Source organism: Neorhizobium phenanthreniclasticum, assembly GCF_040066075.1.
GTDB lineage: Bacteria > Pseudomonadota > Alphaproteobacteria > Rhizobiales > Rhizobiaceae > Neorhizobium > Neorhizobium petrolearium.
In genome coordinates, this window is the sequence record NZ_JBEAAL010000011.1 from 56,104 (window position 1) to 113,774 (window position 57,671).

47 protein-coding genes (2 of these 47 only partly in view) are annotated in these 57,671 nt (G+C 60.7%); 24 read left to right on the forward strand and 23 right to left on the reverse strand.

Annotated elements, in window-relative coordinates; all coding sequences use genetic code 11:
* The 4 genes from yjfF to ytfQ form a co-directional block, all read right to left on the reverse strand.
* A protein-coding gene (gene yjfF / locus ABK249_RS15820; protein ID WP_348863281.1) for a galactofuranose ABC transporter, permease protein YjfF crosses the window boundary here: on the reverse strand, nucleotides 1-466 show its 5' end (the start). 521 nt of this gene lie to the left of the window's left edge; only the first 466 of its 987 coding nucleotides appear in the window; it begins with the start codon at nucleotides 464-466; its stop codon lies off the left edge, out of view.
* Nucleotides 463-1,497 (reverse strand): ABC transporter permease, encoded by a 1,035-nt coding sequence (locus ABK249_RS15825; RefSeq protein ID WP_348863283.1) that lies wholly within the window; start codon nucleotides 1,495-1,497, stop codon nucleotides 463-465. The genes yjfF and ABK249_RS15825 overlap by 4 nt, the downstream gene beginning before the upstream one ends.
* Nucleotides 1,497-3,023, reverse strand: coding sequence for a sugar ABC transporter ATP-binding protein (locus ABK249_RS15830; protein ID WP_348863284.1), 1,527 nt, complete (start codon nucleotides 3,021-3,023; stop codon nucleotides 1,497-1,499). Before ABK249_RS15830 ends, ABK249_RS15825 begins: the two co-directional genes overlap by 1 nt.
* A gap of 104 nt (nucleotides 3,024-3,127) precedes the next feature.
* A complete protein-coding gene (gene ytfQ, locus ABK249_RS15835) occupies nucleotides 3,128-4,087 on the reverse strand; it encodes a galactofuranose ABC transporter, galactofuranose-binding protein YtfQ (RefSeq protein WP_348863285.1) in 960 nt (319 codons plus the stop codon).
* 331 nt (nucleotides 4,088-4,418) lie between these two features.
* Here ytfQ and araD1 point away from each other — a divergent pair, with 331 nt between their 5' ends.
* From araD1 to mmsB, 6 genes are all read left to right on the forward strand, one after another.
* Entirely contained in the window at nucleotides 4,419-5,411 is a 993-nt protein-coding gene (gene araD1, locus ABK249_RS15840; RefSeq protein ID WP_037147708.1) for an AraD1 family protein, read from the forward strand.
* A 9-nt stretch (nucleotides 5,412-5,420) separates the two neighbouring features.
* The gene (locus ABK249_RS15845; RefSeq protein WP_227703124.1) at nucleotides 5,421-6,347 is read left to right on the forward strand and encodes a Gfo/Idh/MocA family protein; all 927 of its coding nucleotides are present in this window, start codon (nucleotides 5,421-5,423) and stop codon (nucleotides 6,345-6,347) included.
* A 2-nt stretch (nucleotides 6,348-6,349) separates the two neighbouring features.
* Nucleotides 6,350-8,194: an IlvD/Edd family dehydratase gene (locus ABK249_RS15850; protein ID WP_348863385.1), complete on the forward strand. Its 1,845-nt coding sequence runs from the start codon at nucleotides 6,350-6,352 to the stop codon at nucleotides 8,192-8,194.
* Nucleotides 8,195-8,283: 89 nt separating this feature from the next.
* Nucleotides 8,284-9,348 (forward strand): multiple monosaccharide ABC transporter substrate-binding protein, encoded by a 1,065-nt coding sequence (chvE, locus tag ABK249_RS15855; protein ID WP_407721209.1) that lies wholly within the window; start codon nucleotides 8,284-8,286, stop codon nucleotides 9,346-9,348.
* A gap of 146 nt (nucleotides 9,349-9,494) precedes the next feature.
* Nucleotides 9,495-11,054 carry a multiple monosaccharide ABC transporter ATP-binding protein gene (mmsA, locus tag ABK249_RS15860; RefSeq protein ID WP_227703122.1) on the forward strand — a complete coding sequence of 520 codons (1,560 nt, stop codon included), beginning with the start codon at nucleotides 9,495-9,497 and terminating at the stop codon, nucleotides 11,052-11,054.
* A complete protein-coding gene (gene mmsB / locus ABK249_RS15865; RefSeq protein ID WP_037147698.1) occupies nucleotides 11,054-12,244 on the forward strand; it encodes a multiple monosaccharide ABC transporter permease in 1,191 nt (396 codons plus the stop codon). The genes mmsA and mmsB overlap by 1 nt, the downstream gene beginning before the upstream one ends.
* A gap of 254 nt (nucleotides 12,245-12,498) precedes the next feature.
* Here the strand turns inward: mmsB and ABK249_RS15870 are convergent, their stop codons facing one another.
* Nucleotides 12,499-14,397: an ABC transporter ATP-binding protein gene (locus ABK249_RS15870; protein WP_227703121.1), complete on the reverse strand. Its 1,899-nt coding sequence runs from the start codon at nucleotides 14,395-14,397 to the stop codon at nucleotides 12,499-12,501.
* An 11-nt stretch (nucleotides 14,398-14,408) separates the two neighbouring features.
* Complete coding sequence (locus tag ABK249_RS15875; protein ID WP_227703120.1) at nucleotides 14,409-16,262, reverse strand: ABC transporter ATP-binding protein; 1,854 nt, start codon at nucleotides 16,260-16,262, stop codon at nucleotides 14,409-14,411.
* 329 nt (nucleotides 16,263-16,591) lie between these two features.
* Between ABK249_RS15875 and ABK249_RS15880 the strand changes: the two genes are divergently transcribed.
* The 4 genes from ABK249_RS15880 to ABK249_RS15895 are packed head-to-tail and all read left to right on the forward strand — an operon-like array spanning nucleotide 16,592 to nucleotide 21,172.
* Nucleotides 16,592-18,418, forward strand: coding sequence for a TRAP transporter large permease (locus ABK249_RS15880; RefSeq protein WP_407721207.1), 1,827 nt, complete (start codon nucleotides 16,592-16,594; stop codon nucleotides 18,416-18,418).
* Nucleotides 18,419-18,434: 16 nt separating this feature from the next.
* A complete protein-coding gene (locus tag ABK249_RS15885) occupies nucleotides 18,435-19,433 on the forward strand; it encodes a TRAP transporter substrate-binding protein (RefSeq protein ID WP_348863287.1) in 999 nt (332 codons plus the stop codon).
* A complete protein-coding gene (locus tag ABK249_RS15890) occupies nucleotides 19,434-19,562 on the forward strand; it encodes a hypothetical protein (RefSeq protein WP_265105687.1) in 129 nt (42 codons plus the stop codon).
* Nucleotides 19,559-21,172 (forward strand): VOC family protein, encoded by a 1,614-nt coding sequence (locus ABK249_RS15895; RefSeq protein ID WP_348863288.1) that lies wholly within the window; start codon nucleotides 19,559-19,561, stop codon nucleotides 21,170-21,172. Before ABK249_RS15890 ends, ABK249_RS15895 begins: the two co-directional genes overlap by 4 nt.
* Here the strand turns inward: ABK249_RS15895 and ABK249_RS15900 are convergent.
* The 13 genes from ABK249_RS15900 to ABK249_RS15960 all read right to left on the reverse strand — a co-directional run bounded on the left by ABK249_RS15900 (nucleotide 21,117) and on the right by ABK249_RS15960 (nucleotide 34,471).
* Nucleotides 21,117-22,211, reverse strand: a complete 1,095-nt coding sequence (locus ABK249_RS15900) for a pyridoxal-phosphate-dependent aminotransferase family protein (RefSeq protein ID WP_348863289.1) — start codon at nucleotides 22,209-22,211, stop codon at nucleotides 21,117-21,119. The two genes, ABK249_RS15895 and ABK249_RS15900, sit on opposite strands and share 56 nt — an antisense overlap.
* Nucleotides 22,201-22,998 (reverse strand): ABC transporter ATP-binding protein, encoded by a 798-nt coding sequence (locus tag ABK249_RS15905; protein WP_348863291.1) that lies wholly within the window; start codon nucleotides 22,996-22,998, stop codon nucleotides 22,201-22,203. Before ABK249_RS15905 ends, ABK249_RS15900 begins: the two co-directional genes overlap by 11 nt.
* Nucleotides 22,995-23,777, reverse strand: coding sequence for an ABC transporter ATP-binding protein (locus tag ABK249_RS15910; RefSeq protein WP_348863292.1), 783 nt, complete (start codon nucleotides 23,775-23,777; stop codon nucleotides 22,995-22,997). The genes ABK249_RS15905 and ABK249_RS15910 overlap by 4 nt, the downstream gene beginning before the upstream one ends.
* Nucleotides 23,774-24,604 (reverse strand): ABC transporter permease, encoded by an 831-nt coding sequence (locus tag ABK249_RS15915; RefSeq protein ID WP_348863293.1) that lies wholly within the window; start codon nucleotides 24,602-24,604, stop codon nucleotides 23,774-23,776. Before ABK249_RS15915 ends, ABK249_RS15910 begins: the two co-directional genes overlap by 4 nt.
* Nucleotides 24,601-25,590, reverse strand: coding sequence for an ABC transporter permease (locus ABK249_RS15920; RefSeq protein WP_348863294.1), 990 nt, complete (start codon nucleotides 25,588-25,590; stop codon nucleotides 24,601-24,603). The genes ABK249_RS15915 and ABK249_RS15920 overlap by 4 nt, the downstream gene beginning before the upstream one ends.
* 43 nt (nucleotides 25,591-25,633) lie before the next feature.
* Nucleotides 25,634-27,244: an ABC transporter substrate-binding protein gene (locus tag ABK249_RS15925; RefSeq protein WP_348863295.1), complete on the reverse strand. Its 1,611-nt coding sequence runs from the start codon at nucleotides 27,242-27,244 to the stop codon at nucleotides 25,634-25,636.
* A 177-nt stretch (nucleotides 27,245-27,421) separates the two neighbouring features.
* Complete coding sequence (locus ABK249_RS15930) at nucleotides 27,422-28,441, reverse strand: ABC transporter substrate-binding protein (protein ID WP_348863296.1); 1,020 nt, start codon at nucleotides 28,439-28,441, stop codon at nucleotides 27,422-27,424.
* A 39-nt stretch (nucleotides 28,442-28,480) separates the two neighbouring features.
* The gene (locus ABK249_RS15935; RefSeq protein ID WP_037147673.1) at nucleotides 28,481-28,894 is read right to left on the reverse strand and encodes a Rieske (2Fe-2S) protein; all 414 of its coding nucleotides are present in this window, start codon (nucleotides 28,892-28,894) and stop codon (nucleotides 28,481-28,483) included.
* A 2-nt stretch (nucleotides 28,895-28,896) separates the two neighbouring features.
* Nucleotides 28,897-30,003 (reverse strand): amidohydrolase family protein, encoded by a 1,107-nt coding sequence (locus ABK249_RS15940; protein ID WP_348863297.1) that lies wholly within the window; start codon nucleotides 30,001-30,003, stop codon nucleotides 28,897-28,899.
* Nucleotides 30,000-31,124 (reverse strand): amidohydrolase family protein, encoded by a 1,125-nt coding sequence (locus ABK249_RS15945; RefSeq protein ID WP_348863298.1) that lies wholly within the window; start codon nucleotides 31,122-31,124, stop codon nucleotides 30,000-30,002. Before ABK249_RS15945 ends, ABK249_RS15940 begins: the two co-directional genes overlap by 4 nt.
* Before the next feature lie 14 nt (nucleotides 31,125-31,138).
* Entirely contained in the window at nucleotides 31,139-32,242 is a 1,104-nt protein-coding gene (locus ABK249_RS15950; protein WP_037147667.1) for an amidohydrolase family protein, read from the reverse strand.
* A gap of 3 nt (nucleotides 32,243-32,245) precedes the next feature.
* Entirely contained in the window at nucleotides 32,246-33,325 is a 1,080-nt protein-coding gene (locus ABK249_RS15955) for an amidohydrolase family protein (protein ID WP_348863299.1), read from the reverse strand.
* Nucleotides 33,326-33,565: 240 nt separating this feature from the next.
* The gene (locus tag ABK249_RS15960) at nucleotides 33,566-34,471 is read right to left on the reverse strand and encodes a LysR family transcriptional regulator (protein WP_037148561.1); all 906 of its coding nucleotides are present in this window, start codon (nucleotides 34,469-34,471) and stop codon (nucleotides 33,566-33,568) included.
* A gap of 534 nt (nucleotides 34,472-35,005) precedes the next feature.
* Between ABK249_RS15960 and ABK249_RS15965 the strand changes: the two genes are divergently transcribed.
* The 5 genes from ABK249_RS15965 to ABK249_RS15985 all read left to right on the forward strand — a co-directional run bounded on the left by ABK249_RS15965 (nucleotide 35,006) and on the right by ABK249_RS15985 (nucleotide 41,279).
* Nucleotides 35,006-36,067: an ABC transporter substrate-binding protein gene (locus tag ABK249_RS15965; protein WP_052182710.1), complete on the forward strand. Its 1,062-nt coding sequence runs from the start codon at nucleotides 35,006-35,008 to the stop codon at nucleotides 36,065-36,067.
* An 85-nt stretch (nucleotides 36,068-36,152) separates the two neighbouring features.
* Nucleotides 36,153-37,919, forward strand: coding sequence for an ABC transporter permease (locus tag ABK249_RS15970; RefSeq protein WP_348863300.1), 1,767 nt, complete (start codon nucleotides 36,153-36,155; stop codon nucleotides 37,917-37,919).
* Nucleotides 37,920-38,001: 82 nt separating this feature from the next.
* On the forward strand, nucleotides 38,002-39,096 hold the full coding sequence (locus tag ABK249_RS15975; protein ID WP_348863302.1) for an ABC transporter ATP-binding protein: 1,095 nt from the start codon (nucleotides 38,002-38,004) through the stop codon (nucleotides 39,094-39,096).
* 195 nt (nucleotides 39,097-39,291) lie between these two features.
* The gene (gene ligM / locus ABK249_RS15980) at nucleotides 39,292-40,698 is read left to right on the forward strand and encodes a vanillate/3-O-methylgallate O-demethylase (protein ID WP_348863303.1); all 1,407 of its coding nucleotides are present in this window, start codon (nucleotides 39,292-39,294) and stop codon (nucleotides 40,696-40,698) included.
* A 335-nt stretch (nucleotides 40,699-41,033) separates the two neighbouring features.
* Nucleotides 41,034-41,279 carry a hypothetical protein gene (locus tag ABK249_RS15985; protein ID WP_348863304.1) on the forward strand — a complete coding sequence of 82 codons (246 nt, stop codon included), beginning with the start codon at nucleotides 41,034-41,036 and terminating at the stop codon, nucleotides 41,277-41,279.
* A 71-nt stretch (nucleotides 41,280-41,350) separates the two neighbouring features.
* On the opposite strand, the gene ABK249_RS15990 is transcribed toward ABK249_RS15985, so the two are convergent.
* Nucleotides 41,351-42,748, reverse strand: a complete 1,398-nt coding sequence (locus ABK249_RS15990; RefSeq protein WP_348863305.1) for an FAD-binding oxidoreductase — start codon at nucleotides 42,746-42,748, stop codon at nucleotides 41,351-41,353.
* 657 nt (nucleotides 42,749-43,405) lie between these two features.
* Here ABK249_RS15990 and ABK249_RS15995 point away from each other — a divergent pair.
* The 4 genes from ABK249_RS15995 to ABK249_RS16010 all read left to right on the forward strand — a co-directional run bounded on the left by ABK249_RS15995 (nucleotide 43,406) and on the right by ABK249_RS16010 (nucleotide 46,757).
* Nucleotides 43,406-44,425, forward strand: coding sequence for a TRAP transporter substrate-binding protein (locus tag ABK249_RS15995; protein ID WP_037147657.1), 1,020 nt, complete (start codon nucleotides 43,406-43,408; stop codon nucleotides 44,423-44,425).
* Between the two features lie 72 nt (nucleotides 44,426-44,497).
* A complete protein-coding gene (locus ABK249_RS16000) occupies nucleotides 44,498-44,998 on the forward strand; it encodes a TRAP transporter small permease (RefSeq protein WP_348863306.1) in 501 nt (166 codons plus the stop codon).
* A complete protein-coding gene (locus tag ABK249_RS16005) occupies nucleotides 44,995-46,290 on the forward strand; it encodes a TRAP transporter large permease (RefSeq protein ID WP_348863308.1) in 1,296 nt (431 codons plus the stop codon). Before ABK249_RS16000 ends, ABK249_RS16005 begins: the two co-directional genes overlap by 4 nt.
* Before the next feature lie 8 nt (nucleotides 46,291-46,298).
* Complete coding sequence (locus tag ABK249_RS16010) at nucleotides 46,299-46,757, forward strand: DUF3237 domain-containing protein (protein WP_348863309.1); 459 nt, start codon at nucleotides 46,299-46,301, stop codon at nucleotides 46,755-46,757.
* Between the two features lie 86 nt (nucleotides 46,758-46,843).
* Here the strand turns inward: ABK249_RS16010 and mdlC are convergent, their stop codons facing one another.
* Nucleotides 46,844-49,927, reverse strand: a complete 3,084-nt coding sequence (gene mdlC, locus ABK249_RS16015) for a benzoylformate decarboxylase (protein ID WP_348863310.1) — start codon at nucleotides 49,925-49,927, stop codon at nucleotides 46,844-46,846.
* Nucleotides 49,928-50,047: 120 nt separating this feature from the next.
* On the opposite strand from mdlC, the gene ABK249_RS16020 reads away from it, so the two are divergent.
* Nucleotides 50,048-50,968 carry a LysR family transcriptional regulator gene (locus ABK249_RS16020; RefSeq protein ID WP_037147648.1) on the forward strand — a complete coding sequence of 307 codons (921 nt, stop codon included), beginning with the start codon at nucleotides 50,048-50,050 and terminating at the stop codon, nucleotides 50,966-50,968.
* Nucleotides 50,969-50,997: 29 nt separating this feature from the next.
* Here ABK249_RS16020 and ABK249_RS16025 read toward each other — a convergent pair whose 3' ends face one another.
* Nucleotides 50,998-52,440: a M81 family metallopeptidase gene (locus tag ABK249_RS16025; RefSeq protein WP_348863386.1), complete on the reverse strand. Its 1,443-nt coding sequence runs from the start codon at nucleotides 52,438-52,440 to the stop codon at nucleotides 50,998-51,000.
* 23 nt (nucleotides 52,441-52,463) lie between these two features.
* Nucleotides 52,464-53,597: an ROK family transcriptional regulator gene (locus ABK249_RS16030; protein ID WP_348863388.1), complete on the reverse strand. Its 1,134-nt coding sequence runs from the start codon at nucleotides 53,595-53,597 to the stop codon at nucleotides 52,464-52,466.
* A 144-nt stretch (nucleotides 53,598-53,741) separates the two neighbouring features.
* Here ABK249_RS16030 and ABK249_RS16035 point away from each other — a divergent pair, with 144 nt between their 5' ends.
* From ABK249_RS16035 to ABK249_RS16050, 4 genes are all read left to right on the forward strand, one after another.
* Nucleotides 53,742-55,277: an ABC transporter substrate-binding protein gene (locus tag ABK249_RS16035; RefSeq protein ID WP_348863311.1), complete on the forward strand. Its 1,536-nt coding sequence runs from the start codon at nucleotides 53,742-53,744 to the stop codon at nucleotides 55,275-55,277.
* Between the two features lie 186 nt (nucleotides 55,278-55,463).
* Nucleotides 55,464-56,384 carry an ABC transporter permease gene (locus ABK249_RS16040; RefSeq protein WP_037147642.1) on the forward strand — a complete coding sequence of 307 codons (921 nt, stop codon included), beginning with the start codon at nucleotides 55,464-55,466 and terminating at the stop codon, nucleotides 56,382-56,384.
* Nucleotides 56,384-57,262 carry an ABC transporter permease gene (locus ABK249_RS16045; RefSeq protein ID WP_348863312.1) on the forward strand — a complete coding sequence of 293 codons (879 nt, stop codon included), beginning with the start codon at nucleotides 56,384-56,386 and terminating at the stop codon, nucleotides 57,260-57,262. Before ABK249_RS16040 ends, ABK249_RS16045 begins: the two co-directional genes overlap by 1 nt.
* Nucleotides 57,259-57,671 carry the 5' end (the start) of an ROK family protein gene (locus ABK249_RS16050; protein WP_348863313.1) on the forward strand. It continues 562 nt past the right edge of the window, so only the first 413 of its 975 coding nucleotides appear in the window; its start codon is at nucleotides 57,259-57,261; its stop codon lies off the right edge, out of view. The genes ABK249_RS16045 and ABK249_RS16050 overlap by 4 nt, the downstream gene beginning before the upstream one ends.

Sequence of the window (57,671 nt, forward strand, 5' to 3'; positions counted from 1 at the left end):
GGTAATAGAAGCTCTGGATGGTGTCGATAAAGGGGTGCGAGATCGGCACGGATTCGGTCGAAATCAGGTAGGCGGCACCGCGCGCGAGAAACATGCCTGCGAGCGTCACGACAAAGGGCGGTATGCTGAGATAGCGGATCATGGCGCCCATCAGACTGCCGAAGAGCGTCGAGATGACCAGGACGGCCACGAAAGCGGTAAGCGGATGAACTCCGAGCGTGCCGACCATGACTGCCACGAATACGCTGGTGAAGGCGATGACCGAACCGATCGACAAGTCGATCCCTCCGGACAGGATTACGAAGGTCATGCCGACAGCGGCGATCCCGAGAAAGGCGTTATCGGTAAGCAGATTGCCGATCACGCGCGTCGACAGCATGTTTGGGAATTGCAGGACGCAGAGCGCGTAGGCGATGACGAAAATGCCGAGCGTGGCGACAAAAGGGAGGTTGCGGGTGTGGATCATCGCGCCGTTCCTTCGGCCTCCTTGGTTACGGCCTCCGGTTGCCGTCTGGCAGGCTTCATGAAGTGAAGCAAACTCAGTATCGTCGGCGACTGCAACGTCAGCACGATGATGATGATGCCGGCCTTGATGATCAGGTTGAACTCCGGCGGGAAGCCAGAGACGAGGATGCCGGTATTGATCGACTGGATGATCAGCGCGCCGATCAGCGAAGCGGTGATCGAGAATCGCCCGCCATTGAGCGAGGTGCCGCCGATGACGACGGCGAGAATGGCGTCGAGTTCCAGCCAGAGGCCGGCATTGTTGGCGTCGGCACCCCGGATATCGGCGGTGACGATGAGGCCTGCAACGGCAGCGCAGATGCCCGAAACCGCGTAAACGAAGAAGAGCAGGAAGCGGGCGCGCACCCCGGCGAGAGTGGCTGCGCGGCGGTTGATGCCGGTCGCCTCTATCAGGAAGCCGAGTGCCGAGCGGCGCACCAGCAGGCCGATGAGCAGGCCGGCACCTACCCAGAGATAAATGGGGATCGGAATGCCTGCGAAGGAGCCGGATCCGAGAGCAGCAAAGGTATCGTTGTTGAAGGTGAGGATAACGCCTTCTGTAATGAGTTGAGCAACGCCGCGACCGGCGACCATCAGGATCAGGGTCGCAATGATCGGCTGGATGTCGAGTATCGCCACCAGGACGCCATTCCAAAGCCCGCAAAGGAGGCCGACACCCAGCGAGATCAGGATGACGGCCGGCAGCGGATAGTCCTTGCTGATAAGTGTCGCCGCGACCGCACCGCAGATGGCGATGACCGCGCCGATCGAAAGGTCGATACCGCGCGTGGCGATAACGAGTGTCATGCCGATTGTCAGCAATGCGACTGGCGCGGCGCGCACGAGGATGTCGATCAGGCTGCCGTAAAGGCGGCCGTTCTGCACGGATATCGTCAGGAAGCCCGGTGCGATTGCGGTGATCAATGCGAGGATGATGGCGAGCGCGATGAGCTGAGGAGCGAGACGGCGCAGGCGGCGGGTTACGCGATACATCAGGCGGCCTCCGTGCGGGCGGATGCGGCGATCGCCTGCATGATGTTGTCGGCGGTCACCTGATCGCCGGCGAGCTCCGCGATGTGGCGCCGATCGGAGAGTACGATGATGCGATGGGCGACGGCCGTCAGTTCCTCCAGCTCGGAGGAGATCACGACGAGCGACATGCCTTGGGCGCAGAGCCGCTCGATCATCTTCAGGATTTCCGCATGTGCTCCGATGTCGATGCCGCGCGTCGGCTCATCGAGAATCAGGAGACGCGGTTCGGTTGCGAGCCAACGGGCGAGGATCGCCTTCTGCTGATTGCCGCCAGAGAGAAACTTGATCGGCCGTTCTGCGTCAGCGGGGCGAATGTCCAGCGACTTGATGAAGTTTTCGGCGATCGTCCGTTTTTCGCGGGATGAGATTGGCTTGGCCCAGCCTTGACGAGCCTGCATTGCGAGCGCGATGTTATCGGCGACAGAGAAATCGCCGATAATGCCGTCCGTTTTGCGCTCCTCAGGACAAAAGCCGAAGCCGGCGGCAATCGCCGCCTCGGGGGAAGAGAGGGCGATCTTTTCCCGGTCGATGATCGCCGTGCCGCTGTCGGCGCGGTCGATGCCGAAGAGCAGGAAGGCGGTTTCAGTGCGGCCGGATCCGAGCAGGCCGGCGATACCGACCACCTCCCCGGGACGGATATCGAGGTCGAATGGCGCGACGCTGCCGCGCTTGCCGTAACCCTCAAAGCGGATCGTAGCCTCGGCTGCGTCCTTCACCGTTTCGTCCTGTGCCTGATGATCACGGGTGATGTGCTGCAGTTCACGACCGAGCATCATGGAGATCAGCTCAAGTTGCGGCAGTTCCGCCAACTTGCGCGTACCGACGAGCCGGCCATTGCGAAGCACGGTGACCCGATCGGCGACGGCATAAACCTGGTTGAGGAAGTGGGTAATGATGATGATGCCGAGGCCGTCTTCGCGAAGCTTGCGCAACACGGAAAACAGCATCTCGACCTCATGGGCATCGAGGCTGGCGGTCGGTTCGTCGAGCACCAGGACCTTGCCGGAAAGATCGACGGCGCGGGCGATCGCGACAATCTGGCGGACCGCAACGGAATAGGAGGAAAGCAGGGCATCGACGTCGATGTCGAGCCCGTAGCGGGCAAGCAAGGCCTTCGACTGGCGGCGCATCTTAGGACGGTCGATCAGTCCGAGCCGGCGGGGTTGGCGGCCAAGAAAGAGGTTTTCCGCCACGGTGAGATTTTCGAGAAGGTTGACTTCCTGGTAGACGGTGCCGATGCCGAGTGTCTGGGCTTCCGCTACATTGGCAGGTGAGACCTCAACGCCATCGAGATGGATAGTCCCGCGGTCACGGCTATAGACCCCGGTCAAAATCTTGATCAGTGTCGACTTGCCGGCGCCGTTTTCGCCGAGCAACGCATGGATCTCACCCTGCTCCAACGTAAAATCTACACCATCGAGCGCCACATTGCCGAGGAAGGCCTTGCCGATACTTCTGGCTTCCAGAAGTGTATTCGAATCCGACATGTTCACGTCCCGGGTCTATCGAAGAACCGGAGCGGCAAGGGGGCTCCGCTCCGGTTGCTGTTGGCGCCCGCCCCTGAAGAAGGAGCGGGGCGGGCGGCGGGAGATCAGTAGCCGAGACCCTTCTTTGCTTCGTAGACCTTCATCGGATCGTCAGCCGCGGTGTAGAGCTTCGATTCCGTCTGGATCCACTTCGGCGGCTCCTTCTTGTCCTTGAGATAGGCTTCGAGCGCGTCGAAAGCGGGGCCGGCCATGTTCGGGGTCAGCTCCACTGTGGCATTGGCTTCACCCTTTGCCATGGCCTGAAAGATATCCGGCACGGCATCGATCGAAAGGACCTTGATGTCGGTGCCGGGTTTCAGGCCAGCTTCCTTGATTGCCTGGATGGCGCCGACGGCCATGTCGTCGTTGTGGGCATAGACTGCGCAGATGTCCTTGCCGCCGCCTTCGGCCTTGATGAAGCTTTCCATGACTTCCTTGCCCTTGGTGCGGGTGAAGTCTCCAGTCTGAGAGCGGGCGATTTTGATGTTCGGATGCGATGCGATCGCCTGCTCAAAACCTTTCTTGCGGTTGATGGCGGGCGAGGAACCGGTGGTACCCTGGAGCTCCATCACCTTGCAGTCCTTGCTGCCGATTTCCTTCACCAGCCAGTCGCCGGCGACTTTGCCTTCGAAAACGGTGTCAGATGTAACGGCGGTCAGGTAAAGGTCCTTCGGTGCATCGATCTCGCGATCGAGCAGGATCACCGGGATATCTTCCTCCTTGGCTTCCTTGAGAACCGCATCCCAGCCGGTGGCAACGACGGGAGCGACGAAGATGGCGTCAACACCTTGCGCGATGAAGCCACGGATCGCCTTGATCTGATTTTCCTGCTTCTGCTGAGCATCAGCGAATTTCAGGTTGACGCCACGCTTTTCCGCTTCCTGTTTGGTGACGGTGGTTTCGGCGGCGCGCCAGCCGGATTCGGAACCGATCTGCGAGAAGCCGACCGTAAGCGATTGAGCGGAAACGCCCGAAGCCAGGGACATGCTGAGGGCGACGGTGACCGCCGCAAGTGCTCTTTTCATCTTAAATCCTCCCAGAGATGAGAAAGCAAACTGACGGCGGCAAGGATTGGCATATAATATTACTTTTTCAAGCGATAATTTTGATAATTTTCAAAACTGCCCGATGTGAGTGGGCCTGTCTTGTGATTTTTCATTGGAAATCAATGTTTTATTTTCAATCACGGAAGGCGGCTGCGCGCATCAGGTGCCTGCTTTCGCATTCTTGACAAGCAGGAGCGCAATCCAATAGTCGTATTAATGACCGTATCGGAACTCAGGTATTCCGACGGGAGGAACCGCATGGCTTTGGAAGCGACGTGCGGGTTATGGAAGCATTTGGGTGACGAAATCGATGTTGCGTGTTCTTCAGGTTCGTAATGGCGCCGGCCAGTTGCAGGTTGTTGCATGGGAAGGCGAAGGTCCGGCCCGTGTCGTCACGGGCGTTTCGTCCACCTATGAGCTCGCGATGCAGGCGATCGCGGCCGGCCAGACGCTTTCACAGCGAATCGATGCAGTCGGGCTTGGCGAAACCATCGATCTGAAAAGGGCCGCGGACGAGGGGCGTCTCGCTTTGCCGATCACGCATCCGGATCCGGCGCATTTCGTCGTTGCAGGCACAGGTCTCACCCATCTCGGCTCTGCCGATGGTCGCGACAAGATGCACAAGGCGGCGCAATCGGCAGAGAAGCCAACCGATTCCATGCGCATGTTCCTGATGGGCGTCGAAGGCGGCAAGCCCGGGCCGGGCCAGGTCGGCGTCCAGCCGGAATGGTTCTATAAAGGCAACGGATCACAGCTTCGGGCAACTGGCGAGGAACTTGTTTCGCCGTCCTTCGCCCTCGACGGCGGCGAGGAGCCCGAGCTTGCGGCGATCTATCTGATCGGTCCGGACGGCACGCCCTTCCGGCTGGGTTTCTGTCTTGCCAATGAATTTTCCGACCATGTGACCGAGAAGGGCAACTATCTCTGGCTTGCCCATTCCAAGCTGCGCCAGGCCGCACTGGGGCCGGAACTTCTGGTTGGCGATCTGCCGGATCACGTGGAGGGGACCTCGCGGGTGCGCCGTGGTGATCGGGTGATCTTCGAAAAGCCGTTCCTCTCCGGCGAGGCGAACATGTCCCATACCATCGCCAATCTGGAGTATCATAACTTCAAATATGAGTTGTTCCGCCAGCCGGGCGACCTGCATGTGCATTTCTTCGGCACGGCGACGCTTTCCTTCTCCGAAGGCGTCAAGACGGAAGCCGGCGACATATTCGAGATTTCGGCGGCCCCTTTCAAGCTGCCCCTCGTCAATCGGCTGACCGTCGCCGCGGATAAGCCCGTCACAGTTAAGAAGCTCTGAGAGGCGGCCATGGCTCCCATCCGTCTTGCTATTGTCGGGCTTGGAAAGATCGCCAGGGACCAGCATCTGGGCGCGATCGAGGCCACCGACGGCATCGAACTTGTGGCTGTCGCCAGCCGCCACGCCAGGCTCGATGGCGTTGCATGTTTTCACGAAATCGGCGATCTGCTTGATTCCGATGTGGAAATCGACGCCGTTTCGCTCTGTACGCCGCCTCAGGGGCGTTTCAGCCAGGCAAAGGCCGCGCTTGATGCCGGCAAACATGTAATGCTTGAAAAGCCGCCGGGTGCGACACTCTCGGAGGTTTACGCGCTCGAAGCTCTCGCCAGGAGGAAAGGTCTAACACTCTTCTCCACCTGGCATTCTCGGGCTGCCGCCGCAGTCGAGCCAGCGCGAGCGCTGCTGGCGAAGCGGAAAATCCGCAGCGTGGCGGTCGAATGGAAGGAAGATGTCCGCCACTGGCATCCGGGGCAGGCGTGGATATGGGAGCCCGGCGGTCTCGGCGTTTTCGATCCCGGCATCAACGCGCTGTCAATCGTCACCCGCATCCTGCCGGAAGAATTCCATCTGACCCGCTCGGAGCTGACTTTCCCTGCCAATCGCGCTGCACCGATCGCCGCAAGCCTCGTTTTTGAGACGGATGGCGGCGTGCCCGTCTCGGCGGAATTCGACTGGCGTCAGACCGGTCCGCAGACCTGGGACATCCGCGTCGAGACCGACGAGGGGTCGGTGGTGCTGACCCATGGCGGCAGCCGGCTTTTCGTCAATGGCGAAAGCGTGATTGTTGAAGAGGACAAGGAATACCGCAATCTCTATCGCGATTTCGTGGCGCTTGTCATGAAAGGCGCAATCGATACCGATTTCTCGCCGCTGGTGCATGTCGCCGATGCCTTTATGCTGGGCCGGCGGATCCAAACAGCCGCCTTTGAGGACTAATGATGAGCAACACCGAAAATACACCCTCCACCGAGATCGCCGAAACCGACCAACGCCGCCAGGAGGTGAAGAAACTCCGTTCGCGTGCCTGGTTCGACAATCCGGCTAACGTGGACATGACGGCGCTTTATCTTGAGCGCTACATGAATTTCGGCCTGAGCCAGGCCGAATTGCAGTCGGATCGGCCGATCATCGGCATCGCTCAGACCGGTTCCGATCTCTCTCCCTGCAACCGCCATCATCTGGAGCTTGCCCACCGTCTTCGCGAAGGCATCCGCGAGGCGGGCGGCATCGCCATCGAGTTCCCGGTCCATCCGATCCAGGAGACGGGCAAGCGACCGACTGCCGGCCTCGACCGCAATCTTGCCTATCTTGGCCTCGTCGAAGTGCTCTATGGCTATCCGCTCGACGGTGTCGTGCTGACGATCGGCTGCGACAAGACGACGCCGGCCTGTCTCATGGCGGCGGCCACCGTCAACATTCCGGCGATCGCGCTGTCGGTCGGGCCGATGCTGAATGGCTGGTTCCGTGGGGAACGCACCGGCTCCGGCACCATCGTCTGGAAGGCGCGCGAGCTGCTCGCCAAGGGTGAGATCGACTATGCGGGGTTCGTGAAGCTCGTCGCATCCTCGGCGCCGTCCACCGGCTATTGCAACACGATGGGCACGGCGACGACAATGAATTCGCTTGCCGAAGCGCTCGGCATGCAGCTTCCCGGTTCGGCTGCCATTCCGGCACCTTATCGCGACCGTCAGGAAGTCGCCTATCTCACCGGCCTTCGGATCGTCGAGATGGTCAAGGAGGATCTGAAGCCCTCCGACATTCTGACCAAGGAGGCCTTCATCAATGCAATCCGCGTCAATTCGGCGATCGGCGGTTCCACAAACGCACCGATCCATTTGAACGCACTTGCCCGCCATATCGGCGTGGAGCTCTCTGTCGACGATTGGCAGACTTATGGTGAAGAAGTGCCACTGCTCGTCAACCTGCAGCCGGCCGGCGAATATCTCGGCGAGGACTACTATCATGCCGGTGGCGTGCCGGCGGTCGTCAACCAGCTCATGGAACAGGGCCTTATCCATGAGGACGCCATGACGGTGAACGGCAAGACGATCGGCGAGAATTGCCGCGGAGCGATCATCGAGGACGAGAAGGTCATCCGTCGCTATGAGGAGCCCTTGAAGGCAGCCGCCGGCTTCCGGGTCCTGCGCGGCAACCTGTTCTCGTCGGCGATCATGAAGACCAGCGTCATCTCCAAGGAGTTCCGCGATCGTTATCTGTCGAACCCCGATGATCCGGAAGCGTTCGAGGGCAAGGCAGTCGTTTTCGACGGCCCTGAAGACTATCATCACCGGATCGACGATCCGTTGCTCGAAATCGACGAACACACGATCCTCTTCATGCGCGGCGCCGGGCCGATCGGCTATCCGGGAGCTGCAGAAGTCGTCAACATGCGTGCGCCGGATTATCTGCTGAAGAAGGGCGTCACCTCGCTCGCCTGCATCGGTGACGGCCGGCAGTCCGGTACTTCGGGCAGTCCGTCGATCCTCAATGCCTCGCCGGAAGCGGCGGCAGGCGGCGGTCTCGCACTTTTGAAGACGGGTGACCGGGTCCGGATCGATCTCGGTCGCGGTACCGCCGACATCCTTATTTCGGACGAGGAGCTCGCCGAGCGCCGCAAGGCCTTGGAAGCCAGTGGTGGCTATCATTATCCCAAGCACCAGACACCCTGGCAGGAAATCCAGCGGGGCATCGTTGGCCAGATGGAAACCGGCGCGGTGCTCGAGCCGGCGGTCAAATACCAGCGTATCGCCCAGACGGCCGGACTGCCACGCGATAATCATTGATCGGTAACGATCCCCAGGGGCGGCGGGGGGCCGCCCTCATCCCGAACCAAGGCGGCTCAAGAGAAGCCGGCCTCAAGGAGGAGCAGTACATGAGCATCCTAAAATATCTGACCACGGCAGCGATGCTGACGGGCCTGGCTTTCGCCGCACCGGCCGGAGCCCAGGACAAGGGCCTCGTCGGCGTCGCCATGCCGACCAAGTCTTCGGCCCGCTGGATCGCCGACGGCGACAACATGGTGAAGGTTCTCAAGGAACGCGGCTATGACGTCGACCTGCAGTATGCGGAAGACGACATTCCGAACCAGCTCGCGCAGATCGAGAATATGGTAACCAAGGGCGCCAAGGTGCTCGTCGTTGCTTCGATCGATGGGACCACCCTGTCGGACGTACTGGCGCAGGCTCATGAGCAGGGCATCAAGGTCATCGCCTACGACCGCCTGATCCGCGACACGCCGAATGTCGACTACTACGCCACCTTCGACAACTTCCAGGTCGGCGTCCAGCAAGCGACTTCGCTCGTCACGGGCCTCAAGGCCGACACCGAAAAGGGTCCGTTCAACATCGAACTCTTCGGTGGCTCGCCTGACGACAACAACGCCTTCTTCTTCTACAATGGTGCGATGAGCGTGCTGCAGCCGCTGATCGACAAGGGAACGCTGGTGGTTGGCAGCGGCCAGACCGGCATGGACAAGGTTGCGACGCTGCGCTGGGACCCCGCAACGGCCCAGGCCCGCATGGACGCGATCCTTTCCTCCACCTATTCCGACAAGAAGCTGAACGGCGTGCTGTCTCCCTATGACGGCCTCTCGATCGGTATCCTTTCTTCCGTGAAGGGCGTCGGTTATGGCAGCGGCGACATGCCGATGCCGGTCGTCACCGGTCAGGACGCAGAAGTCCCGTCCGTCAAGTCGATCATCGCCGGCGAACAGTATTCGACGATTTTCAAGGATACCCGTGATCTCGCCAAGGTCACCGTCGACATGGTCGACGCGGTCATGAGCGGCAAGGAGCCTCAGGTCAACGACACCAAGACCTATGACAATGGCAAGAAGGTCGTACCGTCCTATCTTCTGAAGCCGGTTGTCGTTGATAAGACGAACTGGAAGCAGGTTCTGGTTGACGGCGGTTACTACAAGGAATCGCAGCTCAAGTAGTAGGCTTTTTGCTCCGCGCGGTGGAAATCTGCCGCGTGGACCCAAGCAAATCCGGGAAAAGTGCGCAGCGATTTTCCGTCCGGAATTGCGCAAGACAAGGATATGGAGCGTTTCCCGCAGGAAACGCTCTAATTTTCGGAGTGATCATGCTCGATCCCGTTCCGCTGGCCGAAAGGCCGCCCATTCTCGAAATGCGAGGCATTTCGAAAAGCTTTGGCGCCGTAAAGGCGCTTTCCGATGTCAGCTTCACCGTTCAGGAAGGTGAGATCCACGCGCTCGTCGGCGAAAACGGCGCCGGCAAGTCGACGCTGATGAAGGTGCTTTCCGGCGTCTATCCGCACGGCTCCTACGAAGGCTCGATTCTGTTTGCGGGGGAGGAGCGTCATTTCCGCGACATCAACGATTCTGAAAAGCTCGGCATCATCATCATTCACCAGGAGCTTGCGCTCATTCCGCTGATGTCGATCGCGGAAAACATCTTCCTGACCAATCCGCCGGCGCGGCACGGCGTCATCGACCGCAGCGAGAGGCACAAGCGCACCCAGGCGTTGCTCGCCAAGGTGGGGCTCACCGAACAGCCGGACACGCTGATCACCAATATCGGCGTCGGCAAACAGCAGCTCGTCGAGATCGCCAAGGCGCTGTCGAAGGACGTACGGCTGCTGATCCTCGATGAGCCGACTGCATCGCTCAACGAGACGGACAGCGCGGCTTTGCTGGAACTTCTCAAGGAATTCCGCCGCAACGGCATTACCTCGATCATGATCTCCCATAAGCTCAACGAGATCACGGAAGTCGCTGACCGTATCACGGTGCTTCGCGACGGCCGCACGGTCGGCACGATGGATTGCCATGCCGGCCCGGTCGATGAGGACGAGATCGTCCGGCGCATGGTCGACCGCGATCTCGAAAGCCGTTACCCGAAGCGCGATCCGAAGATCGGCGACGTCATCTTCGAGGTCGAGAACTGGTCTGCCTACCATCCGCAACATTCCGACCGGCAGGTGGTCAAGAATGTCTCGCTGAAGGTCAGGGCCGGTGAGATCGTCGGCATTTCCGGGCTGATGGGCGCAGGGCGCACCGAATTTGCCATGAGCCTGTTCGGCCGGTCCTGGGGACGTCATGTCACGGGCACCGCCAAGATGCACGGCAAGGAACTCGACCTTTCCGACGTCCACAAGGCCATCAAGGCGGGTCTCGCCTATGTGACCGAAGACCGCAAGCAGCTCGGCCTCATTCTGCCGGAGGACATCCGCAAGAACGTCTCGCTCGCCCATCTCGGCGGCGTGTCTTCGCGCGGTGTCATCGACGATATCGCAGAGATGAAGGTGGCGCAGGAATTCCGCGCTCGCATGCGCATCCGCAGCCACAACGTCTACCAGGAAACCGGCAAGCTCTCGGGCGGCAATCAGCAAAAGGTGGTATTGTCGAAATGGCTCTTCACGGGGCCTGAAGTGCTGATCCTGGACGAGCCGACACGCGGCATCGATGTCGGCGCGAAATATGAAATCTACACGATCATCAATGAGCTCGCCGATGCCGGCAAGGCGGTGGTCGTCATATCGTCGGAAATGCCCGAACTGATCGGCATTTGCGACCGTATCGTGGTCATGCACGAAGGTGCGTTTGTCGGCGAAGTGTCCGGTGAGGAAGCCACGCAGGAAAATATCATGCGCGCCATCATGCGGCGCAAAGGGAGAGAATAATGAGTACGCCCCAGGAAGCAATCACGGCGCCGCCGAAGGCGACCAGTTTTCTGAAGGACAATCTCCGCGACTTCGGCATGCTGATCTCGCTGGTGGTGATCGTCATCTTCTTCCAGATCGCCACCGACGGTGTTCTCCTGAAGCCGCTCAACGTCACCAATATCGTGCTGCAAAATAGCTATATCGTCATCATGGCGCTTGGCATGCTGATGGTGATCGTCACCGGCCATATCGACCTGTCGGTCGGTTCGGTCGCAGGCTTTATCGGTGGCCTTGCCGGGCTCATGATGGTCTCGTGGGGGATCAATTTCGCTGTCGTCATCGTTGCCTGCCTTGCGGTCGGCGGCCTGATCGGCGCGGCCCAGGGCTATTTTGTCGCCTATCTCAAGATACCGTCCTTCATCGTGACACTCGCGGGCATGCTGGTCTTCCGTGGTCTGATGATCGCCATCCTCGGCAGCCAGGCAATCGGCCCGTTCCCGCCGATATTCCAGAAGCTTTCGTCCGGTTATGTTGTCGAGCTGATCTCCTCGGCCGGTGGCCTCTACATCACTTCGTTCGTGCTTGGCCTCATCCTTGCAATCATCCTCATCGTGCAGAATGTCGCGAGCCGCAAGCGGCGCATTTCGCATGGCGTCGAGACAGAGCCGTTTGGCTTCTTCGTCGCCAAGAACCTGCTGATCCTTGCCGGCGTCGGTTACATCGCCTTTCTGATCTCGTCGCATCGCGGGATGCCGAACGTGCTGATCATCATGGCGGTGCTGATTGCCGCCTATAGCTTCCTGACCACGCGCACCGTGGTTGGCCGGCAGATCTATGCAGTCGGCGGCAATGCCCGCGCGGCCGAGCTTTCCGGTATCAAGACGACGCGGCTTGTTTTCCTTACCTTCGTCAATATGGGCATGCTTGCGGCTCTCGGCGGCCTCGTGGTCGCCGCGCGTCTCAACAGCGCCACACCGAAAGCCGGCACCGGCTTCGAGCTCGACGTCATCGCGGCATGTTTCATCGGCGGGGCATCTGCCTATGGCGGCGTCGGCAAGGTGACAGGCGCGGTGATCGGCGCATTCCTGATGGGCGTGATGAACAACGGCATGTCGATCCTCGGCATCGGCATCGACTATCAGCAGGTCATCAAAGGCCTCGTGCTTCTCGGCGCCGTCTGCGTCGACGTCTACAACCAACGGCGCTGAAGCGCTGTGGAGATGTTTGACAAGACTTCGCCTTTTACGCGGCGTCATCCTCGGCCTCGTGCCGAGGATCTGCAAACGTCGACAAAGTCGAACGATGGCAGATGCTCGGGACAGGCCCGAGCATGACGAATGAGAAGTTGGCGTCTCGACCAGCCTCCTTCGAAAGCAATCTGGTTCATCCCCGGAAACTGTAGTTCCACAGAAAGCCCGGATGCGGGTCAGCCGCGCTCAGGGTTCTTTCGTTTTGGGAAAAATCACGTTGCCGAATCGGTAACCGCTTCTTCGATGATGTCTTCGGGGATGTCGTCGAATGAGGAATAGTTGAGATTGTAGAGTTTCGAATAGAGCTTGCCGTTTTTCATCAGCTCGCGGTGATTGCCGCTTTCGATCAATTCGCCGTTCTGTAGCACGATGATCCGGTCGGCCTCGCGGATCGTGGCAAGGCGATGGGCGATGACCAGGCCGGTGCGCCCTTCGAGCAGCTTCACCAATGCCTTCTGGATCAGCATTTCCGTATAGCTGTCGATATTGGCAGTCGCCTCGTCGAGCACCAGGATCTTGGCATCTGCCACCAGGGCGCGGGCGAAGCTGATCAGCTGCCGCTGGCCGAGCGACAGATTGCCGCCACGCTGGCCGAGCAGGCTGTCATATCCATCGGGCAGGCGCATGACGAAGTCGTGGGCGCCAACGGCCTTGGCCGCCTCAATCACCTCTTCGCGTGTCGCATCCGTCTTGTGATAGCGGATGTTGTCGAACACCGTTCCGGTGAACAGGAAAGGTTCCTGGAGCACCATGGCGATCTGTCGACCGAGCGAATCCTGCGTCAATTCGCGCACGTCGTGGCCGCCCACCAGAACCTGGCCACCCTGCACCTCGTAGAAGCGATGGATGAGCGACATGCAGCTCGACTTGCCGGAGCCCGTCGGGCCGACGAGCGCGACCGTTTCGCCCGGATTTACCTTGAAACTTACGTGTTTCAATACCGGATGTTTGGGGTTGTAACCGAAAACGACATCGCGGAATTCCACGGAGCCGTCCATATCCGGCGACAGAACCTTGGCGTTCGGCGCATCCTTGATATCGACCGGCACGTCCAGCACGTCCGTCAGGCGCTGACCCGAAGCCATGGCGCGCTGCATGACCGAATACTGCAGGGTGAGTGAACGGATCGGGTCGAAGAAGCGCTGGATGTAGAACAGGAATGCGACCATCACGCCGACATCGAGCGCCTGGTTCAGCACGCGGGCGCCACCGACCACGACGACGAGCGCCATGGCGAGGCCGGTGAGTGAATCCACGATCGGCACCATGACCTGAGCATATTTCGCTGCCGCCAGATGGGTCTTGAGGTTGGCGCGGGCCTTGTCGTCGTAAAGCATGAAATTGACCCGCTCGCGGTCCATGCTCTGTACAGCACGGACGCCGTGGATCGCTTCGGCCAAAGCACCGTTCGCCACTGAATTCGTCTCATGCGCCGCCATGAAGGATTTCCGCGCGCGCGGCAGCCAGAAGATGCGGACAATGAAGAGGACGGGAAGGGCGGAGAGCGTGAGCAGGCCAAGCTTGAAATCGAGATAGAGCATGACGAAGACAATACCGAAGAGCAGGACGATATCGCCAACCGAAAGCACCGAGGTTTCTAGAAATTCCTGCATGGAGTTTACATCGCCCTGCAGACGGGACATGAGCCGGCCGACCTCCGTCTTGTCCATCCAGGAGAGCGAAACGCGCTGCAGATGCGTGAACATTGCCTTGCGGATGTCGAAAAGCACATCTTCGGCCACATTGCCGACCAGCATTTCCTGTGCGTAGCTGGCGCCGAAATTGATCAGGATCGCCGCAAGAAACACGACAATCGACCAGATGAGCACGCTGTGGTCGACGCTGCCGGGATGCATGCCGTGGTCGATCGCATAGCGGATGATCAGCGGGATCAGGAGCTGCATCGCCGTGAAAGTGAGGACGGCGGCAACGGCCCAATAGATCTTCACCTGATACGGGCGCACGAAGGCCCATATGCGCTTGATGATATTGCCGTCGAAGACCTTGCCGAAGATCTCCTCTTCGATGCGGTGCGAGCCGACGACCGCGCGGGGCGGGCGCCTGCCGTCGTCACGAATGTCGGCGCGTTCAGTTTCCAGTTCCTCGGCCATTAATCCCTCCCTCAGGCCGTCAGCGCTTCGTCGCCGGGACGCACCTGCAGATCGTAGAGCGCTTTGTAGCGTCCGCCCAAGGCGAGAAGTTCTTCATGCGTGCCGCTCTCGACAAGCCGGCCGTTTTCCATGAACAGGATGCGGTTGGCATGCATCAGCGAGCTCAGGCGATGCGCAACGATGATGGTCACCCGATCGGCGGCATATCTGCGCATGGCGCTGCGGATGCGCTGTTCGGTCCCCGCGTCGATGGCGGCGGTGGAATCGTCGAAGACCATCACCGCCGGGCGCAACATCAGGGCACGGGCAATCGACAGGCGCTGCCGCTGGCCGCCGGAGAGCGAGACGCCCCGTTCGCCGACGACGGTGCCGTAACCGGTCGGCAGGCCGAGCACGTAATTGTGGAGCTGGGCGCTCTCGCTGGCCCGTTCAATGCGGCTCTCTTTCGCCCAGGGATCGCCATAGGCGATGTTGTTTTCGATGGTGGTGGTGAACAGGAAACTATCCTGCTGCACGACCGCCACAGCGCGGCGCAGCGATTGCAGCGTAACCTTGCGGATATCCTGGCCGTCGATGGTGATCCGGCCGTCGGTGACGTCGTAGAAGCGCGGGATCAGATGGGCGAGGGTGGATTTGCCGCTGCCCGGCGGGCCAACGATGCCAATTGTTTCGCCGCGCTTCGCTTCGAAGGTCACATCGGTGAGGACCTGATGCTTTTCGGCGCCGGGATAGGCGAAATTCACATGCTCGAAGCGGAGCGTGCCGTCCGTGGTTTCAAGGTCCCTGGCGCCCTTCTCGTCCTTGATGGCGATATCGAGGTCGAGCAGTTCGAACAGGCGTGCACCGCAGGTGGAGGCGCGGGCAAAAGCGTTGACCATCAGGCCGAGCTGGCGCACCGGCATCTGCAGGATGGTCATGAAGGTGAGGAAGGAGGTGAGCGTGCCGACGGTCATCTCGCCGGCCATCACCTTGGTGCCGCCGACCCAGAGAACGAGGCCCATAGAAGCGAAGAAGGAGAGCGTCATGGCGCTGGTATTGGCCACCCGGATGCCGACGCGCTGATGCGCCAGTGACACCGCGCTCTTCGACGCTGTCTCGAACTTGTCGAGTTCATGCTGTTGGGCGGCGAAGGCACGAACGACGCGGATGCCGCCGAGATTTTCCTCCATCACGCGGGTGAGCACTGAAAGCCGCTCCTGCAGGTCGAGCCACGTGGCACGCAGCCTAAGCTGCGTGACGGACGACCGCCAGCCGACGAAAGGCACGAAGCTCAAAGCCAGAAGGCCGAGCACAATATCGGTCGAGATAAGCAGATAGGCGCCGATGCCAATCAGAATGGTGAGCAGGACCATGCGTACCAAGGCCGTCGAGAAGTACATGCGCACGCCTTCAAGATCGAGGAGACCGACCGTGATCAGATCGCCCGAATGCATGCTGTCGTGGAAGCTGAAGGAGAGGCGCTGGATCTTTTCGTAACACGCAAGGCGAAGCCGATAGCCCATATGGTGCCCGACGGCCTCGCTATAATAATTCTGGATCAGCGTGAAGATGCCGCGAAGCACGCTCGCACCGAGCAGGAAGAGAGCGGTCGTCAGGAGCGCATCCTGTGCCTGTTGTCCGGCGTCGCCTCCCGTCAGTACCACCTGCGTGTGGTCCACGGCCTGCCCAAGAAGTTGCGGAATCATCAGCTGGAAGGTTGAAGCGATCAGGGTTGCGACGATCGCAAAACCCGCTTGCCAGGGATGGCGGAAGGCCATGACGGTGATGCGGGTGAGGATCGAGAGGCCTTTGCCCCAGCCTGCCGCCTTCACCAGCGCCAACGAAGCCGACGGCTTCGCAACGCGAACTGTTGCATCGCTGCTCACGGTATTATTCCAAAAATGAATCAATCGGCCGGACAAATACTCGAGACGGCCATTCTGAGACGGGGATTCTCCACTTAATCTAGGCAGCATAACCACGGTGATCAGTCAACAGATTTGCACTGAAAAGCATGCTCCTGGTGAAGGATTTTCGGCCGATGTTGCGCATGAATTTTCCGGATCGAACGAGTTTCGACATATCGTTGCTTGAGAAGGATAGCCGTATGCGCGAAAAGGCCTGACAGCGTGCCAGCTATCGCGTGATGCTGGCACATTTTCCGGTCTCGGTTTGCCATGATCGGCATCCGGCCCTCTCGCTGGAATGGGAAAAGGTGACAAGCAATCAGTCCGAAATCGCCGAACCGCTGCGACAGGCTGGCGTAGCCGCCCTGGCGCTGAAGGCGATCGAGGCCATTCTCGGTATGCTTGCCGCTACCGTCCTCGCGGGATTGCTTCTCGTCGTGCTGACCAGCGTATGCCTGCGCTATTTCTTCAGTACGGGCCTTATCGGGGCCGAGGACGCGGGTATCTGGATGCATGTGGCGCTGATTTCGCTCGGCGCGCCACTCAGTCTGAAAAGTGCGCTTGCCATGCGGCTCGATGCCTTCGTCCGGCTACTGCCAGAGCGTCTGGCGCCGGTCGCCGAGGTGCTTGCAGACGTCTTCACCGTGCTGGCTGCGTTGATCCTGATTTTCGGTGGTGCGGAGATCGTGGTCATGCTCGGCGGCGTTTCGCCGACCTTGGGTCTGCCTGAATGGATCCGGTTCGGTTTCCTGGGGGCGGGCGGCGGGCTGGTCCTGCTCATGCTTCTGCTTCAGAGGGCCATGGACGGCAAGGCGATTGCCGTATTGATTTCTCTCGCACTGGGTACGGCGCTCTATTTCGGCGTGCCGGAAGTTCTCTTCGATACGGATCTGCCGCCGAGCCTGTTTCTCGCGCTGGTCGCCGGGCTTGGACTGGTGCTGGCGGCCCCGTTGGCGCACGCCTTTCTCGCGGCAGCTTATGTGGCGATCGCTTTCGGAAGCAGTTTGCCGGAGCCGGCTATCGTTTCGACGACCGTTACCGGCATGTCGAAATTCCTGCTGCTTGCCATCCCTTTCTTCCTGCTTGTGGGTGGGTTGCTGACCGCATCTGGCGCCGCCAATCAGCTTGTGCGCTTCGCTGCTTCGATGGTCGGGTATCGCCGGGCGGGACTGGCGCAGACGACGCTTTTGACCAGCGTGCTCTTTTCCGGTGCTTCGGGTTCTTCCGTTGCCAATGCAGCTTTCGGCGCTTCGACCTTCCAGCCGGAATTGGTCAAGCACGGTTATCCACCGGCGCAGGCGGGGGCGATCATCGCCGCGACCTCGGTGCTCGATAACGTCATCCCGCCTTCGATCGCATTCCTCATCCTTGCTGCCGCTACCAATCTTTCGGTCGGTTCGCTGCTGGTCGGCGGCTTTTTCGCTGGCGCGCTGATGGCGATCTGCCTTGCTGTTGCCATCCACCTGACGGTGCGCGAGCAGGTCACGCGGCCGCGCGCGACTGCCTCTGCGCGCTGGCAGGCAGCGGCTTCCGCCATTCCCGCCTTCGGGCTCGGCATCATCGTCGTGTTGGGGATTCGGATCGGCATCGTTACGACGACGGAGGCCGCGGCCTTGGCTGCGTTCTACGCGCTCTTGCTGGGGCTCTGGGGACGGATCGGTTTCGGCGCGCTCTTCTCGGCTTTTCGTCAGTCTGCGACGGAAGCTGCAGCGATCGGCCTTCTGATCGGCACGGCCGGTCCTTTCGCCTTCCTGCTGGCGGTGGACGATGTTTCCGGCTTGCTCTCCGATTTCGTGACCATTCTCGGGGGCAGCGCGCTGGCGGTCATCATCCTGTCGAACGTCATCCTGCTGGCGGTCGGGCTCGTGCTGGATATCGGTGCCGCTATTCTTCTTTTCGGCCCGATCCTGCTGCCTGCTGCCGTTTCTGCCGGTATCGATCCCATCCAATTCGGCGTCATTATCGTCGTGAATCTGATGATCCACGGCCTGACACCGCCGCTCGGCATGCTGATCTTTGTGGTCAGCGGTGTCACGCGCGTTCCGGCATCCGCGCTGTTCCGCGCCGTGTTGCCTTATCTCGTCGCTCTGCTTACTTCCCTGGCGATCCTGTGCGCTTGGGCCACCATCTTCTAACTCGGGAATTCCTGGCATGGAAAAATTCAACCGCCGTACGCTTTTGAAGACCGCAGCCGCAACCGGTGCCGCGCTTGCCGCGCCTGTTTGCGTTCGCACCGCGGCAGCCCGCACCACGACGATCACGGTCGCTTCGCTTCTCGGCGACGACAAGCCGGAAACCAAGGTTTGGGTGAGGATCGGCGAGCTTGTGGAGGCCAAGCTGCCGGGGCAATTCAAATTCAACGTCGTCAAGAACGGCGCGCTCGGTGGCGAGAAGGAAGTGGCCGAAGGTGCGCGTCTCGGCTCGGTACAGGCCAGCCTTTCCACGGTCTCGTCGCTCTCCGGCTGGGTGCCGGAGTTGCAGATCCTCGATCTGCCCTTCCTGTTCCGTGACAGCGACCACGTTCGCAGAACGGTGGATGGAAGGGTCGGTGCAGATTTGAAACAAAAGCTCGCCAGCCAGAATTTCGTGGTCGGCGGCTTCATAAACTACGGTGCCCGGCATCTGCTCACCAAGGAGCCCGTCACGCGGCCTGAACAACTCAAGGGCAAGACGATCCGCGTCATCCAGAGCCCGCTCCACACCAGGCTTTGGAGCGCTTTCGGTACGACGCCCGTCGGCGTTCCGATCACCGAGACCTACAACGCGCTCTCGACCGGCGTGGCCGATGCCATGGACCTGACCAAGTCCGCCTATGCCGGCTTCAAGCTTTACGAGGTCGTACCTTATATGACCGAGACCGGTCACATCTGGGCTTCGGGCGTGATTTTCTACGCTGCAAGCTTCTGGAACCGTCTCGATGACGAGCAGAAGGCGGTCTTTCTGGCTGCGTCGCAAGAAGGAGCAGTTTATTTCAACCAACTCATCGTCGAAGATGAGACGGCTTCCGTCGAACAGTCGCTCAAGAACGGCGGCAAGCTCTTGAAGCCGGAAGCCTTCGAGGAATGGCAGAAGGGCGCTCAAGGGGTGTGGCAGGATTTTGCCGGCATCGTCGGCGGCCTGGACCGGATCAAGGCTGTCCAGGCGGCCTGAATGCGGACTCCTATATCTGCACCGGCAATCGAGACGCTTGACGAATTGCAGGCGCGCGACGAGTACCGTTATCTGATTGGCATCAAAACGGTCTTCGTCCGTCAACAGAAGGATTTCATCAGCGTATGACCAGCGGCTTGCATCACATCACGGCCATTACCCGCAAGATCCAGGCGAATGTCGATTTCTACGTGGGCTTCCTGGGTCTCAGATTGGTGAAACGCACGGCAGGTTTCGAGGACGCGCAACAGCTTCACCTGTTCTATGGTGACGGGGCGGCATCGCCGGGTTCGCTCGTAACATTCCTTGCCTGGGAAGATGGTTCGCTGGGACGCGTCGGCCATGGCGCGCCGAGCGAGATCAGTTTTGTGATCGCGCCGGAGGCAATCGGTTTCTGGCTGACGCGGGCGCTGCAATTCAACGTCAAGCTCAGCGGGCCGGCACAGGAATTCGGCGAACCGGTGCTCAGGCTCGCCGACCCGGACGGAATCATCGTCAAGCTGGTCGGCGTGGAAGAGACATCACCCTGGATCTGGTGGAAAGGCGGCGGTATCTCCGAGACGGATGCAATTCGCGGGCTACGCGGTGCGACGATCCTCTCCGAAAAGCCGGTGGAGACTGCGGAATTCCTGATCCGGCATATGGGGCTGAGGTTCGGACCGAAGGAGGGCAATATCCAGCGGCTGGTTTCGGATGCGCAGGACATTGTCGATGTCCGTGATGCCCATGGTTTCTGGACCGCTGCGCCGGGCGCGGGCACGATCGACCACATCGCTTTTCGTGCGTCCGACAAAGCGCATGTCGAGGCTGCGCATGCCGCCCTCCGGGCTGAAGGCGACGGTGAGATGAACATGCATGACCGGCACTATTTCTATTCGCTCTATGTGCGTGAGCCGGGCGGCACTCTGATCGAGCTTGCAAGCGATGGACCCGGTTTTACGACCGACGAGACAGTCGAAACGCTTGGCACGCGGCTCTTCATCCCGAAGCATTTCAACGCGGATCACGATGCACTTCGGGTCATGCTGCCGCAATTCGGCCTGCCCGGGGAGGAGCGGGTTATTTATCGCGACCTGCCTTTCGTGCACCGCATCCATATGCCGGAAAGATGGGATGGCTCGACGCTGGTTCTGCTGCACGGAACCGGTGCCAGCGAAACCAGCATGCTGCCCTTCGGACGCAAGGTTGCGCCGAACGCCATGCTGATCGGCATCCGCGGACGCTCGACGGACGAGGGCTATCCGCGCTTCTTCCGCCGTTTCGACCAGGTGACGTTCGACCAGAAGGAGATCGTTTCCGAAACGGAAGCCTTCGTCGCCTTCGTTGAGGAACTGGCTCCGGCTTACGGGGTGGATCCCTCCCGAACTGCTTTCGTCGGTTATTCCAATGGCGGCAATATGATCGGAGCGGTCATGCAGCTTCATCCGACCCTGATCCGCAAGGCGGTCTTGCTGCGGTCGATGAACGTGCTCGAGGAAAAGCCGGTGGTCGACCTCTCGGGGGCACAGGTCCTTTCGCTCAGCGCAACCGACGATTTCTACGGTTCGCTTACGCCAGAGCTGGAAAACCGGCTTCGCGCGGCAGGGGCAGAGGTGGCGGCGAAAAAACTCGACGCAAATCACGGGCTCGGTCGCGAGGACGAGGAGATCGTCCGCAACTGGCTGACCGAAAAAGGGCGTCTGATCAGTCGCCGTAGTGGTGAGCGATCGCCTCGACGGCTGCGGCGATATCCGCCTTGAATCCCGATCGCCTGAGACCAATTCCATACGCAGTGACATTGCCGAGCACGATGTCGAAACGGGCCCGCAAGCCGGTGTGGTTGAGCCGGATCAGGCGGTTTGCTCCCGGTCCGACGCCGATCGAAAACTCCATGCCGAGCGGAGCGGCGACGGCAAGCAGCGCTTTGGGGTCGGCGGCCTCAGAAAGCTCGACCGCGGTGACGAGATGCGAACCTTTTTCCGGCTTCACCCAAGGCTCGGCGCCCAGCGCAATCAGTCCAGCATGCGTCGCCCTTGCAGCGCGGCCATGTCGTGCAATGACAGAAGCCAGACCTTCCGCTTCGAGCCGATCCAGAGCAGCTTCAAGCGCGAAAAATTCCAAAGGCGCCGTCGTGCCGGGAAGTGTGCCCCGGCCGGCGTCGAGCCAGGCCTTCTGGTCGAGAAGTGAAAGGATCGAGCCCGTCGGACCGCCGTCCCGGGAGATCAGTTGCCAGGCGGCGGAACTGACGGAGAGTGCCGAAAGCCCGGCCGGGCCGGCCAGCGATTTCTGCGGACCGATGATGGCGATATCTACGCCCAGTTCATCGACATTCAGGTCGTGGCCGCCAACGGAGGCTACCGCATCAACGATCGTCACGATGCCGCGGGCGCGGGCGAGAGCGAGGATATCCTCCATCGGATTGAGGATGCAGCTTGCTGATTCCGCATGGCAGAGCGCCAGAACCTTCATGTCCGGATGGGCATTCAAGGCCCGTTCCACGGCTTCCACGTCGATCGGACGAGCCGGCTCTGCCGCCAGCTCAATGACGTCGGCCCCGCCGCGTCTCAGCCAGTTGCCGAACCAGAGGCCATAAGGACTGGTGACGATGTTGAGCACTTTCAAGCCGGGGCGTGCAAGGCTCGTCGCGACCGCTTCCAGCGCAACGACGGCTTCTGCCTGAATAAGGAGCACGTCGTTGCGCGTCCCGAGGACCTTTGCGATGCGATCGGCAATCGAGGCATAGCGCACGGCCGGGAACGGCGGCGCATTGCTCAATGGATTCCAGGTTTCAGACGTCATGGGCGGAGTCTCTCGTTGGTTCGATGACGAGGCGTGGCACTGCCGCAATCAAGGCTCTTGCCGCCTGAGATTGCGGATTCCCGATCATCTGGTCCGCCGGACCGCTTTCTACCAGCCGTCCGGCATCCATGATGGCAATCCGGTGGGAGACGGCGCGCAGCACGGCGAGATCGTGGGAAACGAAGAGATAAGCGATGCCCCGCTCTTCCTGCAACTCGACCAGCAATTCCAGAATCTTGCCGCGAATGGAAACGTCGAGCGCCGAGACCGCCTCGTCGAAAACGATCAGCGACGGTCGGGTGGCAATGGCGCGGGCAATCGCTATCCGCTGCCGCTGACCACCAGACACTTCGCGGATCGAGCGCGCAACGTAACTTGCAGGCAGGCCGACGCGGTCAAGCAATGCAGCGATCTCCTTCGGCCTTTCGGCTTTCGGCACGATGGCGTGGATGCGCAGCGGATCGTCGAGCACGGAGGCGACCGTGGCGCGTGGATTGAACGCGCCGAGCACATCCTGGAAGACCATCTGAATTTTCGCGCGACGACGGCGGAGGTCGTAACCCGAAAGTGTCAACCAGTCCTCATCCTCGAAGCGGACCGTGCCCGCATCCGGTGGGATCAACCGCATGAGGATGCGCGCCAGCGTCGATTTCCCGCTGCCGGAAGCGCCAGCGAGTCCGAGCGTCTTTCCGTCGGCAATTGTCAGCGACACGTCCTTGAGCGCCGCGATGTCGCGGCTGCCGGACGAAAAGCGTTTCGAGAGGTTTTCGATCGAGAGCAAGGTCATGAGGCAGGCTCTTTGATCAGGGGTGATGTGGAGAGGTCGCGATGGCTGGCGATCAGCGTTTGCGTATAGAACTCCCGCGGGGAGGAAAGGACCGCAAGGGTCGGTCCAGCTTCGACCAGGCGGCCATCCTTGAAGATTGCGACGCGATCCGCGAAACCTGAAGCCAGAGCGATGTCATGGGTGATGAACAGGAGCGTCATATCGGCTTCTTTGACCAGATCGCCGAGCAGCGCCACGATCTCCGCCTGCACCACCATATCGAGCGCGCTGGTCGCTTCGTCGGCAATGAGAAAGCTCGGCTTTGCAACTAGCGCCGCAGCGATCGCGACGCGCTGGCGTTGACCGCCGGAAAGTTGGTGCGGGAAAGCTCTCAATGCCTTTTCCGGTTGCGGGATACGAACTTTTTCCAGAATCTTCAGCGCCTGGGCATAGGCGGCCGACCACGGAAGGCCAAGATGCCGGCGAGCGCCCTCAGCCACCTGTTCGCCGATGGTCAGAACGGGGTTGAGGCTGGAAGACGGGTCCTGGAAGACGAAGCCGAGCTCGCGGCCCGGATGTGGTGGATGGCCGGCTGACCATTCCATTTCGCCAGTCACGCGCGCGCCGGACGGCAGGAGCCCGGCGATGGCGCGCGCCAGCGTGCTCTTGCCGGAGCCGCTTTCGCCGATGATCGCCAGCCGTTCGCCGGCAAGGATGTCGAGATCAACCGCGTCCAGGGCCGGCGCCGGCTGACCGGCATAGACAACCGAAAGGCCGCTGATCCTGCAAAGCGCGGTCATGCCTCGATCCTCCGCCCGGCAAGAGCCTTGGTCAGCCCCTCGCTGAAGAGGTAGACGCCGACGACCGTAATGACCAGCGCTATGCCGGGGAAGACCGACAGAAACGGCGAGGAGCGCAGGATATTGCGCCCCTCGGCAATCATGGATCCCCAGGTCACCGTGTTCGGGTCTCCAAGGCCGAGGAAGGAGAGGGCTGCTTCGGTCAAGATCGCCGCAGCGACGATGATGGCAGACAGCGCCAGAACCGGCGGCAGCGCATTCGGCAGAATTTCCTTCAATGCAATCTCCACCGGGTGCATGCCGATCACCCGTGCAGAGGCGACGTAATCCCGTTCCTTGATCGACAGAACCTGCGCGCGCGTGAGCCGCGCCGGGTTTGGCCAGGCGCCAAGCGCAATCGCCAGTACGACAATGGGCACCGAGGCGCCAACGACGCTGACGAAAGCCAGCGCCAGCAGGAAGCTTGGCACGATCTGGAAGGCATCGACTACACGCATCAGCGCTTCATCGATGAGGCCGCCGGCAAAACCCGCTGTCAATCCGACGCAAAGGCCGATGGTAATGGCGGCCAACGCGGCGGCGATGCCGACCAGGAGCGAGGTGCGCGTGCCATGGATGATGCCGGCCATGACATCGCGGCCGAGCCGGTCGGTGCCGAGCGGGAAATTCGGGTCGCTAAAGGGGGGCAGAAGGGCGCGTCCGGCGATATGCAGCGGATCACCGGGAGACAGCAGGGGGGCGAGAATTGCGATTAGCGCAAGGATAACCAAAATGCACAGTCCAACGGCACCTTCCGGCGTTCTGCTAAGATTTTGGATGAGCTTCATGGGCCCGGCTCCGAGGCACCGACCCGAGGGTCGAGCGCGGCATAGATGATGTCGATCACCAGGTTGACGCAGATAACCAGCACTGCACTGACGACGATGATGCCCATGAGCAGGGGCGCATCGCGGCCGCTCACCGCTTCCTGGGCCAGTCGTCCAAAGCCCGGAATGGCAAAGATGCTCTCGATCACGACGCTGCCGCCGAGCATGGCGGCCGATTGCAGACCGAGCATGGTGACGAGCGGCAGGAGCGCGTTGCGCGCCACATGGCGCAGCACGATGCGGGTGCGAGAAAGGCCCTTGGAGCGGGCGAAGAGCACGAAATCCAGCGTCCAGGCCTCTGTCATGCCGGCCCGCATGACTCGCAGGAAGAGTGCCATGTAGATGAGCGCCAACGTGCCAACAGGCAGAACGAGGTGCGTGGCGATGTCACCGGCTCGGTCAAGCCCGGTCCTGCCGGAGGCGATCGTCTCGATGCCGGAGGTCGGCAACCAGCGGAGCTGCACGGCAAATATGATGCTCAGCACCAGGCCGAGCCAGAAGCTCGGGATTGCGTATAGAACAAGGGAGACGGTCGAGAGCGTTCGATCTGCGAGGCTTTCCGGCTTTGCACCGGCGACGATGCCAAGTGCAGAACCTAACCCGAAGGAGAGCACCGTGGCACTGCCCATCAGGAACAGCGTGTTCGGCAGGCGTTCGAGGATCAGGTCGAGCACCGGCCGGCCGAAGGCGACCGACCAGCCGAGATCGAGCCGCGCCAGCGAAGAGGCATAGAGCCAGAGGCGGGCGAACATGGACTGGTCGAGACCATAGGCCTGGCGCAGCGCTTGCGCGACCGTGGCATCTCCGCCGCCGATCGACAGGAGATAGGCATCGACGGCATCTCCGGATGCGGATTCGAGCAGCAGGAAGGTCAATACGACGACGATGAGCAGCACGGGAATGCTGCTGATCGCGCGGCGCCTGATCAATCGAAGGGCACGGTTCACGCTGCTTGAAGCCTCGGGACTCGGATTTCCAAGGCCAAGCCTATCACGATTGCAGCGCCGTATCCGCCCAGTTCGATACTGCCCAGCGCGGATTGTTGGAGACGTTGAGTACCGTGTCGCGCGCGACTGTGATGAAGCCCCATTCGGCGACGTAGATCAGCGGCAGGTCGGCGGCGACGATCTTCTGGAACTGCTTGTAGAGCTCCGTCCGCGCCGCCGTATCGATCGTCTCCGCCGCCTTGGAGATAATGCCATCGAGCTCCTTGCTGGCATAACCGCCCTGGTTGGAGAAGGGCACGCCCGCCGGAATGCCGGACTGAACGAGGATGGTGGTGGAAATCGCCGGATCGCCACGAAAGACGGGCGGGGCGACGGCCAGGTCGAAATCGTGATCCGTATAGACAGCCTTCTGGTGGGCGGCGGAATCCGCATTGACAAGCTGTGCATCGATACCGATCGCGGCGAGCGCCTGGCGCAGGTAATCGCCGAACTGCCTCGTCTCGTTGAAATAGGGAGCGGGCCGGAGTTTCAGCGAGAAGCGCGTACCATTGGCGCCTTTCGGATACCCGGCCTCATCGAGCAGGACATTGGCCCTGGCGACGTCGAAATCGTAGGTCGGCACGTCGGCGTCATAAAATTCCGGCGCGTTCTTCGGCACCGGCCCGGTCGAGGCGACGGCATATCCAAGGAAGATCGTGTCGACGACGAATTTCCTGTCGATCGCATGCGCGATCGCCTGGCGCACCTTGAGGTCGGCGAGCTCCTTGCGGCGATGGTTGATCTCCACCACGAGCTGATAGGTCAATGCCTCATAGCCCTTGGAGATGACCTTGATGCCCGGCACTTTGGAAATGCGGTCGAGATCGGTCAGTGGAACGGCGGAGAAGGCGGCGAGTTGAATTTCCTCCGCCTCCAGCGCCGCGCCGGCGCCGGCGCGGTCCGGCAGCACACGGAAGATCACTTCGTCGAGCTTTGGTTCGCCCTTTGCCCAGTAGTTCTCGTTCTTGGTCAGACGGTAGTATTCGCCGGGCTTGTATTCCGCAAACTTGAACGGACCAGTGCCGATGAGCTTCGTATTCGCCGGATTGGTCGCAATGTCCGTGCCCTCATAAACGTGCTTCGGCACGACGCTGCTGACGACCGGCAGCGCGTTGCGGATGAGCTGCACCGGCGTCGGCTTCGAAAATCGGAAGATGGCAGTCGTCTCGTCCGGCGTATCGACGGTCTCCAGATTGGCGAAGACGAGGCGACCGAGATTCTGCAGCGGCTTCCAGATGTTGAGCGCGGAGAAAGCCACATCGGCGGAGGTGAAAGGCTTGCCGTCGTGCCACTTGACGCCCTCGCGCAGCTTGAACGTAACGGACTTGCCGTCCGGAGAACCTTCCCAGGAGGTTGCAAGCCGGGGAGACAGCCCTTCCTTGCCCTCGAACGAGGCTTCCGCGAGCGGTTCGATCACTTTGCTGGCGATGAAGAACACGCCGTTCGAGGCAACGATCGCGGGGTTCAGATTTTTAGGCTCCGAGTCGGCCGCGACGATCAGCCGACCACCGGACGGTGCGTTCTGTGCGCGCGCAAATCTCGGCAGGGCGGTCGAAGCGAGCAGCGCGGCGCCGGCCTGAAAAAGGGTTCGTCTTGAAAGGCTTGCGATCGACATTGCTCTCTCCTGCGTCCATCATTTTCGACGGATATTGCCAGCGAAATCGCCAGCCGCACAGGCAGGAAATTTCGCCGAGCCGCATTCGGGAACAAATTCCCGGTCGAAACCGGGTCGTATCGATAAAAAAGGGTCCGGCAGGACGTCCCGCCAGACCCCTCAAGGCCGGGAGGACCTTTACGGATAGATTTTCTTGGCAAGGTCCATCATCGGACCATATTCGTCCAACTCGCGGGTGCCGAGCAGTTTGGCGCTGGCGAAACGCTTCGACTCCGGATCGAGCTGGTCTTCGACGCCTTTGATCACAGGCAGCATCCAGGCCTTTGCGTAGGTCACCTGCGATTCCATTTCGAGGAAATGGTTGATGAAGAGTTTTGCCGCGTTGGGATGCGGCGCGTTCTTCATGATGGCGAAATGGATCGACACATAGGGAACGCCTTCCGGCGGCACGATCACCTTGATCGGCAGCCCCTGCAAGTCATTGGCGAAGGCGAACATCTGCGGGATGTAGACCGGATATTCGCCGCGGGCGACGCGACGGGCATCATTGCGGAGATCCCGACTGAAAACAGGCTTGTTTTCGGCCAGCTTTTCGTTGAACTCCTGGCCGAAAGTCTTGTTGAAGACCACGAACATGGTGCCGCCGGAGCCGAGGGGGCGCATGTCGTCGGAGAGGATCTTGCCCTTCCATTTCGGATCGGCGAGGTCCTTCCAGCTCTTCGGCTCATCCTCCGGTTTCACGAGGCCGGTGTTCACCAGAATGCCATAGGCCTGCAAAAAGCCCGGCACGTGATCGTCGGCGACTTCTTTTTTCATGTCGTCGCGAATATTGGCGACGTTCGGAATCTCACCGAGCGGCTCGATTTGGATGCCTTGGTTTTTTCCCGTTTCAATCGAGTTTGCCGAATGCATCTGGATATCGGCGATGTAGCGGCCGGCAGCCTGTTCGGAGCGCAGGCGTTCGGTCAGTTCGCTGGCCCGCACATCGAGCGATTCGACCTTGATGTCGTATTTTTCCTGAAAGGATTCAACGACGGCGACGAAGTTCGGCGCGCCGAGTTGCGAGTTATAGACGGTGACGGTGCCTTCTTTCTTGGCGGCTTCCACCACCTTGTCCCAGTCGGCATCCTGCGCCAGCGCAGGTCCTGCGAGTATTGCGCCGAGCGCCAATACAGTGAATTTCTTGATAAGCGACATTTCTCCTCCCTGGAATATTCGCTGTGATTTCGGGCGTCATCAGATCTCCACGACGACGTAGTCCTCGTCGATGGAGACCGGAAAGACCTCGGCCTGATAAGGGCCTTCCGTGAGCGCTCCGCCTTTGGCGACGGTGACGTCGAAACTTTTCACACGGGTGCGCGCCGGATCGCACCAGGATTTCCCGGTGCGGATGTCGAACTCCCAGCCGTGCCAAGGGCAGCGTACCAGCTCGCCGTGCCGCGTCATGCGGTACTGGCCAGGCTCATCGGATTCAGCCAGCCCCACCATCTGGCCGCGGCAGAGATCGGCGCCCTCGTGCGGACAGCGGTTGGCGATGGCGAAGAATTCGCCCTTGACGTTGAAGAGGGCGATGTCGCGGCCTGCGACCTTCACCAGTTTGGATTTGCCGATATCGAGTTCATCGACCCTTGCGACGACGTGACGAGCCATTCTCAGTTCAATCCATAGAAGTTGACAGCATTTCCGGCGAAAATCGCCGCTTTCTCGGCCGCGGTGAGCGGTATCTTGAAAGCGTAGCGAGGATCGTCGAAGTCCCAATGCGGATAGTCGGTCGAGAACATCAGCCGATCGGTCCCGATCCATTTCAGCGTGTCGGTCAGGTTTTTCGCCGGGTTCGGTTCTTCCATAGGCTGGGTGGTGAACCAGATATTGCGGCGCAGGTATTCAGACGGTGGCCGCTTCACATGCGGGACTTCGTCGCGCATCGTGCTCCAGGCCTTGTCCATGCGCCAACCGAAAGCGGGCACCCAGGAAAAGCCGCCTTCAACGAACGAGACTTTGAGCTCCGGAAAGCTCTCGAAGACCCCTTCGAAAATCAGGTTGGCAATCCCCGCCTGCATCGTCTGCACCTGACTATGGTGTTCTTCGATATAGTAGGATGGCCAGCCGGCGCCGGTCGCCGGATGCCCGCCGACGCCTCCGACATGCAGCGAGATCGGCAGGCCGTGGCCCACGGCGGCTTCGAAGATAGACCAGTGACGGCGTTTTCCCAACGGTTCGATGGAGCGCGGCGGCAGGAGAACCTGCGCGAACCGCTTGTCGGAAGCGCGGCGATTAATCTCCGCAACAGCGCTCGCCGGGTCTTCCTGAGTGACGATGATCGAGCCGCACAGTCGCGGTTCCGGCTCCAGGAATTTGCCGAGCTGCCAGTCGTTCAGCGCGGTCGCGAGCGCCACGGCGAAGTCCGGATGGCGCTGGCCGCTGGCATTGAAGCGCAGCGGCACAAGCACGCCGATATCGATGCCCAGCCCGTCGAGATGCTGTTCACGCAGGAAGGGCAAATCGGAACCCGGCGGACCGCCGGTCGGCGGCCAGGAATCGACGCGCGAGACTTCCGGCACCATGCGCGGATGGGAGAGCGTTTCAGCAAGCCCCTGCCGGGTATGGCCGCCATAGGTCGCCAGATGATCCTTCCACCGCTGCGCGAGATAGGGATGCAGTTCGGCCGGCGTCTTCATAGACGGATGAATGTCGCAGTCTATGAGGTTATATTTGGCCTTTGCCTCGACCGGGCGCTCCAGCGTTTGGGTTTCCGTCATTTCGCGACCTCCTTTCCGAAATCCGCGGCGATCCGCGAATAGGTGGCGAGCGGATTGTCGATCAGAATTTTCCTCGCCAGCGTTTCGCCGAAACTTGCGGAAAGCGCATTCAGGCCTTCGAATTGCGTATGCGGATAATCCGTCGAAAAGAGCAGGATGTCATCGCAATCGATATGCTCGAGCGTGCGCGCGAGTGCGTCCGTTCCAATCGGGGCTTCGACAGGCTGCAGCGTGAACCGCACATGCCTTTTCACGATATCGCTCGGTTGTTCCGTCACCCAGGGCGTCTCGGCGCGCACGCCGCGCCAGGTCTTGTCGGCCCGCCAGAAGAAGGATGGCAGCCAGGTGAAACCGCTTTCAGCGAAGACCACCGTCAGGTCCGGAACCTTGTGGAAGACCCCTTCGGAAATGAGGCTCAGGAGCTGGCTTTCGAAGATCGATGCCTGAGCCACATAGGCCTCGACGAAATAACTTGGCCAGCCGGTGGCGGTTGGTGCATGGCGATTGCTTCCACCGGCATGAATACAGAGTGGTAGCCCGTTTCGCGCGGCGGCCTCGTAGATCGGCCAGTATCGCCGGCGGCCGAGAGGCTCGTCGTTCTGGGCGAGGATCAGTACCTGAACAAAACGTTTGTCGGCGGCGCGTTTCTCGATTTCCGCGACGGCGAGTTCGGCATTCTGGGCGGAGACGATGATGGAACCCCGCAGGCGTTGCTCCTTGTCTAGCCATTCCCGTGCCAGCCATTCGTTGACCGCGCCGCAAAGCGCCGCCGCCATATCGTCGGAATGCATGATCATCGAGCCATGCAGCACATTGCAGATGGCGAACCGTGTGCCGAACGGATCGAGCGCCTGGGAGCGCACCGTCTCCAGGGTGTCACCCGCAAAGCCGCTTGTCGCCGTCCAGTCCGAACGGACATTGATTGGCGCACGTGCCGGTGAGGACGTCATGGCAAGGCTCAGCCGATCGACGCCGCGCATGACAAAGGTCTCGCGCCAGTAGTCGTCCAGATAGGGAAGCAGCGTCCTGGTCGCCGGTGAGGCTGGGTGGAGATCGCAATCGATCCCCCCGACCGTCGAGAGGCCCGTCTCCTTGCCCAATGATCTGACCATTTCATTCATGCGATTACTCCGGGTCAGGCCAGACGGTAGACGTGCTTTGCGTTGTCGCGGAATATCTGCGCGCGTTCCGTCGGCGACAGCGGCACCTTGAAGGCAAAACGCGGATCGTCGAAATCCCAATGCGGATAATCGGTCGAGAACATCAGCCGGTCGGTGCCGACCCAGCGGAGCGTGTCGAGAAGGTGGCGGTTGTTTTCCGGCTCCTCGATCGGCTGGGTGGTGAACCAGACGTTCTCGCGGATATATTCGGACGGCGGCCGTTTCACATGCGGGACTTCGGAACGCATCCGCTCCCATTGCTTGTCGAGCCGCCAGGCAAGGGGTGCCGCCCAGGCGAAGCCCCCCTCGACAACCACGAGCTTCAGCTTCGGGAATCGCTCGAAGACGCCTTCAAAGACCATGCTTGTGACGACGCTCTGCAGGCTGTGCGAGAAGGCGTAATGTTCCTCGATGTAGAATGAAAGCCATCCTGCGCCACTGTTGGTGTGCCAGCCGTAGGCGGCCGAATGCATGCCGATCGGCATATTGTAGTGCTCGGCTGCTTCATAGATCGGCCAATAGCGGCGGCGTCCCGCCGGTTCGATGGTGCGCGGCGGGATGGCAATCTGCACGAAGCGGCTATCGCCGATCCGCGCGTCGATTTCGGCCAGCGCGGACGGAGTATCTTCCTGGGTGACGCAGATCGAGCCCTTCAGGCGCGGTTCGGGAGCCATCCATTTGTCGATCTGCCAGTCGTTGGCGGCAGCGCACATGGCCGCGCCGAGCTCCTGGTTCAGGGTCGAGGAACCGGCCGCGAGCGGCTGCAGGATGCCGTATTCGATGCCGAGCGGATCGAGGAGTTGTTCCTGCAGATAGGCGAGATCGGAGGCAGGCGGCCCGCCATTCGGTGGCCAGGAGTCGCGCCGCATGCCGTTGCCGGGCGTCATGCGCGGGTAGGGCAGGGTGCCGACGACCGGATTGGCGCTGCGCGGTCCGTAGTCCGCCAGATGGTCGCGCCAGCGCGCGGGCAGGAATTTCGAGAGCTCGCTCGGCGTGCTGAGGGCCGGGTGGATATCGCAATCGATGACGCCGAGTTTGGCCTCGGCCTTGGCGTCCTTTTCCAGAACGGCTTGATTCATGGGTTAACCCTCCAGTCGCGGGTAGGTGGCGAGCGCGTTGTCCCGGACCAGGCGGTCGATCAGGCGTTCCGGGAAGCCCGCGGGAATGGCGGCATCACCTTCGAACTGCGGATGCGGATAGTCGGTCGAGAAGAGCAGCATGTCGTCGGCGTCGAGATGTTCTATGATGCGCTCCAGCTCCTTTGGATCACGTGGCGCGTCGAAGGGTTGCGTCGTCATGCGAATCTGGCGGCGGACCATCGCGGCTGGCGGTTCCTTCACCCACGGTATCTCGATGCGGGCGCCGCGCCAGTCCTTGCTCATGCGCCACATCTGGCCGGGCAGCCAGGAGACACCGGATTCGATCAGCACGATCTTCATGTCGGGAAATTTGCCGAGCACACCTTCGGCGACGAAACTGCCGACCTGGGCTGCAAAACCCTGGATCTGGTGGACGTAATCTTCGGCAAGATAGGAGAGGAAACCGCTTTGGCTGGGTGCATGGCGATAGGCGCTGCCGGCATGCACGCCCAGTGTGAAACCGTGGCGCTGGGCAGCCTCGTAGATCGGCCAATAGTAGCGACGGCCGAGCGGCATTTCGCCCTGGCAGAGCGCCAGCACCTGCACGAAACGCTTGTTGTCGGCAAAACGCTCGATCTCCTCGATGGCGGCTTCAGGATTCTGCATCGGCAGGACGAGCGAGGCGCGCAGCCGCGGGTCCTTGTCCAACCATTCCGCCTTCAGCCAGTCGTTGGTGGCGCGGCAGATCGCGGTGGCGAGATAAGGGTCGTAGATTGCATGCACGCCGGTCACGCAGTTCAGGATCGCATATTTGAGGCCGAACGGATCGAGCAGGTTCTTGCGCAGTTTTTCGACGCCCCTGCCTTCGGCAGCCTTCCAGTCCTCGCGGAAAAATGGCCTGGTGCGTGTCGGGAAATTGGTGAGTTCGAGGCGATCGACATCGCGCGAAACCACGATCTCCTGCCAGTAATCGTCCAAATATGGCAGCAGATCGGCGCGCTGGGGCGCATCCGGGTGAACGTCACAGTCAATCGCGCCCAATTGCGACAAAACCGGGCTCCGCTGGACCACAGCAGTATCCACCGCGCAAACCTCCCTTTTCTCGGCGGCCAGCTCTCTGTCCAGTGGCCAGCCCGCATCTCACTCCCGGGACGGTGCGTTTTAACGCGGCTACCGCCCATCGCATCCGTGATGCGTTTCCTCGATATGAAAGGTAAGGGGCGCCGAAGCGCGTGAGAATACTCTTTTTTGTCGTAGCGGCTTTCGCAAAACGAGAAAGCCGAAAGGCATTCGGCTTTTCTTCCGCGGCAAAGATGCGGCTGGCTATGCGGCTCTTTCGCCGTGTACCAGTGACGCATGCATATGGATCTTCAGCCAATCCATCAGCGCCTTCACACTTGGCTTTCGGGCCTGCGTCTGGGGGATCAGCGCCTTCAGCCAGAGTTCCGCGACGGGATAGTCCGGCAGAAGTTCCATGAGCTTGCCTGTCCTGATCGAGTCTTCGGCCACATAGCTCGCCACCATGGCAACGCCGCGACCCCGCAACGCCAGATCATGCAGGATCTGCGTGTCGTTGGCGCTGAAGGCGGAACGCACTTCCACATCGATGGGTCCGCCGGGGCTCATGAAGGACCATGTCGAACCCGTCGCGTGGAAGGTCAGACAGATGTGATTGACGAGATCGCGCGGATGTTTCGGAATACCTCTCGTTTCGAGATAGGAGGGGGCGGCGCACAGTTTTCTCGGGTAGGGGCAAAGCGGCTCGTCGATAACGTTGGAATAGGAGGCAGGCAACGCCCCGAGCGCGATGTCATAGCCCTCCTCGGCCGGATTGACGGATCGATCGACCAGCGCAAGATCCATGGTGACATTTGGATTCTCCTGCTGGAAATCGCTGAGGATACGGGCGAGGAAGGCGATCGTCACCGTCGTCGGCGCCTTTATCCGGAGATGTCCTTCAATACGCTGAGCGACTGCGGCAGCACCGCTGATCGCATCGTCGACTTCTTTCACCAGCGCCTGGTAGCGAGGCAGGTAACGTTCGCCGACCTCTGTCAGGATGAGCTGGCGTGTCGAACGGACGAAGAGTTTCACCCGCATCTGATCTTCCAGCCGGCTGATGCGCTTCGTCACCACGGACGGGGCAACACCGAGGTGACGGCCGGCGGCAGAGAAGCTGCCGGAGCGGGAAACTGCGATGAATGTACGGATATTTACGAGCGTGTCCAATGCGTTAGCCTCCCAATCCGCCTTCGAAAGACGGTCCTCCGTTTGAACCTTAACACAGTTTATCTTTCTGTTTTCGAGAAAAGTGAATGTAAAAAAATGGTGCTTTTCGACTGCATGGGAAAAGGTCAATGTAACAGAAGAGGGAATTCCGGTTCTCCGTGTGATGCCGTTCTGGCCTCTTGGGAAGAGGAGGGTAATCGACCGGAATTCGTAAACAGGGAGTTTCAATTGATATCGGGCGGCGTTGTCGGAAGGGAAGTTTCGCCGCGCCGCCGGGTGCATATCAGGGACCTTGTCAAATGTGGAGTACGTGCCAGATCATTTCCAGCCGATATCGAATTGAACGGCGAGTGAGAGTCTAGGGCACTGCCGCGGCCTTTCGGGCCGGGACGGGAGAAAGGTGGCGAAGCCGTTCGGGAAAACGGCTTGGTCGAAAGGAGATCGCGGCGGGACGGCCGCAGAGAGTTCGGTGTCGGATGCCGGGAAAGACCCGGACCAAACACCAAATCGTCAAGTTCCAGGGAGGAGAGATACGTGACGAAAACGATATTCGTGACTTCGGCCATGAGGAAATGGTCGCGGCGATTTTTTCTGACAGTCGCAGGCGGCCTGATCATGGCGTCGGCGGTGGGCCTGCCGGTTCAGGCACAGGACGCCGAATGGCAGAAGGTGATCGAGGCGGGCAAGAAGGAGGGCACGCTCGTCCTCTATACGGCGCTGGTCGGCCAGCCGAGTACGAAGGCGATCGCGGAGGCCTTCACAGAAGAGTATGGCATCGAGGTCGAAATCCTCGAAGCCCGCGCCAGCGAGATTCGCGAGCGCGTTCGCGTCGAGCAGGCTGCAGGCCGTTTTGCTGCCGACGTGATGTTCACCAGCGAAGGGCAGACCATGCTCTACAATACGCAGGACAAGTCGGTCGATCCGCTGCCCGTGACGCCGAACTCCGGCAAGATCAACGACAGGTTCAAGCTCAAGGTTCCGATGGCTTCGGTCATGACCATTCCCTACGGCATCATGATCAATACCAGCCTCGTCAAGCCGGAGGATGAGCCGAAGAGCTGGAAAGACCTCGCTGATCCGAAATGGCAGGGCAAGATCCTTTCTGACGATCCGCGCGCCATCGGCGCCGGCTATCTCTGGTTCTTCTCGACTCATGACCGGATTGGAGAGGATTACGTTAAGAAGGTCGCCGGACAGAAGCTCGTCTTCACCCGCGACCAGCGTGAATCCCAGCGCCGCACCGCGCGGGGCGAATATTCGATCTACATGCCGGTCATCCTGACCGACTTCTCGGATCTGAAGGGCCTGCCGGTCAAGTTCATCATTCCCGAGGAAGGCGTTCCCTACGTGCTTTATGGCAACGTCCTGCTCAAGAAGGCTCCGCACCCGAACGCCGCCAAGCTCTATCTCGACTTCATGCAGAGCCCCACCGTGCAGAAAATCTACGCGGGTCTCGGCTACGGTCCGGTGCTGGACGGCATGACAGAAGGCCTGCCGGCCGACGTCAAGGCGATTTCCGAAGCCAAGCTCTACGGAACGACGGATACGACGCGCCAGAACGAGATGCTCGCCAAGTCGAAGGAAATTTTCAAGTGACGTGACGCGCCGTCGTCGGCCCGGGGGCTTCAACTTCGGGCCGATGCCGGCGCTTTTTTCATGACATCGGAGCAGCGAGGATCCCATGACGATTATCCATAATCGCTCCCTAGACGATATCACCGATAACGCACCTGTTCTCGGTGGCAATGCCTTTACACGTGCCTTTTCCGGCGGTTCCCTGCCGCGGCTGATCGGCATGCTGGTGCTGATCCTCATCCTCGGCTTCCTGACGATCTATCCGCTCTCGATGCTGCTTTACGGCAGCCTGCATTCCACGCCTCCGGGCATGGCCGGCGAATTCAATCTGAACGGCTATCGTTCGATCATGACCACCCAGAACCTCATGATTCTGGCCAATACCGTCGGCATTTCGCTCGCCAAGACCATTCCGTCGCTGGTGATCGCGGTTTTTCTCGCCTGGATCGTCGCGCGCACCGACACGCCGTTCCGCGGCACGCTGGAAGTGCTGATCACATTGCCATTCTTCATCCCGCCGATTTTGACGGCTATGGCCTGGGGCATGCTCGGCAATCCGCAAGTCGGCGTTATCAACATGGTTTGGCGATGGCTCACCGGCGCGCAAGATCCGCTGGTCAACATCTACTCCTATGGCGGCGTCATCTGGCACATGTGTCAGTATTCGATTCCGTTCCTCTTCCTGTTCATGGTCGATGCATTTCGGGCGATGGACCCCTCGCTCGAAGAGTCGAGCCGCATGTGCGGCGCCTCGCGCTGGACGACCTTCCGCAAGATCACGCTGCTCCTGATGCTGCCGGTGCTGACCAGTTCCTTCATGCTGAGCTTCATTAAAGGTATCGAGACCTTTGAGTCGGCTCTGTTCTTCGGCCTTCCGGCCGGGATCAAGGTCATCACCACGGATATCTACGAGTCGATCAACCACCGCGCCACGCCGGATTACCAATACGCGACCTCGCTTTCCTTCGCGATCATGGGCCTGATGTTCCTGCTCGTCATCGCGCAATGGGCAATCCTGCGCGGCAAGAGTTTTCAGACCGTCACAGGCAAGGGGTTCCGTCCCAATGTGATGGAACTCGGCCCCTGGCGCTGGGTAACCTTCGCCTTCTGTCTGTTCTTCTTTTTCATCACCGTCCTGCTGCCGGTCGGCCAGCTGGCGCTCGGCTCATTCTTCCGGTTCTTCGGGTTCTACACCTACGACATGCTGACGCTGGAGCATTACAAGTCTGTCTTCGCCAATTCGGAATTCTGGCGGGCGGTGCGTAACACGATGATGCTCGGCCTGCTCGGCGCGACCGCCACCATGGCGCTCGGCGCCGTGGTGGCCTACATTTCCGTGCGCACCAAATGGAAGGGCCGCAGCCTGATCGACGGCATGGCCTGGTTGCCTTGGATGATGCCGGGTATGGTTCTCGGCGTCGGCTTCCTTTGGGCGTTCGCGATGCTGCCTGGGCCAATCCCGATCTATGGCACGGTCTGGGCGCTGCTGCTTGCCTATATCGCGCTGGGTACGCCGGTTGCTGTCCGCGTCATGACAGGCTCCTATCACCAGCTTTCCTATGACCTCGAAGAGTGTTCGCGCGTCCACGGCGCAAGCTGGGTTCAGACGATGTGGCGCATCCTGGTGGCGCTCGCCTGGCCGGCTTTCGCGGTCGGCTGGGTGCTCACCTTCTTCGGCATCATGCGCGAGCTTTCAGCATCGATCCTTCTCTATTCGGTCGGTTCGGAAACGCTTGCCGTCGTGCTTCTGAAGCTCTGGGCGAACGGCAATGCCGAGCAGGTGAGCGTCATCGGGCTCCTGATGATGTTGCTCGTCATCCTGTTCCGATGGGTGCAGCTCCGTTTCATCAAGGCGCGCATCAGCAAACTCTAGGCACGGCGGCTCCGGCCGCCGCCCTCTATCGAATTTTTCAAGAAGCGGGTCCCGGGATTCGCACTCGACAAGGAAGAGAAATATGGCTTCGGTGACGCTCGAAAACGTGACGCGGATGTATGGTGCGATCACGGCCGTGGACCAGGTGAACCTGAAGATCAAGAGCGGGGAGTTCGTGACGCTGCTCGGACCCTCCGGTTGCGGCAAGACGACGACGCTGCGCATGGTGGCGGGGCTTGAAAAGAATACCGGCGGGCGGATCTCGATCGGCGACAATGTCGTTTCGGATGCAGACAAGGGTTATTTCGTGCCGTCGGAACGCCGCCGTCTCGGCATGGTCTTCCAGTCCTATGCGATCTGGCCGCATATGACGGTGTTCGACAATGTCGCCTATCCGCTGCGTATCCGCCGCAAGTCGGACAAGGAAATCCGCGATCGGGTGATGAACGCGTTACGTCTGGTCGAGATGGAGCAATATGCCGAGCGTCCGTCGCCGGCACTCTCAGGCGGTCAGCAGCAGCGTGTCGCGATTGCCCGCGCGCTGGTGTTCGAGCCGGAAGTGTTGCTGCTCGACGAGCCGCTCTCAAACCTCGATGCGCGGTTGCGCACCCAGATGGGCGACGAGTTCCGGGCGCTACAGCAACGGCTGAAGATCACCGCGCTTTATGTCACCCACGACCAGTCGGAAGCCATGGCGCTTTCCGACCGCGTCGTCGTGATGCATGGCGGAAAGATCCTGCAGGTCGGCGCGCCTGAAGAGATCTATCGTCGACCGGAAAACCGGCAGGTCGCCGCATTCTTCGGCACGCCCAACTTGCTGAATGCGAAGGTCAAGGATTGTCGCCCGAACGGTGGTCAGTATTACAAACTGGATGTCGAAGGGCAGGGCTGGTCCGGCGAATGTCATGCGGCGACCGAAATGCCGAGGGGCACGGATGTCACCGTCATGGTGCGCCCCGAGAACCTGCAGATTCGCGAAGCAGGCACCATCGATGAGGGGCTCTCTTGGTCGGGTGAAATCTCTCAGGCGATCTTCCGCGGCCCGCACCGCTCGATCATGATCAAGACGCCTGCGCAGACGCTGCATGTGGAAACGCCGTCGCTTGCAGAGATCGGCATCGGCCGTCCGGTGACGGTCGCGGCATCCTCGGACGCCGCCTGGGCCGTCCGCAATTGACAGCCTCGCCGATGTGTACACGTCCGAGGCTGATGTTTCTCGATTTCTTTCCGGATTGCAGGGAAGTTATGGCCTGCATCCATTTCTAATTGGCTGTCAGCCAATTTATGTATACATAGATGGTCTCGATATCATGCTCCGGGCTTCGTTTAATGTGGGCTCGGGAGCGCTGGCTCGATCGAGTGAGGAGGAGAAATGGCCAAGAATCTGACCCAGATCCTGAAGGAAAAGGGCAATACCGTCGAGATGCTGCGCAATTCGCGCATCGGCATGTACATCTATCCGGTCGTCGCCCCGGAGTTCTCGAACTGGCGCACCGAACAGGTCGCCTGGCGTGAATCGGCCGTTCTCTTCGACCAGTCGCACCACATGGACGAGTTGATCGTCGAGGGGCCGGATGCCGCCAAATTCCTCGAAAGCCTGGCGATCAACAGCTTCGCCAATTTTGGCACCAATCGCGCTAAACACTATGTTCCGGTCACTCCGGCCGGTCATGTCATCGGTGACATGATCATCTTCCGTGAGACGGAGCAGAAATTCGTGCTCGTCGGCCGCGCGCCGACCGCCAACTGGCTGCGCTACAACGCTGCGCTCGGCAAGCACAACGTGAAGCTCACCCATGATCCACGCTCGCCCTCGCGCCCGGACGGGAAGCAGGTGACCCGTGTTCACTATCGCTTCCAGATCCAGGGGCCTGATGCGCCTAAAATCTTCGAAAAGATGAACGGCGGTCCGATCCCGGACATCAAGTTCTTCCATGTCGACTGGATCAATGTCGGCAACAAGAAAGTTCAGGCTTTGCGTCATGGCATGGCCGGCGCTCCCGGTCTCGAAATCTGGGGGCCTTATGCGGAGAAGGACGAGGTTCGCGACATCATCGCCAAGGCTGCGAAGGATGCGGGCGTCGATCTCTATCTCGTCGGGGCCCGCGCCTATTCGACCAATACGCTGGAATCAGGTTGGATTCCGTCACCTCTTCCGGCGATCTATACCGGCGAGGAACTCAAGGGCTATCGCGACTGGCTTACGGAAGACAGCTATGAGGCGACCGGCTCAATCGGCGGCAGCCTCGTCTCCGATAATATCGAGGACTATTACGTCAATCCTTATGAACTCGGCTACGGCATCTATATCAAGTTTGACCATGACTTCGTGGGCCGTGCCGCTCTCGAAGCGATGAAGGGCAAGCCGCAGCGCAAGAAGGTCACTTTCGAGTGGAATGCGGAAGACGTGATGAAGGTCATCGCGTCGAACTTTGTGCCCGGTGGCGAGGCCTACAAGTGGATCGACCTGCCGCAGCCGAACTATGCGTCCTCCAGCGCCGACAGGATCATGCACGGCAGCAAGGTCGTCGGCATGTCGATGTTCAACGGTTACAGCTACAATGAGCGTTGCATGCTGTCGCTCGGCGTCGTCGATCACGACGTCCAGGAAGGCGACGTTCTGACGCTGATCTGGGGTGAGCCGAATGGCGGCACCGACAAGACGTCGATCGAAAAGGGTCACAAGCAGGCCGAAATCCGCGTCCGCGTTTCACCGACGCCCTATGCCCGCGAAGCGCGCGAGAATTATGCCGAAAGCTGGCGCACGAAGCACGCCTGATTCCACTCCCAAGGCAAAAAACGAAAGCGGCGCCCGCAAGGGCGCCGCTTTTCGTTTGGGATTAAGCGGCAGCCGATGATAGGTTGCGGGGTTGCCGATCCGTGTCAGCAACATCACATGATTCATCGCTAGGAGGATATGCGATGGTTACATCCGCAGCAATTGAGAAGTACATCCGGTTCATCAACTCACGGAAGCCTAGAAAGGTCATTCGCCGAGATCGCATTATTAAGCTGCTGCGCTAAGGCGAGAGGCGGCGGAGGTGGCACCCCACTTTAGGACCTCCGACTGTAGGCGTATAATGTCTTTATCAAAGCGAACAAAGGAGTAGTTAGATGACAAAGCTGTTATGGGCCAGCCCAGTCGGTCTGAGTTACGACTTCAAAACGAAAACAGGACGATTGGACATGGCGCTCGGCGAGAGCTGTGACATGACCGCCTGTATCGATCTGTTTCAGGGTATAGATCCCAAAGTGACGACTATCAAGACTTACTCTGGCACCAAGGCCGACACCTCTTACCATAGAAAGGGAAGAGCATGGTTTGTCCATCTTCCACATGAGCTTAGAGTGGGTGGCTGAGTGTTCCCCAACCCTTCGCTTTGGCTCAGGGCGTTCGTTATGCGAAACGATTCACTGGATCATTTCGTCGGCTACGCCGACCATTCCTCACTCCCCATCTTGCCGGGATTCATGATGCCCATCGGGTCCAGCGCGGCCTTGATACGCTTCATCACATCAACGGCTTTGCCGTGCTCCCGACGCATGAATTTCAGTTTTGCCATGCCGATGCCGTGCTCGCCGCTTGCCGTGCCGCCGACGACCAGAGCGCGTTCCACAACACGATCGGCCAGTTCCTCGGCCTCTCTCAGATGTTCGGGATTGTTTGGGTCAATCAGGTAGGCAGTGTGAAAGTTGCCGTCGCCGACATGGCCGATGATCTGGCCTTTCAGCGATGATGCGTCGATGTCGGCGCGCGCGGCGACGATGCTCTCCGCCAGCCGCGAGATCGGCACGCAGATGTCACCGGTATAGAGATCATAGCCCGGAATGATCGCTTTCGTGGCCCAGAAGAGATCGTGGCGGGCCTGCCACAGCTTTGCCCGTTCGTCCGCGTCGGTGGTCCAGCGGAAGCCGATCGCTCCATGGCTCCTGGTAATGTCTTCGGCGAGACGAGCTTGCTCCTCCACCCAGGCGGGCGTCCCGTGGAATTCGAAGAAGAGGGTAGGGGCGACCGGCAGGTCGAGCTTGGAATAACTGTTGACGCCAGCGATCGCCACCTCGTCCAGAAACTCGACGCGGGCAACCGGAATGCCGTATTGCACCGCTTCAATGACCGCTTCCACAGCTTCGGCAACCGTGGGAAAAGCGCAGATTGCTGAGGATACTGCCTCCGGGATGGGATGGAGGCGGACGGTAAGTTCGGTGATGACGCCGAGCGTGCCTTCCGCGCCGACGAAAAGATGCGTCAGATCGTAACCGGTCGATGATTTCCGTGCCCGCGAACCTGTCCGGATCGCGGTTCCGTCCGGTGTCACCACTCTCAGGGCCAGCACGTTTTCCCGCATGGTGCCGTAACGCACTGCAGTCGTGCCGCTGCCGCGGGTCGAGGCCATGCCGCCGAGCGAGGCATCGGCGCCTGGATCAACAGAGAACATCAATCCGGTCTCGCGCAGTTCCACATTGAGTTGCTTGCGGGTGACGCCCGGCTGGACGACGGCGAGCAGGTCCTCCGGGCGGATTTCGAGGACCTTGTTCATCTCCCGGGTGTCGAGCGTGATGCCGCCGCGAACCGGGATGGTATGGCCCTCCATGGACGAGCCCGCACCGAAGGGGACGACCGGTACGCCATGAGCGGCACAGGCCGAAATGATCGCCTGGACTTCCTCTTCGGTGCGCGGAAAGGCGACGGCATCGGGGAGATGAGGCTTCAGCCGCGACGTGTCGTGGCTGTGGTGGTCCCGGACCGAGACCGATGTTGCCAGCCGGTCACCGAGAACGGTCTTGAGCTCCGCAATCGCCTTGCCGGCCGGTGTAGCGAGATCGTCCATATGTTCTGTTCCTCCCTGATGTCTGCAATGACGAAACAAGCGTCCCGATACTCTGATCCGGGATGCTGATAGATATATCCAATCCAGTCGACTGCCGACTTTCCGCAGCCGGACCACCTCCACCCTTCGGACTGGTCTCGACCCGTCCCAACCCGCGAATTCCGCTGCACGTGTATGCAAGAACCGGTTGGCCTTATTTTAAGCTGTTTGAGATTCGGGTGAAGAGCCCGTCAAAAGAATCTCAGGTCGCCTGATTTTTTTGTATGCAAATTGAAATGACAACTTGTCGTTTCTGCGTGGATGTGTTGAACTTCGTCTACTCGGGTAGACGACATTCAGGGCAGTGGGATTCGTCTTGGGAGACCGAGTTGGGAGGAAATCGGTGTATACACGGCTGTTCAAGACAGTTGCGTCTGCCTTTGACTCGGCGGGCTCGATTTCGACTGCGGAGGCGGAGAACGCCTCCGTCTCCGCAGGTCCTATGGAGCATCTTTCCCCAGCCGCTCTTCGGACGCCGGCAATAGCTCCCTGCCGCGATTTTTGCATTGGCTGACCGACGATGTTGCGGGTTCTGCCTGCAATGCAGGTCTAGCAAAGACGTTCGGCCGGACGGGGAGGGAGCTTCGCCGGCCTTTCATTCAACGGGAGGAGAAAAGCATGAAACTGAAGGCATTGTTCGCTTCGGCCTGCCTTATGGTAGTGGGCGCATCGGCTCAGGCGGCCGAGGTGGAGTTGACCTTGTCGCACTGGGTTCCCGCGACCCATATGCTGCAGGCGGGTGGCATGGAGCCCTGGGCGAAATCGATCAACGAGGCGTCCGGCGGGCGCATCAACATCACAATTTATCCGGCCTCGCAGCTGGGCGCGGCGCCTGATCACTACGACATGGCGCGCGATGGTATCGTCGATATCGGTTTCATCAATCCAGGTTATCAGCCGGGCCGTTTCCCGATACTCGCAGCAGGCGAGATTCCGTTCCTGATTTCCGATGCCAAGAGTGGTTCGCGGGCGCTCGATGAGTGGTACCGCCAGTATTCGGCCAAGGAGATGAGCGACGTCTATGTCTGCATGGTGCATGTCCATGATCCGGGCACGCTGCACGGCACCAAGGGACCGATCCAGGTCCCGGCTGATCTCAAGGGCAAGAACATCCGGCCGGCGCATGCGACCATGGCGCGGCTGGTGAGTTCGCTTGGTGCGGCCTCAGTGCAGGTGCCGGCCGGCGAGATGCGCGAGCTGATCTCAAAGGGGGCGGCCGACATGACCGCATCTCCCTGGAATTCGATCTACACATTCGGCCTTCAGGACGTAACGAAGCATCATCTCGACATGCCCTTTTACGTTACGACCTTCGCCTTCGTCATGAACAAGGCCAAGATCGATGGTCTGGAGCCGCAGGATCGCAAGGTGATCGACGATCATTGCACATCCGAATGGGCGGAGAAAATGGCGAGCAAGTGGGCGGATGCCGAAGCCGCGGGCCGCCAGAAGATGATCGATGCCGGCGGGCATACCTTCTACAAACCAACACCCGATGAGGTGAACCTGTGGAAACAGGCGACGGCATCCCTGGAGGGTGAATGGGCGGCGGCTGCCACCAAGGCCGGTATCGATGCCAAATCAGCCTGGGCAAGTCTGGCAGAGACGCTGAAGAAATATGACGCCAACGTAAAATGATCGGCAGCCTGATCGATGGGCAGGCGCCTAGCCTTCGCCTGCCTTCCTATCATCCCTAGATCGAGTTACGCCATGCACCGATATCTCGAACGCTTCAGCGACGCTGTCGATGTGATCGCGGGCCTGTTGTTGGGCCTCTGCACGCTTCTGATCGTCGTCTCGACGGTCGGCCGTTACGTCTTCTCCTGGGCGATCCCGGATTCCTTCGACCTCTCCCGCTACCTGATCGGCGCCTGCATGATGTGGGGTTTCGCATCGCTCGGTTATCGCGGCGGCCATATCGCGGTGGATCTGCTCTACGAGCCCTTGGGGCCTTGGGGCCGACGCGTTCTCGATTTCATCGCCTGGGCACTGCTGCTCGCCTTCACGGCAATGCTCGCGTACATGATGTTCTTTCGCCTGACAGGCGCATATCGCAGCAACGAAGCGACATTCGACTTGCGCATTCCCGTCTGGCCTCTCGTCGGCCTGATCTGGTTCGGTTGTGCCTCGGCCGTCGTTACTACAGCTGTGGCACCCTTCGTGCGTGGCAAGCACGAAGAAACCAATCCGCTTGAAGGCCATGGCGTATGAACACCGCTGATCTCGTTGCCATCGGCGGTTTCGTCGCCATGTTTGTGCTCATGGGCCTGCGCGTGCCGCTCGGTGTCGCCATGGGCCTTGTCGGGGTTTTTGGTTTTGCCGCTATGCGCGGCATTACGCCGGCCCTTAACCTTTTGACCACGTCGCCGATTCGCGTCATCACCGATTTCAACCTGACTCTGGTGCCGTTCTTCATCCTCATGGGCGTGTTTGCGACCAATTCCGGGATGTCGCGGGAATTATTCCGAACCGGCAATGCCTGGCTCGGGCAATTTCGCGGCGGGCTGGCGCTGTCCACGATTGCTGCCTGCGCCGGGTTTGCGGCGATCTGCGGCAGTTCGATTGCGACAGCGGCGACCATGAGCCGCATCGCATTGCCCGAGATGCGCAAGGCCGGTTACGCCGACGCGACTTCGACCGGCGTCATTGCTGCAGGCGGCACGCTGGGGATCCTGATCCCACCCTCCGTCATGATGGTGGTCTACGCTTTCCTGACCGAAACCGATGTCGGGCAGCTCCTGATGGCGGGCGTAGTTCCTGGTATTCTTGCAACGCTCATGTATATGGCGACCGTGCTGATTGCCCACGGCAAGCACCTGCCGGCCGGCAAGACATTCGATTTCAAGGAAGCGATTACCTCGCTTCGCGATGTCTGGGCGGTGTTGCTTCTGTTCATTGCCGTGATAGGGGTCATTTATCTCGGAATTGCGACGGCGACCGAAGCTGCTGCAGTCGGTGCGCTGCTCACCATGGTCATCGGCATTCTGCGCGGCCGGCTGAACACGAAGCTCATCATGTCGAGCCTTGTGGAATCGCTCCGAACCTCGGTTTCGCTGTTCAGCGTACTGATCGGCGCGATCCTGTTCGGCTATTTCCTGGCGATCACCCAATCGCCGCAGAAGCTGACGGCGTTCCTGGTTGGTCTGGACTTCGGTCCCTACGGCACGCTCGCCCTCATTCTCGTTATCTTCCTGGTGGCCGGCGCGTTGATGGATGAGATGGCAATGATCATCCTTCTGGTGCCGATCGTGTTTCCGGTCATCATCCACCTCGGCTTCGATCCGATCTGGTTCGGTGTCATCATTGTCGTTGCCTGCGAGCTCGGCATGATCATGCCACCGGTGGGCATCAACGTCTTCGTCATCAATTCCATCGCCAAAGACGTCAAGATAACGACGATCTACGGGGGCGTGATGCCCTTTATCCTGACAGATATCATCCGGCTGATCCTGCTCGTCGCATTCCCGATGATTGCGCTCTGGCTGCCGATGACGATGAGATAGGAGGGGTCATGAGGGCTCCCGCACTTCAACCATTTTGCGAAATCCGCGCCGAACTCGGTCCGCCGATCGAAAAGGGAGGTGGCCCGGGCGGCTGCTGGCGGATCATCCCGATCATCGGCGGCACCGTGGAGGGGGAGCGCTTCTCGGGGCGCATCCTCAATCTCGGCGCGGATTGGCAGAGCATCTATGATGCCGGCTATGCAGAGCTCGATACGCGTTACGTTATCGAGACCCATGACGGCGCGATGATCGACATCCGCAACTTCGGCTTCCGGCATGGTCCGCCGGAGGTTCTCGCAAGGCTTGCTGCGGGGGAGGCGGTCGATCCGGCGCTCTACTACATGCGCACCAATCCGCGTTTCCAGACGGGCGATCCACGTTACCGGTGGCTCAACCATACCATGTTTATCGGCACAGGTGAACGCATGGCGAATTCCGTTCGGGTATCAGTTTTCGAAGTGCTCTGATCTACGATCCACCAGAGTGCGGAGAGAAAAAGGCCGCCGGGTTTTCACCCGGCGGCCTTTTATCGTGGCGATCAGACGGATGACGTTCAGGCCATGTGGATCGTCTTGACCTCGAAATAGTTTTCAAGCCCTTCAGGACCGCCTTCGCGGCCGATGCCGGACTGCTTGAAGCCGCCGAATGGATGGTGGATGTCGACAATCATGCCGTTGACCGTCACGCTACCAGTGCGCATGCGGCGCGCAAATGCGTAACCCCGTTCCGGATCGGAGGTGAAGACCGCGCCGGAAAGGCCGTACATGGTATCGTTGGCGATCTTCGCCGCTTCGTCCTCATCCTTGTAGCTGATGATCGACACGACCGGCCCGAAGATTTCCTCCTGGGCGATCTTCATATCCATCGTCACGTCGGTAAAGACCGTCGGCTCGATGAAGTAGCCCTTGCCAAGGCCTGCCGGACGGCCGCCGCCGCAGGCGATCTTGGCACCACCTTCCCGACCTGCGGCGATATAGCCTTCGACGCGTGCAAGCTGCCGGGCCATCGTGAGCGGTCCCATTTGCGTCGTCGGATCGGCCGGATCGCCGACCTTGATGTTCTTCACCGCGCCGACGAACATGTCAGTGAATTCCTGCTTGCGAGATTCCGGCACCAGGATGCGGGTGAGCGAGAAGCAGACCTGGCCGGTGATCGGCATGGAATAGACCATCAGGCTCGGCAAGGCCTTCCCGAAATCGGCGTCATCGAGAAGCACTGCCGCAGACTTGCCGCCGAGTTCCAGGCTGTAGCGGGCGAGGCGTTCGGAGCAGGCCGAGGCGATCGCCCGGCCGGCGATCGTCGAGCCGGTGAAGGAGACCTTGTCGATGCCCTTGTGGCGGACGAGATAATCCCCGCCTTCGCGGCCGGCCGGCACGAGGTTGAAGACGCCTTTCGGCAATCCCGCCTGTTCGATGCATTCGGCAAGGATATAGGCTTCCAGCGGCGTTTCCGGCGAGGGCTTGGCAACCACCGTGCAGCCCGCGGCAAGAGCGGCGGAGACCTTGTAGTTCAGCAGAACCATCGGTGCGTTCCATGGCGTAATCGCCGCGCAGACGCCGACCGGCTCGCGGACGACGCGGACTTCGCCGCCGTCGGCCCGCTTTCGATGGCTGACGAAATCGTCCTTTTCGATCAGGTCCGCATAGTAGGTGAAGAGACCTGGATTCTGGCCGACGAGCTTCTTCGTCAGGAAGATGGGCGCCCCGACTTGGGTCGTCCATGCGTTGGCAATGTCATCAAGGCGAGCTGTCAGCAGTTCGGCCACCTTGCGCAAGTAGCCTGCGCGCTCCTTGAAGCTCATGCGTGGCCAGGGTCCGTTGTCGAAAGCGTCGCGGGCGGCGGTGACGGCCTTGTCGATATCGGCATTGCTCGCTTCCGGATAACTGAGCAGCAGTTCCTCGGTCACCGGCGAGATGACGTCGAGCTTTCCGGTTCCGGACGGGGTCACCCATTCGCCGTTGATGAAGAATTTCTCGGGCGTCTTCAGTATCGTCTCGTTTCTGACAGCGACATTCATTTCAGTCTCCTCCTCTGATAGAATGACTTCCAAAAGACGCGGTCCTTTCATGCTGAGAAGGTACCGCAGGCACGATGCCAGTTCTTCTACCTTTTCGCAGCGCACCGCCTTGCAGCCCTGCGCTTCCGCGATCTTCACAAAATCCATGTGGCCGATGTCGACGCCGTCGATGCGGCCTGAACCGCTCCTTTCGGCGATCGCCTTCAGCACCTTGTAACCGCCGTTGTTCAGGATGACGATCAACAGGTTCGCATCGTATTCCACGGCAGACCAGATCGATTGGATGGAATAGAGGCTCGACCCATCGCCTATGACGGCGATCACCGGCTGTTCCGGCTTCGTCAAGGCGGCGCCGACAGAGCCGGGCAGGGCGTAACCGAGGCCACCGCTCGCCGTGGCAAAGAAGCCGCCCGGCCGTTCGATCGGAAAGAAATCGTGCAGCGCGTCGCGGCCGCCCGGCGCTTCTTCGAAGACGATGCTGTCCGGCGAGCGGACGTCGGCGAGCGTCTGATAGAAGAATTCCTGCCCGATGCCCTTCGGTGCTTTGAGCCGCGGAATGATGCGGGCGGGACCATCGGTACGCTGCGGCCGGCAGCGCAGGCGATAAACGAGGCCTTCGGTTGCTGCGCGCAGATTGGAGATCATCGCATTGCCGGCGATCGCGCTTGCAGCCTGCGCCGGGTCATCGGTGATGAGCCGGAGTTCCGCGCCTTCCGGGATATCGGGACCGGATCCGGCGAAGTGATAGGTGAAGGCGGGCGCGCCGAGGACCAGTACGAGGTCCGTATCGACGAGGCATTGCGACAGCTTCGGCTGAAAAGCCGGCAAGAAACCCGCGAAGAGCGGATGCCGCTCCGGAAAGCTGCAGCGCGAGGAAAGCGGGCTCACCCAGACCCTTGCCTGCAGGATTTCCGCCAGCCGTACAGTCGAATCCCAGGCATTGTCGATGTCGACCCCGGGGCCGACGACGAGCACGGGTTCCGTCGCATCATTGAGTTCGCGGGCAAGCGCATCCAGCGCTGCGGCAGGGGCGCTGATCATCGTCTCGACATCACGGATGGCGATCGGTTTTGCCTCTGCCTGCCAATCGCTCAAGGGAACGGAGACCATGACGGGGCCGCGCGGTGCCTGCATCGCCATGTAATAGGCCCGCGCAATCGCCGCCGGCACGTCCTCGGCCCGGCCCGGCTCGCAGGCCCATTTCATGTAAGGTTTCGGGAACTCCGTCGGGCTCTCGGCAAAGAGGAACGGATCGTGCGGCAGGAGCTCACGGCTTTGCTGGCCTGTCGTGATGATCAGCGGCGCACGGTTGCGGTAGGCCGTATAGATGTTTCCGAGCGCATGGCCGAGACCGGCGGCGGAATGCAGGTTGACGAAGGCGGGCTTGCGGCTCACCTGCGCGTAGGCATCCGCCATGGCGACGACGATCGATTCCTGCAGGCCGAGCACATAGGAGAAGTCTTCCGGGATGTTCATGAACATCGGCAGTTCGGTCGAGCCGGGATTGCCGAAAATCCGGTCAATGCCTTTTTGCCTGAGAAAATCAAAGACCGCTTCGCTGACCGTCTGGCCGCGCAATTTCGTGCTGCCGGATAGAAAATCCCGCGTCATCCTGTTCATGCAGAGCCTCCTCCCGGCCCGCGAGCCCATAGCCCGCGCGTGCACTATATCCTTATCAGTGTCGCAGATAGCGCCCTGTCTTGGAATTGAAGAATATCCAAGAATCCATTACACCAAGGCATGACTTTGGATGTGCGTTCTGCCCAGATCATGCTGGAATGTGCCCGACGCGGGAGCCTGGGCGCGGCCGCGACTGCATTGAACATGACGCAGCCGGCCATCACCCGCATGCTGAAACGTCTTGAGGACGGTTATGGTGTACCGCTGTTCGAGCGGACGACCCGCGGCGTGGTGCCTACCGTATTCGGAGATGCGCTGCTGCCTTATGCCAAGCTGGTCGTGTCGGAGATTGGCAATGCCTCCGATGTCATACAGCAGATGCAGGGAGCCAGCCGCGGCGTCGTGCGGATCGGCGGCGTGGCGAGCGTCGTCAGCGGGTTCATCATCACCGTCATCCGCGAGATGCGCAAACAGCATCCCGAAGTGCAATATCAGATCATCGAGGATCTCGAAGACCGGGTGCTGGAGGCGCTGAAGGGGGGGACGGTCGACATCGCGATTTCACCCGAACCCTACCTCGACGACGATATCGTCATCGCCACGCCGGACATCCTGCACGATACGGTGTCTGTCTTCGCGCGTTGCGACCACCCCATCGTCAGGCGGGACCATGTGACGCTTGCAGAGGCGGCGGATTTCGACTGGGCCTTGCCCCCGCCGGGTACTCCGACGGTGCGGGAATGGCAGCGCCGATTCCACGACAACGCGCTGGAACCGAATGCCCCATCGATCATCTCGCGCTCCGTGCCGGTGCTGAAGGCGGCGGTTTTATCGGAGTCGCTGTTCTGCTGGATGCCGTTGCCGCTGGTGCGCGAGGAGGTTGAACGGGGCGAGATGGCGCGCGTCAACGTGCCCGAGCTCGACTGGCAGCGGACATTCCGAGTCTACCGCCGCAAGAAGGGTCTGATGACGCCGCCGACTGCCAATCTTCTGCAGGCCATCCGCCGCATCAGCGAGACGTGGAGAGGGCAGGTGGCCTGAGCGGCCGCTCGGATAACCGCGGCGGCGGGTCAGCGATCTTTCGATCGTGCCGAAAGGAAGACCTGCGGCTCGTAGGAAAAATCCTTGTCGAAAGGATAGATCGGCCGCTTTCTGCGGGCGCACTCCAGCCGTTCGACGAACTGGTCGACAACACCGGGCGACAGAGCCATGAGGTTCGGGTTGGCGATAGGCGCCAGTTCCGGCGAGAGATAACCCGATTTCACGACGATGATCTTCGCTTTGTGCGGATCGAGGCCGAGCCGGGTGAAATCCAGGATATTGTGATAGGGCCGGCGCTTGGCCGAGAGCACGAGTTCGACGTCATCGATGACGACAACGGCCTGGCGGTCGGCGAGGTCTGCCGTCTCGTGGAGGAACTTGACCTTTACCTTGGCTTCGATCGGTTTGCTGTTGATCGCATCGAGCGAAGCCCCGATCGAGAGTTCCAGTTCGGTACCAACACCCGCTGCATAGCAGGCATCGGTTGCAGGCTTGTCGGCGATGCCGGCGAAGACGACGCCGGTGGCACCTCTGGCGATCAGTCGGGCCAGCACCTCGGCGCGGTCGCCAACGCCGCCGCCGGTCGGGTTGTCGCCGGACTCGGCGAGCACGACCGGGGCTGTCTTCGAGGCGATTGCCTTGTCGACGCATTCCTCGATCGAACCTGTCTCGCAGCCGAACACGAACCGCTCTCGCGCATCCCAATAGGCTTTGGCGACGCGTTTCGCCTCTCGCTCCAGCACGGCGCGATCGGTGCCGGTCATGATCCCCGCGGCGGTGGCGCGCGGTTCGTCGGCCCAGACATAACCCACCATCAGCGAGGCATCCCAGACGCCTTCAATGGCGTCGATTTCCGGCATCAAGGCGTAGAGGCTCTTTGCCGGCTCGTCGACCGTCGATGTACGCTCTCCGGGCAGTACGACCGGAATGGGTGCCCAGAGAAGCGTCGGCTTCACTCCGGTCGTCAGGCTTTTGACCAGCATCGTCACCGCGCGGCGCATGGTCTCCTCGACATCGATATGCGGCGCGGTGCGATAGGTGGAATACATGTCGAGCGCATCGATGATCCGCTGGGTGACGTTGCCGTGCAGGTCGTAGCTCGCCGAGACCGTGCAGTCCGGGCCGACCAGATCGCGGGCGGCGGTGATCCAGTCACCCTCGGCATCTTCCATGCCCTCGACATACATGGCGCCGTGCATGGCGAGGTAGAGGCCGTCAAGCGGCAAGAGCGGCTTCAGGCGCTCCAGGAATTCCGACTTGAACTTTTCGTAGGTTCCGCGGGCGACCGGGCCGCCGGCGATCGCACGGGCATGGATAGTCGGCAGGAATTCGGCGTCATAATCCTTGAGGAAGGCGAAATAGGGCGCCGCCGTCAGTTCTCCGCCGCGCACGACGCGAAAATCCTTCTCCTCGTTCAGAACCGGATTGTAGGTGCTGCATTCGATATGAATGCCGCCGACAGCGATGCGCAAGGGCCTGGGCATGGAGGGAAACCTCAGTTGGAGTTGGGGCCGATCAGGAAATTATGGGCTGCGATGCTCGCAGCACCCTGTGCCCAGACGTCGCCATCGACGCGCTTGATGCGGATGGGCGTCTGGCCGGCGTAGCGGGGCAGCACGTTGGTTTCGACCGCCTGGTTGACCACCGTGCCAAACAGGCCGTCGAACGAGCCTTCGACATGGGTGATCAGGATGAGGCCGGGATCGTTTATCTGGATGAGGTTGGCGATTGCAAGCCCCAGTGCCGAGCCGGCACGATGCAGGATGCGGATCGCTGCCGCGTTGCCGGTCGATGCCTCATTCTCGATATCGGAGAGCGATGTGCATTCGAGCCCCTCGGCGCGCGACATTTCCTTGATCGCCTTCATGGACGCGACGGTATCGAGGCAACCGCGCTTGCCGCAGCGGCAGGGCACGCCGCCGGGCTCGATGGTGCAGTGAGCGATTTCGCCGGCGCCGCCGTGATTGCCACGATAGAGCCTGCCGTCGATAAAGTGGGCGCAGCCGATGCCGTCGCCCAATGAGACGACGCTGAAATTCTGTATCTCTCGGGCGCTGCCGAACAGTTTTTCGCTGACGGCAACGGCCTTCGCGTCATTCTCGATGAAGGTCTCGACGCCGGATCGCTCGCGGATGATCCTGGCCAGCGGCACGTCTTGCCAGTTGAGCAGCGTGGACTGCACGCAATTCGCCTGAGTCTCGTCGACGAAGCCGGAAAGCGCCACGCCGATGCCGGAGAGTTTTTCTACGGCCTCCGGATGGGATTCGAGAAGTCTTGGCAGGCCTTCGGTGATCGCTTCGGCGATGACCTTCGGATCGCGCGACAGAGGTATCGCCTGCCTTGCAATGATCCTGCCGTTCAGATCGCTCAGGATCATCGGCGCGGGATCTTCGAGCAACGATATGCCGACGAAGAAGGCGCATTCCGGATGCAGATCGAGCAGGATCGACGGCCGGCCCTGGCCGTAGACCGTCTCCGTCTCATGGAGCACTCCGAGATCGATGAGGTCGCGGGCGATGCCGCTCATTGCCGCTTTGCTCAAGCCCAGCATGCTTGCCATCTCGGTGCGACTGAGCGGACCGGCTTCACTGATGACGCGCAGCAACTGGCGCTGGGATGAGGTGAGCATGGCGTTCAAGGGGCTGTAGGCTCTCGGTGATAGTGGCTTGACACTAAGTTCAGAAAATGAACAAATCAACGCCAATAAATTATAAAAATGATCTAAGGCGGTAAAATCCGCCCCATAAATCAACAAAACCAAGGGTGAACAATCATGACCATGTTTCTGAAAAGCCGTCGTTTTGCACTTGCTTCCGCAGTGGCGGCGGGCCTCGTTTTTCCGATTGCGGCTAGCGCCGGCACGCTCAACGTGATGCAGACCGAAGCTCCGCGCTCCATGGATCCGGGCGATCAGACCGCGACCTATACAGCCGCTCTGCTTGATCCGATGTATGAAGGCCTCGTCAAGCGCGATCCCGATCTGTCGTTGAAGCCGGCGCTTGCTACAGAATGGTCGGCCGATGCCTCAGGACTCGTCTGGACGTTCAAGTTGCGCACTGACGTCAAGTTCCATGACGGCACGCCCTTCGATGCCGATGCTGTGGTCAAGAACTTCGCCCGTCATCTCGACACCAAGCGCGGTCTCGCCGCCAGCGGCCGCCTGCGCACGTTCCTCGAAGCAGTCACCGCAGTCGATCCGATGACGGTTCAGTTCAAGCTGAAGACCCAGTATCCGGCGTTTCTGGCGCTGTTGACCACCGGCCCTTGCCTGATCGTGAGCCCGACTGCTGACGCTGCCGGTACGATCGGCGCCAAGGCGGTCGGCACCGGCCCTTACAAGCTGCAGGAATACAAGTCCGGCGAATATGTTCTGCAGGTCAAGAACACCGAATGGTGGGGCGGCGCCCCGAAAGGCGAGGACGAGATCAAGTGGACCTGGACGCCCGAACCGTCCGTCATGAACATGGCGCTGCAGACAGGCGATGCCGACGTCATCAACCCGTTCCCTTCCGCCTTCGCCCAGCAGGTCAAGGCCAACCCGGAGATGCAGCTCAGCACAACGGATGGCTCGGCCGTTTTCTGGGTTTCGCTCAACACCAGGATGAAGCCGCTCGACGATGTGCGTGTCCGTCAGGCGCTGAATTACGCGACAGACCGCGAAGGCATCGTCAAGGCTTTCATGCAGGGATATGCGACGCCGGCCAATTCGCCATTGGCGCCGGTGACGCCAGGGTATGACAAGTCGCTCGCGCCTTATACCTATGATGTCGAGAAGGCGAAGCAGCTCCTGAAGGAAGCCGGTTATCCGGACGGCTTCGCGATGACCACCATCGTGCAGGAGCAGGAGGCCCGCATCGGCGAACTCCTGCAGGCCATGTGGGCCAAGGCAGGCGTCAAGCTCGAAGTGCGCAAGATGGAAGGTGGCGTCTGGTCGAAGGCGGCTTTCCTCGACCCGGCAGGCAAGGAGAAGGACAATATAGGCTCCTCGATCGCGTCCTGGTCGTCCGGCGTCAACGGCGCCGACCTGCAGTTCCGTCCACTTTATTACTCGAAGAGCGCCTCGCCGGCCGGCGCCAACCTTGGCTTCTTCTCCGATCCAAAGCTCGACGAACTGATCGACAAAGCTGCCTCGACGCTCGACGAGAAGGCCCGCAACGCGATCTATGTCGATGCCCAGAAGGTCGTGAACGAGCAGGCGCCCCATGTGCTGCTCTATACGAAACAGGACCTTTTTGCGACGCGCGCCGGCGTCAAGGGCGCGTGGGTGATCCCGGGCGGCCTGATCGTCGTCAAGGACGCCAGGAAGTAATACGAGGAGTATGCGGTGGGTGGGTCTGTCCCGTCCGCCATCTGCTCCGGTCAATTGGAAGGTGTCGGCCCTACTGTTCGTCATGCTCGGGACAAGCCCGAGGATGACGTCGGGTGGTGTGGCCATGTCGATAGATCGTGAAGCTTTCCGGTATGGGAGAGCCTGAAATGAAAATGTAGAAGGCGGATGAAAGCCTATATAACCAGGAAATTGCTGGCCCTGCCGCTGATCCTGATCGGCGTGTCGCTGCTGGTCTTCGTGGCGATCCGCGCGCTGCCGGGCGATCCGGCGCGGCTGATGGCGGGCCCCGAAGCGACGCAGGAAGCGGTCGATAACATGACGGCACGGCTCGGTCTCGACCGCAGCCTGCCGGCGCAATACGCCTCCTTCGCCTATGGGGCTGTGAGGGGCGATCTCGGTGTTTCGATCAAATCCAAGCTGCCCGTCGTCGACGAGATCGCCGAGCGCCTGCCGTTCACGATCGGGCTTGCGATCACCGCCTATCTGATCGCCATCGGCATCGGCGTGCCAGCCGGCATGATCGCGGCGATCTACCGGCATGGCTGGCCCGACCAGATCGTGATGATCCTTGCCATTGCCGGTGCCTCGATCGCCAATTTCTGGCTGGCGTTGATGGCGATGAATACGTTTTCCGTCCAGCTCGGCTGGCTGCCGTTGCTCGGCGCCGCGTCCTGGAAGAGTTTTATCCTGCCGTCGATCACGCTTGCCGTGCTGCCGACCGCAGTGATCGCCCGCATGACGCGGTCCAGCATGATCGAAGTGATGTCGCAGGATTATATTCGCACTGCCTATGCTAAAGGGGTGGCGCCGCGGACGATCTACTGGAGCCACGCGCTGCGCAACGCGCTGATCCCGATCATCACCATCGTCGGCCTCAATTTCGGCAGCCTGATGGGGGGCGCGGTCGTCACCGAATCTGTCTTCAACTGGCCGGGCATCGGACGGTTTCTTGTCGATGCCGTGCGCTATCGCGACTATCCGGTCATCCAGGGCGTGACACTGGTCGCAGTCGCCGGTGTCGTCGTCATGAATTTCCTGGCGGAGTTGCTGATCGCCCTCCTCAATCCGAAGATAAGGTTTGACTGATGGCGACGATCGAAACCGGCAATGATATTCCCGAGGCATCGCGCCGGCCGGTCTTGATCAGGGCCTTTCGCTGGGTCGCGAACCATCGCAGTATCGCGCTCGGCGGCTTCCTGATCGGCATCATCGTGCTGGCCGCGATCTTCGCGCCACTGATCGCGCCCGCCGATCCTTATGTGCAAGATCTGCTCGCGACCATGGAGCCGCCGTCCTGGGTGCATCCCTTCGGCACGGATGACAATGGCCGCGATATCCTTGCCCGCGTCATCTACGGCGCACGAATCTCGCTGATCGAAGTGGTCTTGAGCGTCGGGTTGGCGGTCGCCGTTGGTGTGCCGCTCGGCATCCTTTCCGGCATGAGCGGCCGTTACGTTGATCAGGCGATCATGTGGACGATGGACATTCTCTTCGCCTTTCCGGGCATTGTGCTCGCCATCCTGATCGTCAGCGTGCTCGGCACCAGCCTCGTCAACCTTCTGATCGCCATTGCCATTTTCTCGGTGCCGGTCTACGCGCGTCTCAGCCGAAACCTTACGCTTGGCCTGAAGAGCATGGACTATGTCGAAGCCGCAATCTCGCTTGGCGTTTCGCGTCGCCGCATTATGACGCACTATATCCTGCGCAATGCGATCGGGCCGATCATCGTGCAGTCGACGCTGACTGCAGGGACCGTCATCTTGTCCGCCGCGAGCCTGTCCTTCCTCGGCCTCGGCGCCCAGCCGCCGTTGCCGGAATGGGGCGCCATGATGAGCGACGGACGCAATTATCTCGGCCTGAATATCTGGATGTCCTTGTTCCCGGGCCTTGCGATCATGATCACCGTGCTCGGGTTCAACATCCTGGGTGACGGACTGCGCGACCTTCTGGATCCGCGTAAATGACGATAGCGACCGCCACGTCTCACACCACAGGCCGGACCGGGCCGGCCAGGCCGGTCTTCTGCGTCGATATCGGCGGGTCTTTCATGAAGTTCGCCGTCTCGCCCGTGCCCGGTGCGCTGATGCCGCTCGGAAAGGTGGCGACACCTGCCGCGGATTGGGGCCGGCTCTCGTCTTTGCTGGCGTCGCTGGTCGCGCGCAACGCCCATGCAGGCGATCCGGCATCTCCGCTGGCGCTGTCGATTGCAGGCCTCATCGATCCGCGCGACGGTGTCGCGACATCGGCCAACATTCCCTGCATTACGGGGCGGCGTATTGGCGACGAGCTTGCGGAAATTCTCGGCCGGCCCGTGCTTGCGGCCAATGATGCCGACTGCCTGACACTTGCAGAGGCGAACGAGGGCGTCGGTCG

Coding starts and splice junctions, on each gene's coding strand:
- ABK249_RS15825 (WP_348863283.1), bottom strand. CDS start 1,497: ATGTATCGCGTAACCCGCCGCCTGCGCCGTCTCGCTCCTCAGCTCATC.
- ABK249_RS15830 (WP_348863284.1), bottom strand. CDS start 3,023: ATGTCGGATTCGAATACACTTCTGGAAGCCAGAAGTATCGGCAAGGCC.
- ytfQ (WP_348863285.1), bottom strand. CDS start 4,087: ATGAAAAGAGCACTTGCGGCGGTCACCGTCGCCCTCAGCATGTCCCTG.
- araD1 (WP_037147708.1), top strand. CDS start 4,419: ATGTTGCGTGTTCTTCAGGTTCGTAATGGCGCCGGCCAGTTGCAGGTT.
- ABK249_RS15845 (WP_227703124.1), top strand. CDS start 5,421: ATGGCTCCCATCCGTCTTGCTATTGTCGGGCTTGGAAAGATCGCCAGG.
- ABK249_RS15850 (WP_348863385.1), top strand. CDS start 6,350: ATGAGCAACACCGAAAATACACCCTCCACCGAGATCGCCGAAACCGAC.
- chvE (WP_407721209.1), top strand. CDS start 8,284: ATGAGCATCCTAAAATATCTGACCACGGCAGCGATGCTGACGGGCCTG.
- mmsA (WP_227703122.1), top strand. CDS start 9,495: ATGCTCGATCCCGTTCCGCTGGCCGAAAGGCCGCCCATTCTCGAAATG.
- mmsB (WP_037147698.1), top strand. CDS start 11,054: ATGAGTACGCCCCAGGAAGCAATCACGGCGCCGCCGAAGGCGACCAGT.
- ABK249_RS15870 (WP_227703121.1), bottom strand. CDS start 14,397: ATGGCCGAGGAACTGGAAACTGAACGCGCCGACATTCGTGACGACGGC.
- ABK249_RS15885 (WP_348863287.1), top strand. CDS start 18,435: ATGGAAAAATTCAACCGCCGTACGCTTTTGAAGACCGCAGCCGCAACC.
- ABK249_RS15890 (WP_265105687.1), top strand. CDS start 19,434: ATGCGGACTCCTATATCTGCACCGGCAATCGAGACGCTTGACGAATTG.
- ABK249_RS15895 (WP_348863288.1), top strand. CDS start 19,559: ATGACCAGCGGCTTGCATCACATCACGGCCATTACCCGCAAGATCCAG.
- ABK249_RS15900 (WP_348863289.1), bottom strand. CDS start 22,211: ATGACGTCTGAAACCTGGAATCCATTGAGCAATGCGCCGCCGTTCCCG.
- ABK249_RS15905 (WP_348863291.1), bottom strand. CDS start 22,998: ATGACCTTGCTCTCGATCGAAAACCTCTCGAAACGCTTTTCGTCCGGC.
- ABK249_RS15910 (WP_348863292.1), bottom strand. CDS start 23,777: ATGACCGCGCTTTGCAGGATCAGCGGCCTTTCGGTTGTCTATGCCGGT.
- ABK249_RS15915 (WP_348863293.1), bottom strand. CDS start 24,604: ATGAAGCTCATCCAAAATCTTAGCAGAACGCCGGAAGGTGCCGTTGGA.
- ABK249_RS15925 (WP_348863295.1), bottom strand. CDS start 27,244: ATGTCGATCGCAAGCCTTTCAAGACGAACCCTTTTTCAGGCCGGCGCC.
- ABK249_RS15930 (WP_348863296.1), bottom strand. CDS start 28,441: ATGTCGCTTATCAAGAAATTCACTGTATTGGCGCTCGGCGCAATACTC.
- ABK249_RS15935 (WP_037147673.1), bottom strand. CDS start 28,894: ATGGCTCGTCACGTCGTCGCAAGGGTCGATGAACTCGATATCGGCAAA.
- ABK249_RS15940 (WP_348863297.1), bottom strand. CDS start 30,003: ATGACGGAAACCCAAACGCTGGAGCGCCCGGTCGAGGCAAAGGCCAAA.
- ABK249_RS15945 (WP_348863298.1), bottom strand. CDS start 31,124: ATGAATGAAATGGTCAGATCATTGGGCAAGGAGACGGGCCTCTCGACG.
- ABK249_RS15950 (WP_037147667.1), bottom strand. CDS start 32,242: ATGAATCAAGCCGTTCTGGAAAAGGACGCCAAGGCCGAGGCCAAACTC.
- ABK249_RS15970 (WP_348863300.1), top strand. CDS start 36,153: ATGACGATTATCCATAATCGCTCCCTAGACGATATCACCGATAACGCA.
- ABK249_RS15975 (WP_348863302.1), top strand. CDS start 38,002: ATGGCTTCGGTGACGCTCGAAAACGTGACGCGGATGTATGGTGCGATC.
- ligM (WP_348863303.1), top strand. CDS start 39,292: ATGGCCAAGAATCTGACCCAGATCCTGAAGGAAAAGGGCAATACCGTC.
- ABK249_RS15985 (WP_348863304.1), top strand. CDS start 41,034: ATGACAAAGCTGTTATGGGCCAGCCCAGTCGGTCTGAGTTACGACTTC.
- ABK249_RS15990 (WP_348863305.1), bottom strand. CDS start 42,748: ATGGACGATCTCGCTACACCGGCCGGCAAGGCGATTGCGGAGCTCAAG.
- ABK249_RS15995 (WP_037147657.1), top strand. CDS start 43,406: ATGAAACTGAAGGCATTGTTCGCTTCGGCCTGCCTTATGGTAGTGGGC.
- ABK249_RS16000 (WP_348863306.1), top strand. CDS start 44,498: ATGCACCGATATCTCGAACGCTTCAGCGACGCTGTCGATGTGATCGCG.
- ABK249_RS16005 (WP_348863308.1), top strand. CDS start 44,995: ATGAACACCGCTGATCTCGTTGCCATCGGCGGTTTCGTCGCCATGTTT.
- ABK249_RS16010 (WP_348863309.1), top strand. CDS start 46,299: ATGAGGGCTCCCGCACTTCAACCATTTTGCGAAATCCGCGCCGAACTC.
- mdlC (WP_348863310.1), bottom strand. CDS start 49,927: ATGAACAGGATGACGCGGGATTTTCTATCCGGCAGCACGAAATTGCGC.
- ABK249_RS16020 (WP_037147648.1), top strand. CDS start 50,048: ATGACTTTGGATGTGCGTTCTGCCCAGATCATGCTGGAATGTGCCCGA.
- ABK249_RS16030 (WP_348863388.1), bottom strand. CDS start 53,597: ATGCTCACCTCATCCCAGCGCCAGTTGCTGCGCGTCATCAGTGAAGCC.
- ABK249_RS16035 (WP_348863311.1), top strand. CDS start 53,742: ATGACCATGTTTCTGAAAAGCCGTCGTTTTGCACTTGCTTCCGCAGTG.
- ABK249_RS16040 (WP_037147642.1), top strand. CDS start 55,464: ATGAAAGCCTATATAACCAGGAAATTGCTGGCCCTGCCGCTGATCCTG.
- ABK249_RS16045 (WP_348863312.1), top strand. CDS start 56,384: ATGGCGACGATCGAAACCGGCAATGATATTCCCGAGGCATCGCGCCGG.